Annotated in this window: 41 protein-coding genes, 1 tRNA gene and 1 pseudogene (2 of these 43 running past the window's edge); 29 read left to right on the top strand and 14 right to left on the bottom strand. The window is 41.6% G+C overall.

Going from position 1 to position 57,671, the window contains the following annotated elements:
* Both P2W82_RS14465 and P2W82_RS14460 read left to right on the top strand, forming a co-directional pair.
* On the top strand, positions 1-1,564 hold the end of the coding sequence (locus tag P2W82_RS14465) for an Ig-like domain-containing protein (RefSeq protein WP_336516613.1). It extends 2,123 nt beyond the left edge of the window; 1,564 of the gene's 3,687 nt are visible here — the last part of the coding sequence; the start codon falls outside the window, past its left edge; its stop codon occupies positions 1,562-1,564.
* Positions 1,565-1,953: 389 nt separating this feature from the next.
* The gene (locus tag P2W82_RS14460; protein ID WP_336516612.1) at positions 1,954-3,126 is read left to right on the top strand and encodes an MFS transporter; all 1,173 of its coding nucleotides are present in this window, start codon (positions 1,954-1,956) and stop codon (positions 3,124-3,126) included.
* Positions 3,127-3,711: 585 nt separating this feature from the next.
* Here P2W82_RS14460 and P2W82_RS14455 read toward each other — a convergent pair.
* From P2W82_RS14455 to P2W82_RS14445, 3 genes and pseudogenes are all read right to left on the bottom strand, one after another.
* Positions 3,712-7,116, bottom strand: coding sequence for a trifunctional glycoside hydrolase family 18/polysaccharide deacetylase/glycosyltransferase family 2 protein (locus P2W82_RS14455; protein ID WP_336516611.1), 3,405 nt, complete (start codon positions 7,114-7,116; stop codon positions 3,712-3,714).
* A gap of 586 nt (positions 7,117-7,702) precedes the next feature.
* A pseudogene (locus P2W82_RS14450) lies at positions 7,703-8,029 on the bottom strand (methionine adenosyltransferase domain-containing protein); the annotation flags it as partial.
* 83 nt (positions 8,030-8,112) lie between these two features.
* The gene (locus tag P2W82_RS14445) at positions 8,113-9,051 is read right to left on the bottom strand and encodes a bile acid:sodium symporter family protein (RefSeq protein WP_336516610.1); all 939 of its coding nucleotides are present in this window, start codon (positions 9,049-9,051) and stop codon (positions 8,113-8,115) included.
* 683 nt (positions 9,052-9,734) lie between these two features.
* Here P2W82_RS14445 and P2W82_RS14440 point away from each other — a divergent pair.
* On the top strand, positions 9,735-12,491 hold the full coding sequence (locus P2W82_RS14440) for an MGH1-like glycoside hydrolase domain-containing protein (protein ID WP_336516609.1): 2,757 nt from the start codon (positions 9,735-9,737) through the stop codon (positions 12,489-12,491).
* Positions 12,492-13,019: 528 nt separating this feature from the next.
* Here P2W82_RS14440 and P2W82_RS14435 read toward each other — a convergent pair.
* Positions 13,020-13,883: a bestrophin-like domain gene (locus P2W82_RS14435; protein ID WP_336516608.1), complete on the bottom strand. Its 864-nt coding sequence runs from the start codon at positions 13,881-13,883 to the stop codon at positions 13,020-13,022.
* Positions 13,884-15,189: 1,306 nt separating this feature from the next.
* On the opposite strand from P2W82_RS14435, the gene P2W82_RS14430 reads away from it, so the two are divergent.
* From P2W82_RS14430 to P2W82_RS14415, 4 genes are all read left to right on the top strand, one after another.
* On the top strand, positions 15,190-16,470 hold the full coding sequence (locus P2W82_RS14430; protein ID WP_336516607.1) for a site-specific integrase: 1,281 nt from the start codon (positions 15,190-15,192) through the stop codon (positions 16,468-16,470).
* Between the two features lie 70 nt (positions 16,471-16,540).
* The gene (locus P2W82_RS14425) at positions 16,541-17,458 is read left to right on the top strand and encodes a tyrosine-type recombinase/integrase (RefSeq protein WP_336516606.1); all 918 of its coding nucleotides are present in this window, start codon (positions 16,541-16,543) and stop codon (positions 17,456-17,458) included.
* Positions 17,459-17,561: 103 nt separating this feature from the next.
* Positions 17,562-17,801 carry a hypothetical protein gene (locus tag P2W82_RS14420; protein ID WP_336516605.1) on the top strand — a complete coding sequence of 80 codons (240 nt, stop codon included), beginning with the start codon at positions 17,562-17,564 and terminating at the stop codon, positions 17,799-17,801.
* A 233-nt stretch (positions 17,802-18,034) separates the two neighbouring features.
* Entirely contained in the window at positions 18,035-18,796 is a 762-nt protein-coding gene (locus P2W82_RS14415) for a hypothetical protein (protein ID WP_336516604.1), read from the top strand.
* A gap of 120 nt (positions 18,797-18,916) precedes the next feature.
* Here P2W82_RS14415 and P2W82_RS14410 read toward each other — a convergent pair whose 3' ends face one another.
* Positions 18,917-19,537 carry a hypothetical protein gene (locus P2W82_RS14410; protein ID WP_336516603.1) on the bottom strand — a complete coding sequence of 207 codons (621 nt, stop codon included), beginning with the start codon at positions 19,535-19,537 and terminating at the stop codon, positions 18,917-18,919.
* Positions 19,538-19,660: 123 nt separating this feature from the next.
* Here P2W82_RS14410 and P2W82_RS14405 point away from each other — a divergent pair, with 123 nt between their 5' ends.
* The 13 genes from P2W82_RS14405 to P2W82_RS14345 all read left to right on the top strand — a co-directional run bounded on the left by P2W82_RS14405 (position 19,661) and on the right by P2W82_RS14345 (position 30,237).
* Complete coding sequence (locus P2W82_RS14405; protein WP_336516602.1) at positions 19,661-21,637, top strand: hypothetical protein; 1,977 nt, start codon at positions 19,661-19,663, stop codon at positions 21,635-21,637.
* A 3-nt stretch (positions 21,638-21,640) separates the two neighbouring features.
* The gene (locus P2W82_RS14400; protein WP_336516601.1) at positions 21,641-22,885 is read left to right on the top strand and encodes a phage portal family protein; all 1,245 of its coding nucleotides are present in this window, start codon (positions 21,641-21,643) and stop codon (positions 22,883-22,885) included.
* Positions 22,886-23,345: 460 nt separating this feature from the next.
* Positions 23,346-23,651, top strand: coding sequence for a helix-turn-helix transcriptional regulator (locus P2W82_RS14395; RefSeq protein WP_336516600.1), 306 nt, complete (start codon positions 23,346-23,348; stop codon positions 23,649-23,651).
* A gap of 51 nt (positions 23,652-23,702) precedes the next feature.
* Entirely contained in the window at positions 23,703-24,467 is a 765-nt protein-coding gene (locus P2W82_RS14390) for a BT4734/BF3469 family protein (RefSeq protein ID WP_336516599.1), read from the top strand.
* Complete coding sequence (locus P2W82_RS14385; protein ID WP_336516598.1) at positions 24,458-26,053, top strand: DUF3987 domain-containing protein; 1,596 nt, start codon at positions 24,458-24,460, stop codon at positions 26,051-26,053. The genes P2W82_RS14390 and P2W82_RS14385 overlap by 10 nt, the downstream gene beginning before the upstream one ends.
* 547 nt (positions 26,054-26,600) lie before the next feature.
* Positions 26,601-26,774 carry a hypothetical protein gene (locus P2W82_RS14380; RefSeq protein ID WP_336516597.1) on the top strand — a complete coding sequence of 58 codons (174 nt, stop codon included), beginning with the start codon at positions 26,601-26,603 and terminating at the stop codon, positions 26,772-26,774.
* 26 nt (positions 26,775-26,800) lie between these two features.
* The gene (locus P2W82_RS14375) at positions 26,801-27,283 is read left to right on the top strand and encodes a hypothetical protein (protein WP_336516596.1); all 483 of its coding nucleotides are present in this window, start codon (positions 26,801-26,803) and stop codon (positions 27,281-27,283) included.
* Positions 27,280-27,480: a hypothetical protein gene (locus P2W82_RS14370; protein WP_336516595.1), complete on the top strand. Its 201-nt coding sequence runs from the start codon at positions 27,280-27,282 to the stop codon at positions 27,478-27,480. The genes P2W82_RS14375 and P2W82_RS14370 overlap by 4 nt, the downstream gene beginning before the upstream one ends.
* A 9-nt stretch (positions 27,481-27,489) precedes the next feature.
* Entirely contained in the window at positions 27,490-27,993 is a 504-nt protein-coding gene (locus P2W82_RS14365; RefSeq protein ID WP_336516594.1) for a hypothetical protein, read from the top strand.
* Positions 27,980-28,180, top strand: coding sequence for a hypothetical protein (locus tag P2W82_RS14360; RefSeq protein ID WP_336516593.1), 201 nt, complete (start codon positions 27,980-27,982; stop codon positions 28,178-28,180). The genes P2W82_RS14365 and P2W82_RS14360 overlap by 14 nt, the downstream gene beginning before the upstream one ends.
* Before the next feature lie 60 nt (positions 28,181-28,240).
* Complete coding sequence (locus tag P2W82_RS14355) at positions 28,241-28,642, top strand: terminase small subunit (RefSeq protein WP_336516592.1); 402 nt, start codon at positions 28,241-28,243, stop codon at positions 28,640-28,642.
* The gene (locus P2W82_RS14350; protein WP_336516591.1) at positions 28,639-29,826 is read left to right on the top strand and encodes a terminase large subunit domain-containing protein; all 1,188 of its coding nucleotides are present in this window, start codon (positions 28,639-28,641) and stop codon (positions 29,824-29,826) included. The genes P2W82_RS14355 and P2W82_RS14350 overlap by 4 nt, the downstream gene beginning before the upstream one ends.
* Before the next feature lie 39 nt (positions 29,827-29,865).
* Positions 29,866-30,237: a hypothetical protein gene (locus P2W82_RS14345; RefSeq protein ID WP_336516590.1), complete on the top strand. Its 372-nt coding sequence runs from the start codon at positions 29,866-29,868 to the stop codon at positions 30,235-30,237.
* Here the strand turns inward: P2W82_RS14345 and P2W82_RS14340 are convergent.
* Both P2W82_RS14340 and P2W82_RS14335 read right to left on the bottom strand, forming a co-directional pair.
* Complete coding sequence (locus P2W82_RS14340; RefSeq protein ID WP_336516589.1) at positions 30,234-30,707, bottom strand: hypothetical protein; 474 nt, start codon at positions 30,705-30,707, stop codon at positions 30,234-30,236. The genes P2W82_RS14345 and P2W82_RS14340 overlap by 4 nt on opposite strands.
* Before the next feature lie 96 nt (positions 30,708-30,803).
* Positions 30,804-30,876 (bottom strand) — tRNA-Lys (locus tag P2W82_RS14335).
* Positions 30,877-31,475: 599 nt separating this feature from the next.
* Between P2W82_RS14335 and P2W82_RS14330 the strand changes: the two genes are divergently transcribed.
* Both P2W82_RS14330 and P2W82_RS14325 read left to right on the top strand, forming a co-directional pair.
* Positions 31,476-32,300 carry an SAM hydrolase/SAM-dependent halogenase family protein gene (locus tag P2W82_RS14330; protein ID WP_336516588.1) on the top strand — a complete coding sequence of 275 codons (825 nt, stop codon included), beginning with the start codon at positions 31,476-31,478 and terminating at the stop codon, positions 32,298-32,300.
* Between the two features lie 443 nt (positions 32,301-32,743).
* Positions 32,744-36,016 carry an MFS transporter gene (locus tag P2W82_RS14325; RefSeq protein ID WP_336516587.1) on the top strand — a complete coding sequence of 1,091 codons (3,273 nt, stop codon included), beginning with the start codon at positions 32,744-32,746 and terminating at the stop codon, positions 36,014-36,016.
* Positions 36,017-36,241: 225 nt separating this feature from the next.
* Here P2W82_RS14325 and P2W82_RS14320 read toward each other — a convergent pair whose 3' ends face one another.
* Complete coding sequence (locus tag P2W82_RS14320) at positions 36,242-37,828, bottom strand: sodium:solute symporter family protein (protein WP_336516586.1); 1,587 nt, start codon at positions 37,826-37,828, stop codon at positions 36,242-36,244.
* A gap of 306 nt (positions 37,829-38,134) precedes the next feature.
* Here P2W82_RS14320 and P2W82_RS14315 point away from each other — a divergent pair, with 306 nt between their 5' ends.
* The 3 genes from P2W82_RS14315 (at position 38,135) to P2W82_RS14305 (ending at position 41,820) form a co-directional block, all read left to right on the top strand.
* Entirely contained in the window at positions 38,135-39,232 is a 1,098-nt protein-coding gene (locus tag P2W82_RS14315) for a vWA domain-containing protein (protein ID WP_336516585.1), read from the top strand.
* Positions 39,233-39,575: 343 nt separating this feature from the next.
* Entirely contained in the window at positions 39,576-41,099 is a 1,524-nt protein-coding gene (locus tag P2W82_RS14310) for a magnesium chelatase (RefSeq protein ID WP_336516584.1), read from the top strand.
* A gap of 178 nt (positions 41,100-41,277) precedes the next feature.
* A complete protein-coding gene (locus P2W82_RS14305) occupies positions 41,278-41,820 on the top strand; it encodes a GNAT family N-acetyltransferase (protein ID WP_336516583.1) in 543 nt (180 codons plus the stop codon).
* Positions 41,821-42,048: 228 nt separating this feature from the next.
* On the opposite strand, the gene P2W82_RS14300 is transcribed toward P2W82_RS14305, so the two are convergent.
* Both P2W82_RS14300 and P2W82_RS14295 read right to left on the bottom strand, forming a co-directional pair.
* Positions 42,049-44,208 (bottom strand): TonB-dependent receptor, encoded by a 2,160-nt coding sequence (locus tag P2W82_RS14300; protein ID WP_336516582.1) that lies wholly within the window; start codon positions 44,206-44,208, stop codon positions 42,049-42,051.
* A 55-nt stretch (positions 44,209-44,263) separates the two neighbouring features.
* Positions 44,264-44,578: a DUF6660 family protein gene (locus P2W82_RS14295; protein ID WP_336516764.1), complete on the bottom strand. Its 315-nt coding sequence runs from the start codon at positions 44,576-44,578 to the stop codon at positions 44,264-44,266.
* A gap of 543 nt (positions 44,579-45,121) precedes the next feature.
* Between P2W82_RS14295 and P2W82_RS14290 the strand changes: the two genes are divergently transcribed.
* The 4 genes from P2W82_RS14290 (at position 45,122) to P2W82_RS14275 (ending at position 55,157) form a co-directional block, all read left to right on the top strand.
* Positions 45,122-48,397 (top strand): hypothetical protein, encoded by a 3,276-nt coding sequence (locus P2W82_RS14290; protein ID WP_336516581.1) that lies wholly within the window; start codon positions 45,122-45,124, stop codon positions 48,395-48,397.
* Positions 48,394-50,304 carry a DUF3857 domain-containing protein gene (locus tag P2W82_RS14285; RefSeq protein ID WP_336516580.1) on the top strand — a complete coding sequence of 637 codons (1,911 nt, stop codon included), beginning with the start codon at positions 48,394-48,396 and terminating at the stop codon, positions 50,302-50,304. Before P2W82_RS14290 ends, P2W82_RS14285 begins: the two co-directional genes overlap by 4 nt.
* Before the next feature lie 6 nt (positions 50,305-50,310).
* Positions 50,311-52,251 (top strand): DUF3857 domain-containing protein, encoded by a 1,941-nt coding sequence (locus tag P2W82_RS14280; RefSeq protein ID WP_336516579.1) that lies wholly within the window; start codon positions 50,311-50,313, stop codon positions 52,249-52,251.
* A gap of 515 nt (positions 52,252-52,766) precedes the next feature.
* Positions 52,767-55,157: an ABC transporter permease gene (locus P2W82_RS14275; protein WP_336516578.1), complete on the top strand. Its 2,391-nt coding sequence runs from the start codon at positions 52,767-52,769 to the stop codon at positions 55,155-55,157.
* Positions 55,158-55,183: 26 nt separating this feature from the next.
* On the opposite strand, the gene P2W82_RS14270 is transcribed toward P2W82_RS14275, so the two are convergent.
* The 4 genes in view from P2W82_RS14270 to P2W82_RS14255 are tightly spaced (at most 56 nt apart) and all read right to left on the bottom strand, a layout consistent with a single transcriptional unit that may run on beyond the window.
* Positions 55,184-55,723: a hypothetical protein gene (locus tag P2W82_RS14270; RefSeq protein ID WP_336516577.1), complete on the bottom strand. Its 540-nt coding sequence runs from the start codon at positions 55,721-55,723 to the stop codon at positions 55,184-55,186.
* Positions 55,724-55,763: 40 nt separating this feature from the next.
* Positions 55,764-56,525 carry a LytR/AlgR family response regulator transcription factor gene (locus P2W82_RS14265; RefSeq protein WP_336516576.1) on the bottom strand — a complete coding sequence of 254 codons (762 nt, stop codon included), beginning with the start codon at positions 56,523-56,525 and terminating at the stop codon, positions 55,764-55,766.
* A 12-nt stretch (positions 56,526-56,537) separates the two neighbouring features.
* On the bottom strand, positions 56,538-57,590 hold the full coding sequence (locus tag P2W82_RS14260) for a sensor histidine kinase (RefSeq protein WP_336516575.1): 1,053 nt from the start codon (positions 57,588-57,590) through the stop codon (positions 56,538-56,540).
* A 56-nt stretch (positions 57,591-57,646) separates the two neighbouring features.
* On the bottom strand, positions 57,647-57,671 hold the final stretch of the coding sequence (locus tag P2W82_RS14255; RefSeq protein WP_336516574.1) for a fasciclin domain-containing protein. 929 nt of this gene lie beyond the right edge of the window; 25 of the gene's 954 nt are visible here — the last part of the coding sequence; its start codon lies beyond the right edge, outside the window — the gene reads right to left on this strand; its stop codon occupies positions 57,647-57,649.

The following is a 57,671-nucleotide window of genomic DNA, read 5'->3' as shown; positions in this document are numbered from 1 at the left end:
TTCCGTTACAATTAATTCAAGCACCGGGAGTTTCACGACTGTTCCTTTGTCGACATCTGGTAGTAACACAATTAGTATTACGGGTGTTCAGGTTAACGGATGTACAATAGTTCCCGGCTCAGGAAACTCCATTGGGTTTAATGTAAATGCTTCTCCAGGCGCCATAAATAATTTCAACGTGTCAGTTGCCAACAGTTGTATCAATGCCAACGGCATTGCAACTGTTACAAGTAATTCTTTGTCCAGTGGTACCTACCTTCTTACATTCGATGTGACCGGCGCCAATAGTATTACCGGTGCAACTGCTCAAATGATATTCACTGCGGGTAGCCCGGGAACAGGTACTTTCAGTCTCCCTGTATTAAGCAATTCCGGAAACACAAGAGTAACAGTAACCGGTGTGGCTTTCCTCGCTTCGCCTGGTTGCGTCACTAATATCAGCCAACCTTCGCAGTTTTTTCTCAATAGTGTTCCAGCATCGGTTTATGCAGGTACACCCAAAACAAAATGTGCCAATTCCGTTGCAACAAATGTTACTTCAGGTAGTTCTGCAAATAATTATGATGCACTCATTTGGTCTACCAGTGGAGGTGGCTTCTTTACAAACAATAACACTGCTGATGCATTGACTTTAACGAGGTACACACCCAATGCAGCAGATATTGCAAACGGTTCGGTAACACTAACATTAACGGCTACCCCAGCATCGGGATGCCCTGCTGCCACAAGTTCAACCACATTAACAATAGTTCCGGCCAGTGTCGGTGGAACCGTTTCCGGTGATCAGACAATTCCTATAAATACTCAACCGGCGGATCTGACCTTATCAGGAAATAATGGCACGGTTACGAAATGGCAACGTTCAGTTTACCCCGATTTTACGTCGGCAACTGATATTTCAGTTACTGCTACAACTCTTCCCGGTACAGTGATAGGAAATTTAAATATGACGACTTATTTCCGGGCAATCTCTCACAATGGCATCTGCAGTTCTGCACAATCTGATTTCGCAACAGTACATGTGAGCGGTTCTCTTCCGGTAAGACTGCTTTATTTCAATTCCAAATGCGATGACGATTCAATATTATTGCAATGGGCAACTGCATCGGAGATCAATAATGAGAAGTTCACGATAGAGAAAAGTACTGATGGTGTATACTGGAAATCGTTTAAAGAAATACCAGGCGCAGGCAATAGTTCCGTAACAAAAAACTATTCCACCAGGGATATTGCCACAAACAATAATCGGGTTTACTACAGGCTCAGGCAAACAGATTTTGATGGAAATTATATATTTTCAACCATCATTAAATCCGGCTGTGCCACATCTCAGTCAGAGTTCACTATATCACCCAATCCAGGCAGAGATCAATTCATCATCCGCAATCTTCCGGTCAATGGCCAGATCAGGGTTACTGATTTGAAAGGCCGCCTGGTGATTGCGCCATATTCGTACACCGGAACAAATTATTCAATAAATCTTGGTGGATTTGCACAAGGCATTTATTTAGTTACGGTGTATACCAAAGATGCTGTTACCACGAAAAAGCTGATGAAAGAGTAATCGTGAAAGCATTTCGCCGTAAAAGAAAAGCTGAACCAGCCATCTCAAAAATATTGGCGCCAATAGCGTAAGGTAAAGCTATTGTTTGCGACTATTGCGCCCTTCGATTTAAACGCATCTGCTTCATGTCTCAATCACCCCGTAATAAAGTCCTTTTCACACCCTGATATTCCGGTGGATCAGAGATATATTCGTTGGTTAGACCTGGCAGGTCTTTAGACCTGGGAGGTTTTAAACCTGGGAGGTCTTTAGACCTGGGAGGTGTTTAAACCTGGGAGGTCTTTACACCTGGCAGGTGTTAAACCTGGGAGGTGTTAAAACCTGGGAGGTGTTTGTAGTACAAACACTGACAACAATTTTAATTAGCTCCAAACCATTTCTTAATTGATATGAAAATGAAGTCAGGAGAGTTTATCGCGCTTTCGGCTTGTTCGATGATGCTGACAGCATTGGGTATCGATATCATGCTACCGGTTTTCGACAGAGTCCGGGAACATTATCACCTCAGCCGGAATTCAACAGCTACGGCCCAGATTGTTGTGTTCTTTTTCCTGGGGCAGATTGCGCAAATTGTATTTGGAATTTTATCGGATCGGTTTGGGAGACTGGCGATTCTGCGTGTAGGATTTCCGCTCTATATCTTAGGAGGCATAGCAGCAACATATGCGCCAACTATCGAAACTATGTTTGCCGCACGTTTTGTTGCGGGAATGGGAGCATCTGCGGTATTCATGACTACTATTGCAGGTGTACGTGACCGGTATGTCGGCGACCAGATGGCAAGGATACTTTCCCTGATCTTCACAATATTTCTTTCTACTCCGGTTTTTGCACCTTTCCTGGGTCTTGCTATTTTATCCATTTCTTCATGGAAGATGGTGTTCCTTACTCCGCCGCTGTTTGCAGTGATTGCATTTGTCTGGTCGCTCAGACTCGAAGAATCACATCCAAAGGAAAAGCGTAGTTCTCTCGGGCTTGCTGATATTTCCAGATCGGTTAAAGATGTTTTCACAAATAAGACTTTCCTAAGGTACACTGCCATTACTACGATACTTTTTTCGGGATTGAGCTCATGGGTATCCAGTTCCGAACATATAGTAAGCGAGATCTACAAACGGCCTCAGCTGTTTGCATGGGTGTTTGCAGGCATAGGACTTTGGATGGCGGTTTGTACTTTAACGAATTCCCGACTTTCATTACTTTATGGCGCGCGGAAAACACTGAGAGGATTGCTGGTGGCGTATACAACCACCGCCGCTGTACTGCTAGCATCCACTTATGTTTTTGGCAATCCGCCACAATTAGCGTTGTTTGCCATCACCGTGGCATTGATGCTCGGAATTAACCTTGCCGTTGAACCGAACAGCAGTGCACTCGCTATGGCACCTATGGGTAATTCTGCAGGATTAGCGTCTTCGATATATGGAACCTCCTTTTTCTTTATTGGCGCAGCTGCCGGTTCTGTTATCAGCAGCCTGATGCAGTATAGTGTATTGCCTTTGATTGTTGGGTTTTTTATTATTGGGATCATTTCACTGGTATTGGCGTATAGGGATAAATAACAGAATCTTTGCTTCTGCACGTATTCATAAATGAATTCATCAACACATCTTCTGGAATCGTCTAGTACGACGGAAAATTTGATTGGAAAGAAATATATTGAAAGTGTCCATTTTCTAACTCAGATTATTATTCTCTTTTGAAGGAGGGTATAAATATGTCGTATACCTATTCGAAAATTAAAAATATCCGCAACTTTAAAGAGAGAAAAAATTTTCATCTTATAAAATAAAGTTGAAATAATTTTCAGATCATAAAGCTGCAGTGGATGAAGTAACTGGAAAGTAGTGATTAGTGCTAACCATTCATTTTCAAATAGCCAAACTAAGGTCTAGCAAAAAAACAGCTGAGCAGAAATTGTATGTTTTTCAGGTTCGAATAGAATTTCGGAGAATTCCGCCAGGTATCCGATACTTGCAAGTATCGGATACCTGGGAACTTTCAGCAAATTCGAAAGCATTTTTGGAATTTCCAAGGTATTTTCCCCAGATAAAAATGTATTTTTCTGCCAGTTTGCTGCATTTTATCTTTTCGATCTACCCACCTTTCTTATTCTGAAAACAAACTACAAAAGATTATTGCTGCCTTTACCCTCTCAACATTACCTGCACGTTCACATTCCCCGTCCGCTTCAACACTCCCCACCCCTTGATATCACCCTTGATGGCCTTCCTGATCGATCGGTATAAAATCACATACATTAACTGCCTGTAAACAAACCGCTGAGGTATCAACCAGATGAGCTTGGCAAACTTTTCTTTTTCAAAAGCAAAAGCAATTACACTTACCAACACATCCACCAATAGAAAAAGCAGGTAATACAAACCTATCTTGTGCACACTTTCGGGATTGTGGCGATTCCAGACCAGACTGATGATCAGCATCAGATCTGCAAGCGGTGCCAGCAGCGGGAGAATAATCTGGAAGATGAAAATATTTGGCAGCGACACCATCCCTAATCCTTTATACCTTGGATTAATACACGCATCTTTATTTTTCCAGAAAGCCTGCATGACGCCATAACACCAGCGGAAACGCTGTTTCATAAACTGCCTGAGCGTTTCGGGAGCTTCAGTAACGGCAATAGCTTCATTGCAATTCACGACACGATATCCTTCTCTTAATATGCGAATAGTCAGGTCACAGTCCTCTGCAAGAGTATCGGCAGTAAAATTTCCCGCTCTTTCGATCGCTTCCTTTCTGAAAGCACCAATAGCGCCGGGCACAACAGTGATCCCGTTGATGACATCAAAAGCCCTGCGATCAAAATTCTGTGCAGTTGTATATTCTATGCTCTGCCATTTGGTGAGCAAAGTATTTTCATTGCCGACTTTTACATTACCTGCAACTGCTCCGATGATCATATGCTCCTTCTCCGGATAAAGCATGCGTTTCATCAATTGGGAAACTGCATCATTTTTTAGCTGCGTATCCGCATCAATACAAACAACAAATTCATTTTTTGCCTGGCTGATACCAAAATTCAATGCCGACGATTTACCTCCGTTGAGCTTTGTGAGTACTACAACTTTATCATTATTATAAAATGCTTCAGAAACCAATTTATAAGTTGCGTCTTTTGACCCATCGTCGACAAAGATGATGTTGAAATTGGGATAATCCTGCTGAAGCAAATTCTGAATCGTCTTTACTGCGTTCACTTCTTCATTATACGCAGGCACAATGATGCTTACTCCGGGAGTCTCCTCTAAAGGAAACTCATGACTTATGTTGTAAGCATTATTCTTAAATTTTTGAATCGTCGCCATGACGGCGAGAAACAATATTCTTAAGAGACCTAGAATGATAGCTACCCAGAAAGCAGCTGAAAGAAAATGTTCCGCCCAATACCCGAACCCAGCAATATCGCCATTGATATTTATCAATCCATTATCAACGGGAGGCATCACGACGTCTTTATTTACATGTAACAGGTTTGCTACCGTAGTAAATTGTATTCCTTTATTTTTAAAATAGTGTATGATTCGTGGCAACGCATCAACAGTGGCCTGCCTGTTTCCTCCGGCATCATGAAGTAGAATAATGCCTTTTTCAGGATTTGATTCGTATTGCTTTGTAACCCGTTGAAAAATACTGTCAGCAGTTACGCTTTTATCCCAATCGTTTGGATCTATACTTTCTCCTACTGTGTAATAGTTCTTTTGCTTGCTCAGTGCTATTGGCTTTAACTCAACATCTGTTGTCGGTTCTGCGTCAGCGTTATACGGTGCACGGAACAAAACAGTGCTTCTTCCAATAACAGACTCGATCAGCAGTCTTGTACTCTCCATTTCTGTCGCCGCCCTGTCAGGTCTCACTGCTGCGATATTCGGATGAGTAAAAGTATGATTGCCAATCTCGTGTCCTTCCCTGTAAATTCTTTTCAATAACGGAAGATTATTCTCGGCCTCCATACCAACAATGAAAAATGTCGCCGGTATATTTTCTTTCTTTAAAATATCAAGAATCTGTGGGGTATACTCAGGATCGGGGCCATCATCAAAAGTCAGGATAACCTGGTGGTGAACTTTGCCATATTTCTGAATTACATATTTTGTTGGAAGTTCAACATAATTTTCTTCAGCAATGATGTTCTCAGTACTGTCAACTTCCAGGTCAATTGTACCTTTTCCAGGTTGGCTGATTACGTTCAATATTTCGCCATCACCGATATAGTCCGGTTGTTCGGTTGATGCTTCAATACTTTCCAGTGTAGCATAATCAAAAGGTTGTTCCAGCAAGGACTTATCGGTGAGACTACGACTGTAAAACTTCCATAGCCGATCGTCCTCACTTCCTAAGCGCCACAAAGCAGTTCCTGCAACACCATATTCATCTGCAAAACGAATGGCATTGAAATTGGTAACGGCATCCGTGAAATAAACACGGTGTTCTGTTCCGTCGGCCTCCCTGTACCTGTAGAAATTATTATAACTGTCATTACTAAAATCAATTGTTGCTTTAAATTGCTTTGCATTAGCCAGGGCCTGCTGATATGTTACTGTTGCAGCTTCGTTGCCTTCTGCCCAATCATAGCCATAACCCGCAATACAAACGATTAATTTTTCTGAGGCGATTTGCCTTGCAGTGCCATCCAGCACTTTTTCAATAAATTGCTGACTACTAACGTCGCCGGGTACACTGGTACTGTAATGCTCGTCATAGGCCATCAGGAGCATATAATCGTTATACTTTGCCAGTTCTTTTATATTGAAGTCTTCGTTGTTCGCCATAATGTCCTGCGTAACAATCAGCCCTCTGCTGTGCAGTCTCTCATATATTTCTTTCTGAAAACTGATGATCGGCTCGTCGCCCTTTTCTTTAAATTCTTCAAAATCTATATTGATTCCCTGCAAGTGATATCGATCTATATACTTTACAATGTCATTGATGAGCCTTTCCTTTTTGGCTTTATTATTCAATATCCGATGCAACATCTTCCCATCAAATTCTCCTTCGCCTTTATTTTCATTGATATTGTTGACCAGCGGAACAATGCGCACATTATTTTTTTTCATCAGGCTCAGTGCTGCGGTATCGATACGCGGCGCGAGTGTATCTGTTGCCGGATCTATAAAAAACCACTCAGGAAAAACCATGTTCAGTTTGTCAATATTCTTCTGGAGAGAATAGAAAGACTGCGGATCCCAGTCAACATAGAATGCAGCCCTCATTTGATTATTTGTTAACTGGACTTTCGAATGACTCAGTTTTTCATTTTTTGCTTTCTCTTTCAGGAATGCATCAAAGCCCTTATATTTTTTCAACTCTTTTTTATTGAGACCTAGTGGAGTTGTGGGATTGGAGAGATGGCGCAAAGGGTTGTCATCACTCGTAAGCGCAGGAAGCGCCGGCATTACTCCTTTTGCAAGGGTAATGATGATCACAGGAACCATCAGGATAACGATGAACAGGAACAATCTTCCTGTCCATTGGAAGGTTCTCCACCTCCATTTTGAATCGGTTTGAAATATCTGCCGGGAATGAATCATCGACTATTTTTTGGTTTTCATACTGAAATTAGGATCGAATATTTTTTGATGAAACCGCGTATAGACCAACAGGCAAAAGGAGTCGGTGAACCCATCCCACCGGGCACAGTTGTATGCAGCGTCTGGATTCTTTTACTGTCTAAAAGTATTTAGCTGAAGTATAATTCATCGTTGCAGAACAGTTGATGAAGAGACATCTTATTTCGTGATGTGCCTGCCCAGTTCGGTGTCGATTGTTCGTGCAACACTATGACCGACGCAGCCGCTGCTGGATTTTTGCTGGAAATGCCCCGGACATCTTTCGCAGCAACAGCGTCCATGATAAGTAATCATGAAAAATTTGAAGTTCAAAGCAAATACTTCTGCGAGGTCATTGAATTTCCACCGGTACTTTCATTAGTGTTATATTCCATAAAATTTCAAATTTCTGTTGAGCGTAAACAGCTTTTCATTTCGGTGATGTTGTGATATGTATTTTTTATTCCGTTTGGCTTGATAAATTTTCATTGGCTCACCTGATAATCAGGGCCTGTTGTTTTTTATTGGAATGCAGATCAGGTTTGATTTTCACAATAAAACCAAAATTTCAGTGCTGGCTTTTATAGCAAATTGTTGAAAATCCATACACCTTTTTATTTGGCAGGGGCTGTAGAAAAAAGGCTAAAAAATGCTTACGGCAGAGCGAGAGGAAAACCATCGGTCGTCCGAAATGCCCGAAGACTGCCGTATTTGCAAATACAGTTTTTCTTAAGTGGAGATGTTCAATCATCCCTTTTGGTAAAAGCGGAAATACTTTAACCACCAACGCCGCCATTTCATTCTCTTTAAGTTTTCCGGTTCCATAGGTATTGACCATTATTGAAACGGGATCGATAAGACCAATATAATAGCGAAGTTGGATCAGACATTCATCACCTGATCCTGCCTGTTAGTCTTGCCCGATATCTTTTGCATTTTTGAATCTCATTCGTAATCAGCTTTGATTGTGCATTTACTTTACTGTGGATTAGTGTTCACAGCGCCGCTTATCGAACTGGTATTTTTCGGACCATCGATCGTCATCTTATCCGGCGTTGCTGCCGATGTTGTGTGAGCGCAGTAACGTTTGAGTATTGCTGCTGCTGCAAATCCGGAAAGGATTGCTCCAAGGAAGGCTGCCAGGATGCACATCGTGATTGCACCCTGGGGTACGCCGGCAACCGAAACAATAGCAAAGGCAGGACCGACATTTCGTGTGCAGGTGCCTAATGTCATTGGCGCCTTTTGATCGTAGGAAAGTCCGAACCCGGATAAGTATGCTCCAACTCCCATCAATGCGTAGAAAAGAAGCTGTGTGCCGATAGCATATGTACCAATTGCACTAAATATATCCGCGCGGTATACGCAAAGGAGAATAGCCACCAGTAAGATCGTATTCAGTCCGGTTATTTTATTGACCACCGGAGCCGACTTATCTGCAATTGACGCAGTCACTCCGCGGATGACCGCTCCGACGATCAGCGGTATCGTAATAAAAAACAATAGAGGTTTGGCTATGTTCCACGGATCTGCCGAAAATCCTTTTACGAGCCAAGGCACCATAAATGGCATCAGGACGACCGTTCCGGCATAGGCAATCAACATAAAGGCTGACATGTAAGACAAACTGCCACCCGACTTTTTCATCATCACCGGGATCGCTGGCGAGCATGGTGACATTCCTAATATTACTAAACCAAGTGCATATGCTTCATTGAGAGGAATGATCTTCGTAAGCAGGATTGCCAGTGCAGGTCCTGAAACAAAACACCACAAAAACGATAATATCACAAACCGCAGGTTCCGGAACGCAGCTAAAGCTTCAGAAACTTTTAATCTCAAGCCTATTTCCAGCAGGTTGCCTACCATGAAAATGATGATGGCGACCCCCATTATTTTCTGCAATATTGCTTCCATATTGGTGTTTAAAATTTTCGAACATTTCTTTTTGCTGTTTATTCAGCAATTCGTTTTTCAATCGGTTAGTCCGGTATACTAAAATGCTCAAGTTGTCCGCAATTATTTTAATGCTTACGCTTTACAGGATAATTGTTTTGCTGCCATAATCTGTTTTCGGAATGCGGAACTGTGTTCAGCGCGCAGAAAGTGAATGAATGGTCTGATTTGGCTTTTCATTTTCTGCATGACGAATGTTTTCCAGGTACCGATGTTTTTTTGTGTAGATGTTGAAATCATTGATATCACTTTGGTTTGTGACCAGTTTGCTGGAGAATGTTGATATAAAGGAACTGCTTTCATATTCTCCAAAACAATGACTCCAGTCAAAGACATTGCTGATAGCGGTCACAACGATATCGATCGAAGTGAAGAAAATATCCTTTTGCCAGTTAAGATCAGTTTATCTGCAGGTGACTAAATCAAACATGCAATCGATGATACAACAATGCACTGATGGTAAGCATTTACTATGCTGATGTTAATCATTGCTATGGGTCTGAATGAAAATTAGTTTTAGCCCAAAGTATCATTCGGTTAAACACCGTCCGCATACGTTATCTGTATACTTTGTAAGTAGTCGTGCGGCATATGTAACAAGATTGATCTGCAAAAAAGTAATTATCAAAACATTCCTATTTATCATGAAACCGGTCATAACAAATGAACAAAGAAGGCTCGAGGAAGCCCGTAACGGCACATCTGCCTGGAAGAAGTGGGGACCTTATTTAAGCGAGAGACAATGGGGAACCGTTCGCGAAGATTACAGCGAAGGTGGCGATGCCTGGAATTATTTTACACACGACCAGGCTCGTTCCCGAACGTATCGCTGGGGTGAAGATGGGCTGGGTGGAATATCAGACGACAAACAACATTTATGTTTCGCCCTGGCACTGTGGAATGGCAAAGATCCTATTCTGAAAGAAAGACTTTTTGGCTTGACGAATAGTGAAGGCAATCATGGTGAGGATGTGAAGGAGTATTATTTCTATCTCGATTCTACGCCTACGCACTCCTACATGAAATACCTGTATAAATATCCGCAGGCAGCATTTCCATATGCGGACCTGGTAGAGACCAATCGCCATCGTTCCAAGAACGAGTATGAATATGAATTGCTCGATACCGGTGTATTTAATGACAATCGATACTTTGACGTATTTGTGGAGTATGCTAAAGCCGGGCCCGAAGATATACTCGTGCTGATCACAGCCATCAACCGGGGGCCGGAAGCTGCGGAATTACATATCCTGCCAACATTATGGTTCCGCAACGAATGGGCTGAATGGATTGCGACACCAGCTGATAAGCCACTACTTAGCCAGGTGGAAGGGCCAGCCGGCAGCAGTACTGTTTTATCCGTTCATCAACGACTTGGTAACTATTCTTTTTATTGTGATGGAAATGTGCCGTTGCTGTTTACGGACAATGTCACCAACAGGGAATTCCTGCACCTGGATGGAAAGAATGAAAGCAGATATCTGAAAGATGGCATTAATAATTATGTGGTGCTGGGGCAACAGGAAACCATCAACCCAGAAAAAACGGGAACCAAAATGGCTGCCCACTATCGGTCAGGTATAGGCGCAGGTCAATCCGTGGAGATACGGTTGCGATTAAAGTCCACGGGCGCTGATGTAATCGGGAGCAATGGCAGTTCCATCTTCGGAGCGGCATTTGATAAAATAATAGCCAATCGCCGGCAGGAAGCTGATGAGTTTTACAGTGCTATTACGCCAGGTTCAGTGACACCCGATGAGGCGTTTGTCATGCGCCAGGCAATTGCAGGAATGTTATGGAGCAAACAATTTTATTATTTCGATGGCCAGAGCTGGTTAAAAGAACACCACGCACACCCGCTGTATTTCGGCAGCCGGCACTCCAGGAATTCAGACTGGTTCCATATGCAGAATGAAGATATCATCTCCATGCCTGATAAATGGGAATATCCCTGGTATGCGGCCTGGGATCTCGCTTTCCATACTTTGCCGCTTTCTATCGTAGATCCGGATTTTGCGAAACAGCAAATAAGATTAATGCTCCGTGGTCTTTACCTCCATCCCAGTGGTCAGATTCCGGCGTACGAATGGAACTTCAGCGATGTAAATCCTCCTGTGCATGCCTGGGCAACCCTTTTTCTGCATCGAACCGAGCAAGCGCTGCGACGTGAAGCGGATATTGAATTTCTAAAGCTGGCCTTCAACAAGCTGCTGTTGAATTTTACCTGGTGGGTAAATCGTAAAGACCGGTTTGGTAAGAACATTTTTGAGGGCGGCTTCCTGGGACTGGATAATATTGGGGTGTTCGATCGCAGCGCACCATTACCGACCGGAGGATATCTGGAACAGGCAGATGGTACAGCCTGGATGGCATTGTTCTGCCAGAATATGCTGGAGATTTCCGCCGAGCTTGCTGCCCATGATAGTATATACGAAGACATGGTGTTTAAGTTCGTGGAGCACTTCCTGTTTATCGCAGCTGCGATGAACCGTCCGGGCAACGAAGGTATGTGGGATGAGGAAGATGGCTTTTATTATGACATGTTGCGGTCGCCCGATGGCAGTGCCAAAAGACTTAAAGTACGTTCAATGGTAGGACTTCTGCCGCTATGCGCTACTACCATAATCGAACAGGAGCAAATAGCACAAGTCCCAAGGGCTGTCGCCCAGATCCGCAAACGCCAGGAACATATGCCCGACCTGATGGAGGCAATTCATCCGACAGGACCAGGACATTTTGGTGTAAATGACAGGGCAATTATTGCATTGGTAAACCCGGAACGTCTTCGTCGGATTTTAACAAAGATGCTCGATGAGGAAGAGTTCCTCAGCCCTTATGGGATACGATCACTTTCAAAATTTCACCAGGATCATCCTTTCATCATTAACGTAGGGGGCCAGGAACACCGGGTGGATTATCTGCCTGGAGAATCAAATACAGGAATGTTTGGGGGCAATTCCAACTGGCGCGGTCCGGTTTGGATGCCTGTGAATGTACTCATCATCAGGGCACTTCAGCAGTTCTATCTTTACCATGGCGACGGTTTTAAAATTGAATGCCCCACCGGGTCCGGAAAAATGATGAATCTATTTGAAGTTTCGCAGGAAATTGCCAACAGGCTTACACGCATTTTTTTACCCGATGAAAGAGGCCGTCGTCCGGTTTTCGGTGGTACTGAAAAATTTCAGACCGACATCAACTGGCGTAACCACCTGCTCTTTTATGAATACTTTCATGGCGACAATGGAGCCGGCCTCGGAGCAAGCCATCAGACCGGTTGGACGGGGCTGGTTGCCAGGCTCATTCATTTATATGGGCTTCTCGATGCCAAAGTATTTTTGGAAGGTGGCAAGAAGGCTGCTTTTTCGCAAAAAGAATTTCGGACAGAAAAAGCAGTTTAATAAAAGAGACCTGGTGAAATGAAAATACGTTGGCCCTGGTATCTCCTAATGGATTTCCGACTGATTTTAAATATACCGGAATGAAAGAAGCAATCGCAAATCATTGACGGCGCTTTTTTCTTAGACCGCTGTAAGAAAATCAACCCAGAGCAAGAAGAAAAAAACCTGGAGAAAATGGTGGCACACCAGTGTTATACTTTCCAGAAAAGGAAAGCGGAACAAGGTTATGTTCCTGTCGCAATTTTGCTTGCCAGTGATTGCACTGAAAATGATAGGAAGGCAATCGATATTTACTCTTTAGCGTGGGGAAAAATTTCTGTCTGTATGAAAAATAGGATGGCAAATTCATTAAACTATGCTGTCTTAAAGAAAACAGTAGAGCGTGTCATTATTTTCTAGTGAGATGCTTTGTTGCCAAAGAGAACAGGAGTTATCGATTCAAACAAGGTTTGAAGCAATAGATTTTTCAATCGGGCCAGTTAGTTAACATTGTTGTTGGCAGTTGTACTGATTTCTTCCTAAAGATTTTTAAGCGATCTCTTTTCCCATCATTTCCAGCACATCTTCGAGCGGTTTTTTAGTCACTTTGAGGCGAGGGTGGATCCTGGTAGAATTAAGGTCAGAAATTAAAACGATCAGGAGTCCGAAAGGAATGGGAAGTAATAACACTTGTGCAATCCGGTTCACACCGGATACTCCGATTTGATAGCCAAAAGCAAACATCCCCATACCTATAAGCAGCAATAAAATACGCCAGATTGGTTCTGGTATACTATAAACCAATCCGACAATTTTTCTTTCCTCGGTAATATTGATTAGCTCGTTGACCGCGCTGGTAAAAAGTGATCGCAATTCTGAATCCATATCCTCTCTGACCAGTAATGTAGTTTGATTCCAGATATCTATATGGAGATCGTTAATCTTCATCACAGATTCATCTACATGGCCCGCTGTCTGCAGTTCCAGTAAAACACCAACATATTCCCTGAAAAGCTTTCTGAGTGAAGGTTGTAATTTTTGTGGCAAAAGGCTGGTGCGGAGATAACAGGTTCCTAATAATTTTGCTTGTAACACCACCAGGCTGTTTCTACTTCCAAATCGTGACCAGGTAAGTGAAAATGTAAATCCCAGAATAAAACCAAGCAATCCAAGAATAGCTCCCACAACAGCATCAATGGAGTCTACGGTAGCTTCATTGCTGCTCCTGAACAATAAATGACCTGTCCAGAAACCTAAGCCAATAACCAGCAAACTACCGAGTATTATGTAAGTAAAAAGTATCCAGGGGGACAAGGCACCAAAGTATCTGCCAATATTCAGACCTTCCTTTTTTAATTCGTCCCGGATCACAAACTCTTCTTTTAGTACCTGTACATTTTCAGACTCTTTCATATAAATGAGTTGTTACGTGATGCTATGAATGGATTTTTAATCACAACTAAAAACACGAATCAATCCCTGGTTTGTCTGGCACACAGGAAACCGGATAGCTGACCCGAATAATTAAAAAAACAATTCAAACTCCAGGCGCTGTGTTCATGCTTTTGTTTACAGAAGATTGAACTGATATCCTTAAGAGTTTATCATGGGAGCGTTACCCGAAACACTAGAAATTTCCGGAAGCCTTATCTTATTATAAAACCAATTCTGATGCAGAATCCAGCACACCATTATTCAACCATTGTTCAACGTATAAAGCTATTTTCACAGCCCTTCTTTTTTAAGAATCCCTGTCAGATAAAATGCTGATGTCCGTCAGTTGGTGATTTTCAATATTCCCGGGCAAAAGTTGACGTGTAAGTTTAAACGCAGTATTGAGAAGACTTCTTAATTAGTCAAATCTCTTAAATCTCGCTGGTTCCATTAATAAGAATGCCCAATTTTGTATGCCCCGGCTATTGTTTTAGTAATTGTTTCTGCATTCGACGCGATGTTTCTGCTTTTACAGACATAAATAAAATTCTGTCTCAAAAACGAGTCAATTCAATGAGGGCATATTTTACCATCACGAGCATAATTTCTGAAGTCGTAGTCCTCTTTTTGCGTCAAATTAGTATCGGAACATAAACTGGTTTGCCCATGCAGATGTTTACTTCCTTAACGCCAATTCACATTTTCCAATAATAAAAACCTCATTGAAATTATCGGCATTCGATAGTTTCACTTTTGCACAAAAACGGTAATCATTTTTTTCTTTGATCGATTGCCGCGGAATTGGTGATGAGAAATACTAATTGGAGAAAAGAAATTTAACAGCGACCCAGATAGTAAATGTTCATGTGGTATCATTTGAAAACAGCAGACCAATAGAAACCGGCTGGAAAGATCATTTAAATAGTTCCTGAAGAGGCGTTAGAAAACGAAATGTGCAGTAATGATTTTTTCAGGGACTTAAGGACTTCAACTAAATCGATCAGTTATACAAGCAGGAAGGCTCACTAATCGATTTATAAAGTTTCAAAAACGATGAAACCTGCTACCAGAGCAGGTTTCATTAATTTCCAGTGATCCCGCTGGGACTCGAACTTAACCCCGGGACTCTTTCAACATTTTTCAAAACACCCACAATAATCCAGTGAAATGCCTATCTAAACTGAGCTTTAGCAAATCCAAACTTTCAACTATTTTCCAAAGTTTTTAAAGAAAACGACTCATTTAACGACTAATTACCTTATCTTAGAGATATCAATTAGTCACCATGAACCGCCCATCTTTCTTTCTCCAATCGGTCAATCCCAATACAAAAAAATCATTGATTACCTGTCAGCAGAGGTATTATGGAAAGAAAATGATAATGTCTCTTGGCATTTCAATCAAGCCTGATCACTGGCAAAACCAAGCCATCATTAAGAAGTATGAAAAGCTTTATCCCTATGAGTTTGGATATTTTAAGGATCTGAAAAATAGTATCGAGAAAGCCGTTGAAGTGGAGATGAACAATATTCTAAAGACTAATGTCATTCCTGAACCGGCAGAACTGCGTGAAAAAATAAAAGCCGTTGTTTTTCCAAAGTCAAAAGCCGCAAAAGTATCTGAGCAAAAGAAGAATTCTACTCAAACTCCACTTTTTGATTTGCTGGATCAACTAATAAACGACAAAGCACATTATTCTCCTGGTACACTTAAAACATTTCAGACCTCGAAAAAGCATCTTGAAGCATTCAATAAGAAAGCAAGTTTCGAATCAATCACATTAAAATTCTACAAGGAATATGTAAGCTTCTTGAAAAAAGAAGGTTTAAGTGAGGGAAGTATAGGCAAAGAAATCAAGAACCTAAAAATCGTAATGAGCCGCGCAGCGGAGGAAGATCTTACGGAGAACTTCGCGTTTAAACTTAAAGCATTTAAAGTGTTTCGTCCAAAGGTTAAATCAGTTCACCTCGATGAGAAGGATATACTAAAGCTTTATAAGACTGATTTAAAAAACACTGATGGTCTGGAACCGATCAGAGATCTGTTTGTTTTCGGTTGTTGTGTTGGGCTTAGGTATAGTGACCTGGTAAATATCAAGAAAGAAAACTTCATTAAAGACGAAGATGGAGCGACATACCTAAAGATGTTAACTCAAAAAACAAAGATAGAAATTGCTGTTCCGCTAAATGATCTGGCATTGAAGATAATGGAGAAGTATAAACACAAACCCAACAGCCTGCCGGATGCAGTTACGAACCAGTATTTCAACCGGGCATTGAAAACAATTGGGAAACTGGCTTCTTTAGATGAAAAAGGTAGACTAAGTACAGAAATCGGAACGGAACTCTATAAGCTAATTAAAACACACACTGCAAGAAGATCATTTACAAGTAATATTCTGGACAGAGGTGTTTCTTCCTATGACGCTATGAAAATGACTGGTCATACATCTGAGAGGATATTCATCGATTACGATAAAAACAATCCAATAAAAGCGGCAAAGCGAGCTAAGGAAAAAATGATTTCTATGCTACCCGAGAATAAATCAAAACTGAAGGCGGTATAGATGGAAATAAAAAACCCGGTAGTTGGTACCTACCGGGTGATTAATCACAATTAAAAATTGCAATTAAACAATGGAAGGCGAATTTATGACAAAAACCGCATTGCGGTATCATGCCTGTATTCCCTCATTCGAGGACTATCTGAAGCTTATAAAGCGTTTCTCAAGGCACACAATCAGAGCTTACACAGATGACGTAAAAGTATTTCTGAAATTTATTGATCAGCAACCGGATGTATTAGATATTACCCGGAATAACATTCGGTCCTGGCTAGTTGAACTTAGCCAGTCCGGCATGATTGCCCGGAGCATTAACCGCAAATTGTATAGCCTAAAATCATTTTTCAAACACCTTCGGAGAATTGGCATTTTAGAGACAAATCCCTCTTACGGGTTAACGCAAAGGAAAATTGCGACACGACTTCCCTCTTTTGTTCAGGAGGATGTTATGCAGAAGATCTTGACAGGGGAGTTTAAGAAAAGCATAATTGGAATGAGAGATAAACTCATTCTTGAAATGTTCTATCAAACTGGTATCAGGCGGGAAGAACTTGCTAATATGCAGCACTCCCATATAGACCATGCAAGACTTCTAATAAAGGTAACGGGCAAGGGAGGAAATCAAAGGCTTGTACCTATCAGCGAAGCACTGAGCAAGAAAGTTAAAACCTATCAGAGAGCTAAGAAAAAGAAAGGATATTCATCTACTTTCCTGTTTGTCTCAACAAGGCGCGGGCAAATGGATCTCAAATCAATTCACTGTGTTGTTGCAAATCATTTAACACCACATATGCCCGAGGGTCAGCGCAACCCGCATATTCTGAGACACACCTTTGCAACACATTTAATGAATAACGGCGCTAATCTCTTAGCAATTCAGGGTTTGCTAGGCCATACCTCCCTGGTTGCTACAAGTCAATATTTACACAACGATATTAACAGACTTAAACACGTACATCATGAATCATTATCAAAAAAGCGAACACAGTAAAGGAGTTACTCAAGAATCTGTATTGAATTTTCTTGCAATCACAGCCCCTTCAAGAGTAATGCCAAGAAACGATGAACCTTTTTTTTCACCAAAACACACGATCATGGAACAGAGATTTTCAAAAGATCAGCAAACAGAGTTTGCAAAGTTGCTAATCGAAAATGAGGATGCTGTTGATACAGCAGCAACATGCGATTACGGTATTTCAGGATGGTTTAAGAGCTACATCAAAAGCAGAGAATTTGCACAATTAACAGAATGTCAGAAAGATGAAGCTTTTGAGGCTTTTCAGTGGTTGTATTACATGCTGAACGAAGTTCACTTCGATCTACAATCAGCATAAGATCCCATCCGGGTATTTTTCATGCACCATCCTTATGTCGAAGTATTCAATATTATTTCGATGTTTGCGATGGTGCAATTTTTTTTGCCAATCGAAAACATATTCTATATCATCACTGATAAGGTCTATCAGCTCTCTCCTAACCGATTCGTCATTCGGTTTCACTATTACAAGGTACGCGGGCATGGTGCTAAATGTAAAAAAATATTATCTTAATGTTACAAAGCTAACTTATGAATTTTTTAAAAAACGATTCTGGATTTGCTATCGCATTTGTATCATGTGTTATCAGCCTTAGTGCCTTCAAGGATTTTCTTGAAGAAAAAATTGTTCCGATTTTCTCCTACCGACCAACGATGTATGATATGCTCTTTTATGCGACTATTGGGCTAGTGCTTGCATTTTATTTTTTTCTAATGGAGCAGTTGGTAATCAGTTTGCAATTTGAGTTGCCTAAGTTAATTAAGGTCTTTAATGTTTTGTCGCATCTATTTCTTTATATTTCTGCCGCATCACCTATTCTATTTTTCTCATCCTGGCTTCTAAGTTCGATATCAGGCACTCCAGTAATGATGGTAGTTGCAATTATAATTGGCCTACTCGCTGTTGGTTTTGTACTTGAAAGGTTAATTGATAAAAATAATTCTGCTGAGAAGATATATTTAGATTTTGCTTCAAGTTACTATAACGAGGCATTCCTCCATTACGAGAAATCCGAATATCAACGATGTATTGATAAAAGTATCAAATCGGTCGAGGCATCCCTCACTGCAAGAATTGTTGGTGCTGGATATCCAGTACCTCGACAGATTTATATCAATTATTATATGTCTGCGTATGGCGGGCGGGGCGTTATTACTAGAAGCGATATTGGGGCTTTATTTAATTTTTTAGAAGCAGCATTTTTACACAAGATGCGAAATATCGACGCTGAGCCTAATAAAGAAATTGCTAAAGAATGTTTAGATGTTGCGGAAAGTTATCTAAAAAGATAAAACCCCGGTTTCAGTGTCCGGGGTCCAGGTGTCTTCCTGTAATAATGCATTATTCTGGTTCGAAATTAAAATTGGTAGGACTAATGGCAAGGAGAAAAAAACGTTTTAAAACGGGATTTTTCACGTACGAAGAATAATTTCATTGGTACGGGTTGAATTAGCAACGATAAAATTTTCAATTACTGAATCTGAAATTTCATGGTTCTCGTCAAATACACATGTGAGCAACACAAATCGCTCTCCATTATGATATCGAGCATAAAGCTTTTCTGTTTGTTCGGTAAATAGCAAAGAAAGGTGTCCGCCGGCTGGAATTGAGTAACATCTATGAATTCTGGATATTGTGGTAGTATTATTAGTAGTGCCTTCATTTGTCCCACTCGGTACTTTCGCTACTATCACATGATTAGCTACAGAATTCCCCATATTATACAACTTGTATACCTGTCCTAATTCTGCGACAAACTTCAAGTCAGCAAGCGACTGAGTTCTTTCCCATTCATCCCTCCTTTTCTGTGCTAGATAAACTTTATAACCTAAATAAAATACAGCAATGGCATTGATAACACTAATTGGCAGGGAAAAGAAGGTGGCGAACTCAGCCCAGTTTGTGTGGTGAGATACTGCCTTGCCTGGGAAAATTTCTCTGTATTTACAAACAAAAGGAGTGAAAATAATTACCGATGCGATTATAATTATCCAGTGAAGATGTCTTTCAAAAAAACTTCGTTGTTGGTGCATCGTTAGCGATATTGGATATCTACAAATTTAACTTTTTTTCGAAAATTCTCCGCCCATTTTTCGGCCTCCCGCATTTATAATGGTAATCTCATAAATAAACTTTGAGTTACCGCATTTATAAGTATGGCAGAGGAAAAGATTGGTTTAGACCTAGAGGTAAATGTCGGCAACTTCAAAAAGGATCTACGGGAGGCAAACAATGAATTAACCGCCCTGGTTGATAAATTCGGGGCGACAGACGAAAGAGCTATAGCAGCAGCGAAGAAAGTTGCAGGCTTCAGAGATGCCCTCGGTGACGCGAAAGCGTTAGCAGATGCATTTAATCCTGATCGGAAGTTTCAAGCCCTACAAGGGGCTATAAATGGCGTTCTGGGAGGTTTTACAGCATTCCAGGGTGCGCTGGGGCTAATAGGTGTAGAAAGTGAGGAAGTCGAGAAGACACTTTTGAAAGTACAGTCAGCATTAGCACTCAGCCAGGGGGTAAATAACATCCTGGAGTTAAAGGACACCTTCAACGTTCTCTCAGCTTCAGTTAAAAACTCAACGATTGTAATTAAAGCGAATGAATTAGCTAACAAGGCAACAGCGGTGAGCATGAAAGCCCTGGGGATTAGCGCTGAAACTACCTCAGTATCCTTTAAGGTCCTGAAGACGGCAATTATATCGACAGGCATAGGGGTTCTGTTAATTGCTCTTGGTGAAGCCATATCAGCCCTACAAAGCTTCATTAACAAAAGCAATGAAGCCGCTGAAGCACAAAAAGAACTTAACAAAAGTATTGTTGAATCTTCCCAGGCTGGATTAAAAGCAGGCCTGGAGTTTTTAGCGCAACAGGAAAAAATTGCAATAGCAAAAGCAAAGCTTGCCGGTAAATCTGAAGAGGAAATATTCAAGCTCGAACAGGAATATTCAAAGTATCGTATCAAGAGCCGAGAAAATTATCTTGAATCGGTTAGGGGTTTGGGTAAGGATGAAGTAGAGGCACAGGACGAACTCCGGAGAGAAAAAGATGCAATGGAGCTTGCTGAATTAAATTTCCTCGTTGCCCAAACTACTAAACAAAGAGAGGAAAGAAAAAAGGCTCTTGATCAAAGGATATCCCTGGAGAAAAAAGCAATTGAAGACAGAAAAAAACTTGTTGAGGAAGCAAAAGCACTTTCTGAACAATTAACCATAGAAAACGGTGACTTTGGAAAAAGCGACAGAGATAAAGAACTTGACGCAGCAAGCCGGGAAGTTGATCGTCAGGTTAAAATACTTCAGGCCGGTTCGCAAAGTGTATTGCCAGCCCTCGAAGCCTACAGGAACGCATTGATGCAGATCAATAAGAAGTATGATGATCTGGAATTAAAAGCCCTACAAGACAAATTCCAGAAAGAAAAAGATGCACGTATTCAGGCTGAACAGGACGAGAAGGACAGGAAAGAACTTCAGCAGCAATCCTTACGGGAAGCAGTAGCCGCATATGCAGAAAACGAAAAGATATCAGCTAATGAGAGAAAACAATGGTTGTATGACCTTGACCAGGCTATTCTTGCAGATGCGACACTAACTGAACAGCAGAAGACAGAGAACCTGGACGCTAACGCAAAAGCACGGCAGGCAATCGAAGAACAACAAGCACGAAACAGACAGAAGGCTTTAAACGCGGCGGCAGACCTGGCAGCACAAGCAGCACAAGTAGCGGGTGAACAGACGGCAGCGGGGAAAGCTTTAGCGATAGCTGCTACAACCATTAATACTTACCAGAGTGCTACAGCTGCATTTGCCTCACTTGCCGGAATTACAGTAGTAGGTCCTATTCTCGGTGCAATAGCAGCAGCGGCAGCAGTCGCAGCGGGTATAGCTAATGTAAAGAAGATCCTGTCTGTAAAGGTCCCAGGTGCCGCAGGAGGTGGAAGTATGCCATCTATATCATCAAGCGCAACAGCTCCGTTGACGCCACAAGGACAATTAATAAACCCAAGGGTTGAACTCGGACAGGACACTATCAACGCAACCAATAACAGGACAGTAAAGGCCTACGTAGTCGAGAAAGAAATTTCTGATGCACAACGTAGAGACTCACAAATTTCAAGACAAGCAACATTAGGAGGATAAAATATGAACAACCTTTTCTTTTTAAATTTTGAAGCACAACCGGAGCCAGCAGTTACAACCGTTAGTCCTGACACAGGTATTGTAGAATTCGTTAACGACTACCCGAAGTATCTTTCTGAGCTAGCATTGAAGTCTCCGACACATGGCGGCATAGTAAGGACGAAAAACACCTATGTATCTGGTAGAGGTTTCGCGCCTAAAGACAATCCTTTTGTTAAACGTTGTAATACTTCTGGAGAAAGTCTCGATTCAGTAAAAGATAAAGCAATTCATAGTTTGCTTGTTCACGGAGGCTTTTTCCTGGAAGTGATTTATGGGCATGGAGGAAAAATTGTCGAAGTCCAGCATATGGAGAATGCTAGGATGCGGAGTAATGAAGACAATACGATGTTTTATTACAGGAAAGATTGGCAAAGGAGGATAGGCGACATAGTTCGAATACCTGCTTTTAATCCTTACAAGAAAGCCACAAAACAAATTCTTTACTATAAAGACTACAACGCAGATCAAGGAACATACACCGAACCGGAATATCAGCAGGGATTGAATTACATCAATGCTGATATCGAGGTTTCAAAACATACCCTCAACAATGCTAAGTCCGGCTTCACGCCGTCGAAACTTATTAATCTGAATAATGGTGAGCCAGAGAACGAAGACGAGAAGAAAGCTATTGAACGAAGCTTCAAGGATAAGTTCACAGGATCTGAGGGGATAAAATTCGTTCTATCATTCAACGCGAATAAAGACACCGCACCAACTATTATCGATCTCGGTCCTAGTGATATGACTGAGGAAGATTTCACAGCGGTGTACAAAATGATCTCGCAAAATATCCTAACATGCCACCAGGTAACAAGTCCGGTTTTGATGGGAATAATGACACCCGGACAACTAGGAGTAAGTAAAGAAATGAGAGATGCATTTGAGATATTCAATAACACTTACGTGAAGGGAAGACAAAACGATATTCTCACAGTGTTCAATAGAATAATGGAGTTTAGTACTGCCCCGGCAGCACTTAAAATCGTACCACTTTCTCCGATTGGTTTTAGCTACTCCGAAAAGACACAGGTGGAAAATTTGACTAACAGAGAGATCCGTGAACGGCTCGGACTGCCACCGCTGAAGATGAGCAAAACACTTGAGGCGCTAGATCAGTTACGGATTTCATCTCCTTTGCTTTACCAGAGAGCAATAGAACTTATTGGTCCGTCTGTATTGTCCGAGACGGTGCAGGGTGCTTAAAATGTTGATCAGACTGCTAACAGTTAGGGACACTCATTTTGATGAAAACTAAATTTTTGCGAGAAACGAAATCATTATTGAATAAATATAAAAATGGCTACAGAGATAGAACTTCTTAAACTATTTTAAAAAGTTTACATCATGACACATCATTACATATCATTGCTTTCAGATGCACACAAATACTACACCGATTTACCTACTTCGAGCAATAGTTCGAGGGCGCAGTAACGTGTATGATTTTCAATATTTTCTAAATGCATTTACAATTTGCAAGTTTTGTGGAAAACCAAACGCGAGTTGATTTAAAAAGCTTTCTAACTTTGAAAACAGTACTACAGGCCTTTAGTTTCAGCTAAACCAGTCAATTCCATTCAACCCCAGCACGATTCTAGCCATAACCGGTTTGGATTTTAATCCGAGCCTAGTAACAATTTTATCTAATCAAGACTAAAAAATTATGTCTAAGCGAAGCTATCAGGTGACGGATGCATTGGCATTAATTCCAGTTAATGACGTGCTGGCGATCATTCAGCAAACCGTACAAAACTCACTCAAAGACGAACTGGAAAAGATCAGGTTTAACGATAACGAAAATCGGTTAGTCACTACCGTTGAAGCGAGCGAACTGATTGGAGTAAGTCGGCCGACTTTTGAAAAGCTGGTTGTCGAAAAATGTATTCCACGTATTCCGCATGGGCGACGTGCTTACAGATTCAGATACAGCGATATCAAAAAACATATAAGAGCTACATCTATCCTTTGAAAACAACATGCCCCAGGATAGAAATCCCAGGGCATAAAAAAATTTAGTGACGTGAACAAAGTTAACGTTTTATCCGCACATAACGAGGTTGAACAAGTCTCATTTTCTCAATATTCAGGATATACAAAACCGGATTCTTACTTGTGGATTCAACCTGATGCAAAACATACAAGATATATTTTTTCTGGCAGTCGCAAGGTACTGAAACAAAGATTAAACTCAGGTTTTCAGTATATCCCTCAGTTCTCTTTATATCCTCATAAGCTTAATGTTAATGACTCTAAAACTGTTAATATCACCGATGTGATCAGGATGATGCTGAGTGCAGAATTAAAAGAGATTGCACGGCAAATCCAGGAGGCAAAAGAATTAGGAGATCTGTCTTTGAAGGATAAGTTAAAAAGTCAATTACCTTATATAACTCATTCAGGAGTTTTCAATCCACGCTGCAACAAAGGTCTGAAGCTACCTGGGTTCACCTATCAACTTGACATCGATAAAATAGATAATGCAGACGCAGTAGTGAAGGCGGTAACCAATGATAAACAGTTAGATATTCTTTTTGCCTGTAAGTCTGTTTCTGGTAATGGTGTTAAAGCTTTACTCTTATTAAAGCCTCTGTTGTATCTACGGGATGAATGGACTTCGGACGAATATAGTCGTGCATATCATAACGCAACAGCTATTCTGACTAAATACTTTTTGGAGAAGCATAAGGTTAAAATAGATGGACAAATGAAAGCTATTTCACAGCCATTTTTCCTTTTCTATGCACCAGATTTATACATCAATAAAAACTTATTGAAATGGATCTGAATAGTGCTTTAAGAGGTGTAGAAACTAATGCAAAGGAAAGAAAAGGTATTTCCGAAGTGAGATCAATACCAGATAACGAGATCGAACGGATGATAGCAAAAAGATGTGGGATCGGTGACCTTCACTATGATGACGTTTGGTCAGTAGTTGGTAAACTAGTTACTGTTGACGGGATTTCAAGCGAATCTCTCCTAAAGCATTCAGAATTTTTTAATCAGTATATAGCGAGTGATTCTGATAGCATGAAGAATATCACTGTTGCTAATATCATTGAACGGAGAGAGGAGAAATATCCCGATCAGACCGGCATACATATAAAATCCGATACCCCGGGTGATTGCTTTAGTGATGAAGTTTATAACAACCTCCCGGAACATCTAAAAGAAATATGCTTCCAGGTAGATGAACGGCGGAAAAGAGATGTGCTATTAATTGGAATGCTAACCGCTTTGTCCGCTGCATTTAGCCGGTATCGGTTCTATCACGGCGCTGATAACGATGTAAAGGAGTACTCCCCTCATCTGCTTTCACTTGTGGTTGCTGCTGCCGGGAGCGGGAAAGGTTTGACAAGGTATGGAAACACATTAGTGGGGGCTATAACTCAGCAGGCTAATTTAATGCAGGCTAATGCGCTAAGAAATTATAAGCTTGCCCTATCGGACTTTAAAAAGCAATTGAAAGAAGTCGAGAAGGGAAACAAAAAAATTGAGACGATAGAAGAACCACGAAAGCCTATTAAATATTGTTTTGCTATGTCAGCCAGCGACACAACACAGGCTGCATTAGTCGAAAAATTAAGGGACAATCCTATTGGTGGTTTCGCATACGATAGCGAAGTCGATACACTTATTCAAGGAAACCAGAACAAAGACTTTGGAGGTTTTTCCGACATTATCAGAAAGGTATTTCATCACGAACCTCTTGCCCGGCAGAGGAAAGGGGAAGGAGAAAGTTATATAGTCGAAAACCCAAGACTTGCTATCATGTTAAGCGGCACTCACGATCAATTAAAGAAACTTATTCCGAGCGAATACAATGGACTTTTCTCCCGGTTATGGTATTATACAATTCCTCCGACATTCATGGAATATAGGTCAGGAAAACAGCAACGGGATTTAATAGGTGAGATGTGTCAAGGTTTGCAAAGGGATATCTTAAAGCGGTCCGATTTGTGGAGCGATGAACTGCATTATCTCGAATTTACTGCTCAACAGGAATTAGACCTGTTTAGTGCCATGCAAGATAAAAGAGATTTAGAGGAAAAGTATGGTGGCGACATTGGCGCATCATGCCTAAGAATGGCTTTAATCGTTAAGAGAATTGCAGCCACATTATCAGGCTTCGAAGGTGTCGGATCGTCGGTTGTGCCTGATCATTGCTGGAGAGTTGCAATCAGTCTCCTACCAGCCATTAAATCGCATTGCATTCATGCATTAAGTATTGTAAGACAGAACCAGGGAAAGAAGAATATTGACCGCGATGAATACAATCGATTAAAGAAAGAAGGCAAAAACGATACTGAGGCTGCTAAATTACTAGGTATTAGCCGACCAACACTTGCCAGGGCGAAAGAGGCTTGGGCGTAAATGTATCAACCCGGGGGTTTACACGCGAAATGCACGCTGGATAAGAGTCTTAGCCGATTTGTATCAACACCCCTAAATAATTATTTTAATAATAATAAGAAAGGGAGAAAAACAACCTTAGTGATACTGATACATGATACAAATTACCTGTAATGCAATTGGGATAAGGGTTTGCTGTGTATCACCCCTCTTTGATACAAAACAAGACAATTACTTAAGTTAGTGGATGAATTATACCCACCACCCCACGCCTTTCACCGCTACCGACATTAGGAGCAGCGTAATCCCGCGTCCTGCTTGGTGGATAGTCCGCTTGGTACTATCCAACCCACTAACTAAGTGGTTGATAATAAATAGATAACGATTTCAATAACTGCCTTTCCCGATAAAAACTGAGTCGCGTAATTAGTCGGCAGGCATTTATTCGGCAGAATTCTCTCTGTTTAAATTTAATAAGCTAACACTACCCGCATTTATTGATACGAGAATTGTACGGGTTAAACTGCCCAAGTAAACACAATGCGCATTTAATAGAGAACATCAGTATATGAGCACGAAAAAACAAGACGAAGACAAACTATCGAAAACAGTAGTTATCCGGCTGAATGATCAGCAAAAGGACTTGGTTGAATCCAGGTTTAACGACTCGGTAGAGAAAAAGACAGGCGCTAACAGGGCATACTTCATCAGGAGAAAGTTGCTTGAATCGCTTGAGAAGTAACCCCACCACCCTTAAAAGAAGTACATATGACAAGCCATTACACTGTCGAATACTTGGAGAAGATCCTTACATGGTTATTTCCTTGCTCTGTTTATCATTCTCATATCACTCCTGTCGCAGAACTGAGAAAAGCGTTGGATAAGCATCTATACATTTTAAACGGTCTGGAAGAGAATGTAAATGAACATAATCTGAGGCTTGCTATGCTGGCTCTCGGTTTCACTGTAGAGAACGGGAAGTTTAATGTACTGCCGGAAGACTTTAAGAACCTGGAAGAACTATCAGTATTACATTCTTATCATGGGTTACTGGAAGAATACATGAGTACTGCCGAGCTGAAGAAGTTGGTAGGGCTATCCCTGGGCAGATATACGTATCAGATAGAATCTCCTGCGGTTAATATGATCATCGATCATGATGGCGATCTGTGCGCGCAGTTCCAACATGAAGACTATACCTATTCCCTATTAAAGTATGAGAACCGGTTAACCTTAATCAGGAAGCTATGAAACACCGACACTTCACATACCACACTATTCCAGGCGATCCTGACCACGTAATTCACGATGGCAATAAAATCAATAGAGAGGAACTAACCAGGCTTAAAACCGATCTACAGAAGTATTACGACTTATCAATTATCTGTGTGTCTTACAAGGCCAACGCATACCGTACACCGTTAGTTAAAGAAAGAAATAATTTTTAAATAAAACATATGTCACTATTCAATTTTAATTTTTCAAAACCACAAGCGAAGCCATCAATTAAGCCTATTACAGGACCTGTTGTAAAGCAAAAACTTGATACGGTGCAACCGGCAGAAGCAAAGCCGGAAGCTAAGCCAACAGAACAACCTATTGACATCAATGAACTTTTGCCACTGTTGTATCAGGTGCTTGTGAAGATTGACAAAAAACTTGACACCGTTTCACAAAACCAGGATCAAATGAATCAGCAGATGGCGGCAAAGTTCCAAGTCGAAAAGCCAAAAATTGTTGAGCCTTGGCCGGTAGAAGTTGAACGGGAAAAACGTGAACGTGCATTAGAGAAATCGGCGGCAGGCATGACTATTTATCTTACAAACAAAAAAAAGAAAGAGGAAGAGTTTGCAGCCAGGATGGATACAAGATTGAAAGAACTGCGTGAAGAGTTTCCTAACAACCCGGAACATATATCTGCGGTAATGATGAGAGAATTCGCATTCAATGAAGGAAAGTAATACACCAAGTTATCAGGAGATCCTGAAAGAGTTTAAAAAGCTACTGCGATTGTGTGAGGAATGGAGCATTATTCCTGATGAAGGCGAAGACTCAGAGGAAAGACAAATCTTCCGCAGGAGGTTTGAAAACCTGAATGTGAAGATCAGCAGAAGCGGATTAAAAATATTGAACGAATCTTCTTTCTAATGTGGGTTTTCATGACGGCCGATTAGTTTCTACTTTTCTGGCCTTTTCAAAATTTAAAGTATGAGTGCAAAGAAATATAATTCCGGCTCGGATATCTGGGCAAAATGGGTGCTGTATAAACGGCAATGCGACAGCGGTAAAAGGAAGCAGCATGCATCAGCCGGAAAGGTTGTTGAAATCAGAGATCCTATCGTTTACACGCTAGGTCATTTCCTTTCTTATATCGGGGTATCACAGCCAACCTGGAGAAGCTACCGGAGCAAACCTGCTTACAGAGAAGAATGCAATCAGATCATGGAAGAAATCGAAGCACGTATGGCACGGGCTATTGTTAACGGTGAAGGTAATACGGCAGGACTCAGGTTTGCACTTGCACACAACTTCGGTTGGAAAGAAACCGCTTCCGTAGAAACAAAAGGAAAGATTGAAGTTGTATTTAAGAGGGGTAAAACAATTTTGTGATAATAGAATTACCAGAGCCGCATATTAATCAAAGGGAGATACTGAAAAGCAAGTCGAGATTTAATGTTTTGATGTGTGGGCGAAGGTTCGGTAAAAGTGAACTTGCTCAAATCATTTTAATTAAGAATGCACTTGAAGGAAAGAAATGTGCCTATGTCACGCCCAATTATAAACTAGCAAAGAAGTTCTTTGATTCGTTAATGAATGCCTTACCTGATGAGGTCGGAGAGTTTAACAAAACCGATCTTGAAGGAAAGCTTATTACAGGCGGGGAAATTCAATTCTTTACTGGAGAACGATTGGACAACTTCAGAAGCTTAAAATTTCACCTTGCCATCATTGACGAAGGCTCATTTATCCCGGATCTTGAAGATGGTTGGAATAACGCCATACGTGCAACCCTAGCCGATTATAAAGGCAAGGCTTATTTCCTCAGTACACCAAGGGGAAAAAACTTCTTTTATTCTTTGTATTTAAAAGGAATAAACGGAGAACCTGACTGGGCCAGCTGGAAGTATACCTCTTACGATAATCCCTATCTAGATCAGAATGAAATTGAGTTAATCAAAGAATCATTACCGGCAGCAGTATTCGAACAGGAGTATATGGCTAACCCAGCAGAAAACGCAGCAAACCCGTTTGGGACTGAATATATAAACAGGTGTATTGAACCGATCAGTAATCATCCTGTGGTTTGTTACGGTATCGACTTAGCGAAGTCTTCGGATTTCACAGTTATCATTGGCCTGGATAAATACGGGTCAGTATGTTATTTTGATAGGTTCCAAAGAGATTGGAGGCATACGATAAAAGAGATTCAACAACTTCCGAACATCGCTAAAGTAAAATCGCTTATCGATAGTACAGGCGTGGGTGATCCAGTCGTGGAAGATCTGCAAACGACATTGCCACTTGTTGAAGGTTTTAAGTTTTCCAGCTCAAGCAAACAACAATTAATGGAAGGCTTGGTGAAAGCAATCCAGAAAAGAGAAATCACTTTCCCTGCCGGACCGATAACAAATGAGCTGCACACGTTCGAATATAGCTTTCACAATAGTATAACAAGGTATTCAGCTCCACCTATGTTCAACGACGATTGTGTTATGGCACTGGCATTGGCTGTTAAATGTTTTGGAACAGGTAAGGCTGTGGGAAGCGGTAGGTATTCGATTTCGTGGTTTTAATAACCATCCCATTTGTTATTTTGTGGAAAACACTTAACCATGTGGGATACATTCAAAGATTTTATGAATGCATTTTTTGGATTAGCAGTCTTATTTGTTCCGCTATTCTTTGCGATAAAAAATCCAAAAAAGAATTGGGTTTATATTATTTTTTTAGTTGTGTGTGCCATTCTTCTTTTTTGGCTCGGTATCGATAAAATAAAAAGAGATGCACTTGAAAACGAGAACAAATCAACTCAACTCAATCAAATTCAAAATACAGTTATTGAAATGAGCAAGTCACAAGCTGAATTCAAGGAAAATTTGAAAAAGGTAGGGATTGGATGGGATACCGTATCTAACAAGCCAATTGTTATAAATAAAACTCTAATCACTAATATCGAAAATGCGGAGACAGTTAATATACATTAGAGCTTTCCATCGACACCTGTAATTGTGCAAAATATTTTTTCTTTACTCTTAATCGTAAATGTCAATAAATCTGTACCCGGTCTGCCTCTGTTTATTTGTGACGCTATAATCCGGTACACCGTTCTCTCTGGATTCAATTCGTAATTAACACTAATCTTTGCGCCACTCATTGCCTCAACATCTTCCATTGGCTTGTCAGTTGAAATTGTGATATCGGTTCCAAAATGCGGAACTTTTTCTTTATTGTCAAGTGCTATGGTTGTTATATAGATTCCATTTTCAAGCACATTCGGAGTATACTTTATAATTTTTAAGTTAGTAACCAATGTGGGGTTTATTATCAGCTTACCAATTACTGTTTTTCCATTGCCATAAATGTTGACAACCTTTGCATTTTTGATATTAGTGATCTTATCTTGACAAAAGCAGCTGGTTGTTGCAAAAAGAAGTAGAAATAATAACGATTTCATAAAAGAGGTATTTTGCAAAGTGGCTAATTTTTCGACTAATGTATTGTCCCTAAAACGACGAAACCCGCTACTAGAGCAGGTTTCATTAATTTCCAGTGATCCCGCTGGGACTCGAACCCAGGACCCATACATTAAAAGTGTATTGCTCTACCAGCTGAGCTACGGAATCGATCATTTCCCCTACACCTCCGAACACTACCAACCGTTTCAAAAGCACAGGTTTAATTTTCGGAGTGCAAAAATAAGGGGTAATGGCCTTTACAACAAATTTTTAGCGGTTAATTTTCCATTTGATGGAATCCGCGACTGATAAGGGTTTCCGAAGGTTATTCACAGATGGGGAAAATTTGTACAAAGGGAACACCTGTTTTCAGGGAAGAAAACCGGAACAGCAAACTCAACAGGGGAACAAAAGAATAAAGTATACAGAATACAGGATAGGGTCAAAAATGAAAACCGGAATATCAGCGGAATCTTTTCTTGTTCTCCCAAAATGAATGTGGGCAATGGATCATCTTTTGAAAAGCATCCATGCATTATTTGTGTTCAGATTAAATTTAGTAATAGAATGATCACCCTCAACCGCCGGCTGTTTCCTGCTTACTACTATACTCACTACTTACTATCTTCAACTATCGCTCCCCGTAAGTCTCCTCACAAACAGGCACTGAATTTGCCTCATCTTTCCACAACATCAACTAATTTTATCCTCGTATCGGCGATGAAAATTGAAGTTGAAGAGTGGATACCGCCGGTCAATTCATCAGCATGCCCCTACTTACACTCACTTCAGATATAGGATGGAAAGACTACCTGGTCGGCGCGATCAAAGGACAGATCATGCAGGTAAATGAATCTTTTCAATTATTGGATATCACACATCAGCTTACGCCGTTTAATTATCCTCAGGCTGCATATATCTGCAGAAATGCCTACAAAAATTTCCCCGATGAGACTTTTCATCTCATCATGGTGAACTTATTCGACACTCGACCGGAACACCTGCTGCTCGTTAAACACCAGCAACACTATTTCGGCATCGCTGATAACGGATTGATCACAATGATTCTGGAAGGTCAGCCCGATGAAGTAATTGCCTTGCCATTGGATAAAACAAAACAAAAAACAACACTGCACTGTGCAGCTGTTTTTGCGCAGGCATTTACGGACCTCCTCAGCGGAATTCCATTTCAGAAATTGGGCAAACCGTTAGATATCCAGGTCAAGAATCCGCTCCGGCCAACACAGGGCACCAACTGGATCGAAGGTCAGATCATTTTTATCGATCATTTTGAAAACGTGGTTGTTAATATCACCCGTGAAGAGTTTGAAGCTCAGCGCCGTGGCCGGAGTTTCAAGATCGTTTTTAAAAGAGATGAAGTCATCGACCGGATCGGCGACAACTATGCCGATACCGCTGAAGGCGAAAAAATCGCCATTTTCAACTCGGCAGGGTATCTTGAAATCGCTGTGAATAAAGGAAATGCTGCCGGTTTATTCGGACTCCACGGTTATTCCGACCGCCAGGGCGGGGCTGCACAGCAACTGCAGTCGAGGTTGTTTTACCAGACCGTGAGGATATTTTTCGATTAGGCCGGAGGCAGGAGATCGGAGGCAGGAGAAAACAACCGGTACTTCTTTTGAGTTAAGACTCACTTCCAATCCTCTGACACGTCCATTTTTGTTAACCTGAGCTCCATATGTTTCTTACTATCAACCTCAGGCGAAGTTTTTCAATTTTAACTAATGCCTAACATTCATCAAAAACTTATTCAAAAGTCTAAAACGTTGTTATCATTTTTTAAAAATTACTAACCTGAATTCAAAGTGAGGAGTCTGGAATAAAGATTTCGCTGGGGAAGAAAATGAATTGGCCAGAAAAATAGGGATATTGGATCCAAATTTATGATTTTTAAATGTCGATCGATTTATCACCCAAATGGCTGAGATCTGCTGCCCGCTGGCTTTTGCCTGCTGCCTGTTTGCCCATTGCCTAATTTCCTGTAGGTTTGCCACCTTAAATTTCCCGAATCCATATGACTTTCAACAAAACCAATAACATTGTAGGCTGGATTGTTGCGCTAATTGCTTGTACCGTTTATATCATGACTGCTGAAGCCGGAGGAAGTCTCTGGGATTGCGGTGAATTTGTCAGCTCCTGTTTTAAACTCCAGGTCCCCCACCCGCCGGGTGCGCCACTGTTTGTATTGCTGGGACGTGTTTTCATAGTTTTCTTTGGCGATAACCCCATGACCGCCGCCAAAGCGGTGAACGTTATGAGCGCCCTCGCCAGTGGTTTTACCATCTTATTCCTGTTCTGGACCATTACTCACTTTGCTCGCAAACTCGCTCAGAAAGAGTCTAATACTACAGAGCTCACTAAGAACCAGGTATTTATGATCATGGCTGCAGGTGTTGTCGGCGCACTGGCTTACACTTTCAGCGACTCATTCTGGTACAGTGCTGTTGAAGGTGAGGTTTACGCTTTGTCATCTTTTTTCACCGCCCTGGTATTCTGGATGATGCTGAAATGGGAACATGCAGCAGATCAGCCAGGCGCCGATAAATGGATCGTATTGATCTTCTTTATGATGGGTCTTTCCATCGGCGTTCACTTATTGAACCTGTTGACCATACCCGCGATCGTTATGATCTATTACTTCAGAAGGTATAAAGTCTCTAACTGGGGTACCTTCTGGGCTTTTGTTATTGGCTGTGTGATCACCGGTGTGGTTCAGAAAGCAGTCATTCAATACACGATTACAGGTGCAGGGCATTTCGATATCTTCTTTAAAAATTCGTTGGGTTTGCCGTTTTTCAGTGGCTTCCTATTCTACTTCATATTGCTTGGCGTTTTAATCTGGTATGGTATCCGGATCGCGGATTCAAAAAAGATCACCACTCCTGTTTTTGGAATCTGGTTGTTTCTGATGTCCTTCGTCGTTTTGTATCCATTGATTTCTGCCGGATCAATGGCTTTTTCCATATTTAAGCTGATACTGGTTATCGGTGCTGTTATCGCTACTGCATACTACGGATTCGCGGCATTGAAACGCAATCCTTATTTCCTGAAACTCGCCATGTGGTGTTTTGGTTTCATGCTGATCGGATATTCTACTTACCTGACCACCATGGTTCGTTCGAATTCTGATACTGCAGTGGATATGTTCAACGTGGATAATCCGATGAGCTTAGTGGGTTACCTGAGCAGGGAACAATACGGCGATTTTCCTTTGATCTACGGACAGGTGTTTACTGCATCTCCTGTTGATTATAAAACAGGAGATAAAAAATATGTCAAGGGAAAAGACAAATATGTTTATTCCGGTGATGAGATGTCGCCGGTGTACAACCCGGAAGATAAAATGATATTGCCGCGCGTATGGGACGGAAGCAATGAACAGGGACATGCTGATTTTTACAAAAGATGGCTAAACCTCGACCAGGATGAAAAGCCGACGATGGCAGATAATATCAAATGGGCCTTCAGTTACCAGTTGGGTTGGATGTACCTGAGGTATTTCGGATGGAATTTCATAGGCAAACAAAACGATTTGCAGGGATTCGGGAACGTGCGTGACGGCAACGTGATTACCGGCGTTAGTTTTGTCGATAACATATTCCTCGGCGATCAGAATAAAATTCCCGACAGTATAAAACACAATAAAGCACACAATACTTTATTTGCGCTTCCGCTGATATTGGGAATCATCGGGTTCTTATATCAATATAAAAAAGACAAACAGGATTTTCTTGTTTCGCTTTTACTGTTTGTGATGACGGGACTTGCAGTAGTTTTCTACCTTAATCAACCCGGTAATCAGCCACGTGAACGTGACTACGCATATGTTGGATCCTTCTATGCCTTTGCAGTCTGGATAGGATTAGGTGTGATGCAGGTACGGACATGGCTCAAAAAATACATGGGAGAAAGTACTGCAAACTATGCTGCAACAGCAGTTTGTTTACTTGCCGTACCGACGCTGATGGCCTTCCAGGAATGGGATGACCATGATCGTTCCAAAAAAGTGCTGGCACGTGACCTTGCAAAAGATTATCTCGAAAGCTGTGCACCGAATGCAATCCTGTTTTCCTTTGGTGATAATGATACCTACCCCCTGTGGTATGCGCAGGAAGTAGAAGGTATCCGCCGCGATATCCGTGTGATCAATTACAGTCTATTGGGTATCGACTGGTATATCAACCAACTCCGTTACAAAGTAAACAAGAGTGATTCAATCGATGTATTGTGGGGCCCCGATAAAATTGAAGGTGGCAAACGCGATTATGTACGCTTCTACGAGCAGCCGAATATAGCCAGCGCTAATCGGTATGTGGATCTGTACAGCCTGATGAAGGATTTCATAGGTAGTGACGATCCGAAAAATATGTTACCTGCGCAGGATGGCAGCATGCTGAATTACTATCCGGTGAAAAAAGTAAGTGTGCCTGTTGATATTGAACTGGTGAAGAAAAACAAAACGGTCAATCCGGAAGACAGCGTATTAAGCGAAATCCGCTTTGACATTCCGAAGAATATTCTTCTTAAAAATGACATGGCTGTGCTGAATATCATCGCTGCAAATAAATGGCAGCGCCCGATTTATTTCACATCGCCATTCAATGAGCTTGGCTTTGGAGCTTATCTGCGCAATGATGGTATGAGCTATCGGCTGGTTCCTGTCTTCTCACAGGGCCAGGTGAATGACAGCTGGGCATATGAGAAACTGATGAAGGAATTTGCTTTTGGAAATGCTGATAAGAAAGGTGTTTATTATGACGAAGAAAACCGCCGTCACCTGTTGAGTATACGCCAGGCATATAGTGAAGTTGCCAACAGCATGGCTGTTGCGGGAAGAAAAGAAGAAGCAAAAAATCTGCTGAATAAAGTTGATAAGGGAATGTCTGAAGAAAATATGCCCTATGCGATGGTGAGCAGGCAAAATCAGCACAATATGGTCAGTGCGCAGATGGTGGAAGCAGCATACAAGGCGGGTCACAATCAATTCGGTGATAAAGTTGCCAATGAGTTGAAGAAAGATCTCGCTGATCAGCTTTCATACTATGCATACCTCGGTGATATGTCGATCCCTGAACTTACACGTGCTGTACAGGATATCCTTACTAACAAAGCAGATAACCTGAGCAATCGCCAGAAGAGTCTGTTCATTGATATCCGCCAGGCATTGGGTTTGCAGGAATACGTCAGGAATCTCGAGTCGATGTATAAGACAGGTGGTACTCCTCAAACGGAAATGCCGGAGACGATCAAGAATAAACCTGACAGTCCCGCAACGACTCCAAAATAATTTCAAAATAACCGCAATGAAGAAGCCTCCGGATTTCGGGGGCTTTTTTTGTTATGAAAGACAATGCTTTTTTCGATCGGTGAGCTATTGGGGACTCTTGGTTCATTTTTTCCCGCAGATTGCGCTGATGGAAGACGCAGATTTGCGCTGAATTTCTTCTGCGTTTTCTGCGTGTATTCGATTTCCGCAAATCTGCGGGAAATTATCGTAGTTGCACTATGCAATTCAGATATCCGATACAGCTTGAGCAGTATTTTTAATTTTCGATTTTTGAAAAGACGACAATAATATTCCAACAAGAAAGATCGTAAGCGTTCCGATTATGACTGCCATGTTTGTATGCAGCGCACTTACTGGTATCACTGAGTTCTGTGGTAACATCGGCGAAAGAGTTATCCATAGTATCACAAGTATTCCGATACAGGTCGCAGTAATCGCTGCAAAATTTCCAGCGCTTCGACTGATCATTCCCAGTAAAAACAATCCAAGAACGCCACCAGCAAAAACACCGGAAAGCTGCCACCAGGTATCCAGTAAACTTTTCACTCCAATCATTGAAATACCAACCGACATTCCAGCTAATCCAAAACACACGGTACTGATGTAAAGAATTTTAAGTTGTGTTTTATCTGTGAGTTTGTGGTTGAAATATCTTTTATAAATGTCGATCGTGAAAACTGTTGCTGATGCATTCATACCGGAACTGATCGTGCTCATTGCCGCAGATAATATTGCCGCGATGATTATTCCCATCAGGCCGGAAGGAATTTTCGTTACGATAAAGTGAGGAATGATCTTATCACCCAAATCAGCAGGCTTTAATGCGAACGCCAATTTAGTGACTTGCAGGGCGGTAGCATGATTGCCCAATTTTTCCGATGCCACCTGCATTCGGACCATATGTATTGCATCAGGGTTTATCTGGTAATATGCGTACAGACAGGTACCGATAAGAAAAAAGATAAATGATATCGGTACATACATCCAGACACTCATCCAAACAGATGTCGATGCTTCCCTGGTACTGCCTGCAGTGTGGTAACGTTGTACATAATTCTGATCCATTCCGAAATTGTTCAGGTTCATAAAAAAACCATAAAGCAAAACTACCCAGAATGTAGATTGTGTAAAGTCAGGATCAAAACCGCCAAGGTTGAATTTGCTATCACGCAGACCAATTTTGATTACTGAAGAAAAACCACCTGATATATCAGAAATAACCAACATGATAATAACAATTGCTCCGGCTGTTTTTACGATTGCCTGCACTACCTCGGTCCAGATGACCGCTTCAATTCCTCCAAGCACTGTATAAAAGACGATACAGATGCCAGTCACCAGCATAATGGATGCCATACTGAAACCTGTCAGCGCCTGCAATGCCAACGCAATTCCAAAAAATATGGAGCCCATGCGTGCGAGTTGCGTGAGCAGGAAACACACCACCGCATATGTTCTTGCCCATGCTCCGAAGCGATGTTCGAGGTGTGAATAAGCCGAAACACCTCCGACCTTTCTGTAAAATGGAACGAAATATTTTGTAGCTACCCAGCCTGCCAGGGGAAGCGAGAGACTGAATACAAACGCATTCCAGTTCCCCCCAAATGCCTTTCCGGGAACACCGATAAATGTATTGCTGCTGAGGAAGGTAGCATAGATGGACAGACCGATGGCCCATGCAGGAATCTTTCCCGAAGCTTTTGTAAATTGATCAGACGTTCTTCTCTTACGTGAAAAATAAATACCAACAACCATCATCGCAGCCAGGTACAGCATTACAATCACGATGTCGATCGCAGATAACTTACTCATATAGCGGTCAGATATGCCCTTAATCAACAAATACACCGACACATATAATCAGCTAAATTTTTTTAGCATGGGCGGTTAATAAAATTCTAACATAAATCATTTTTCACTTAAGAAGTTTGAAAAATCAGCAGAAACCCAGCGAGTGTATCTTTACCCTTATTTACCTTAAATTTACAGAGGCGTTAAAAAAAACCATTACCTGGCCGATCTACTGCTTTTAACGTAATTTATAACGCCATCCGGATGCATGCCTGCACGCGTGTACAGATTTCTTGCCGGTTTCTACAAATAATTAAACTGAAGCACATGAAGGGATTTCATTTTAGCCATTTTGATCCTGACGAGAACAGCAAGACCAACTTCCAGAAGTTGCTGGATATTTTTATGCAGATGCTCACCTATACCAATGGTGATGTAAGTGAAGCGCTGAACTGGCTGACACAACTGGACAAAGAATATAAACTGACCAATGAGGAATATGGTCTGGGCGATTTTATTGATGAACTGAAAGAAAAAGGATATATCGATGAGAACCGGCAGACCGGTGAGATCAAAATCACTCCGAAAACAGAACAGGGTATCCGTAAAAAAAGTCTCGAAGAGATTTTCGGGAAACTGAAGAAAACAAAAACCGGTGATCACCAGACTTTCAAACCCGGTCAGGGTGACGATATCAACCCGGAAACCCGGCCTTTCCAGTTTGGCGATATGCTGGAGCAGATCGATTTTGTCAATTCCATCCGCAATGCACAGATCAATCATGGCATCGAAAGTTTCCAGATGCGCGAAGATGATCTTGAAATCCGTGAAACCGATTTCAAGACCCAGACTTCAACTGTACTCATGATCGATATTTCGCACTCCATGATCCTGTATGGCGAAGACAGGATCACGCCTGCAAAAAAAGTAGCCATGGCGTTGAGTGAGCTGATCAAAACAAAATATCCGAAGGATACACTTGATATCGTTGTGTTTGGTAATGATGCCTGGCCGATTGAGATCAAAGACATCCCATACCTGCAGGTTGGCCCTTATCATACCAACACTGTAGCCGGACTGGAATTGGCCATGGATTTGCTTCGCAGGAGAAAAAATCCGAACAAACAGATTTTCATGATCACCGATGGTAAACCCACTTGTCTCAAACAGGGAAAACGATATTATAAAAACAGTTTCGGACTGGACAGAAAGATCACATCGCGTTGTCTCAACCTCGCAGCGCAATGCAAAAAGCTAAAGATCCCGATTACTACATTTATGATTGCGAGTGATCCTTATTTACAAAGATTTGTTACTGAGTTTACAGAAACCAATAACGGCAAAGCATTTTTCGCTTCGCTAGATCGTCTTGGAGCCTTTATCTTCCGCGATTTTGAAAGCGGAAAGAGAAAAACGGTTTATTGAGGCAATAGTAGGGAGGCAATAGGCAATAGGAACAGCCGGGATACGGTGAACTGAAAACAGAAAAGCTGCCTGCCGGCATGCAGGCTGAAAACCGGGCGTTCAACGAAGAACGAACAACGATAAACGAAAAAATAAACATGACAAATTTTTCCCGCAGATTTCGCCGATCGAATACACGCTGATTTGCGCAGAAAAAATTCCGCGCCTATCTGCGGGCTGTTTAATCTGCGTTCATCTGCGGGAAATGAAAATTGCAAATAATGAACTTCGGCTGTTCAACGAACAACGAAAAGTGAACAACGATCAACGTTCTGACAACTGACAAAAGACAACTAACAACTACATGAACCGACCAAAAACATTAGGCGACTTAAAGAAAAGCGGGTATAAATCAACATCCATAAAAGAAGAAGTCAGAAAAAACCTGATTTCCAGGTTACGCGAAGGCGAGCAAACTTTCCGTGGGATACTTGGCTATGAAGACTCAGTAATTCCGGATACAGAGAGAGCATTGCTTTCGCGACATAATATTCTGTTTCTTGGGTTGCGCGGACAGGCAAAGACGCGTATGGCCAGGCAGATGATCGAGTTGCTCGATGAGTATATTCCGGTGGTGGAAGGCAGTGAGATTAATGACGATCCCCTTCAGCCTTTATCACAGTATGCCAGAAAACTAATTGAAGAGAAAGGAGACAACACTCCGATCAGCTGGATTCACAGAAACGAACGTTATGGAGAAAAGCTGGCAACTCCTGACGTAAGTGTTGCCGATCTGATTGGCGATATCGATCCGGTGAAAGCTGCCAATCTTCGGTTAAGCTTTGCCGATGAGCAGGTAATTCATTATGGGATTATTCCGAGATCCAACAGAAGCATATTTGTAATCAACGAGCTTCCGGATCTGCAGGCTCGTATCCAGGTGGCTCTCTTTAATATTCTACAGGAAGGAGATATCCAGATACGCGGCTTTAAACTTCGTTTGCCGCTGGACATACTTTTTATTTTTACTGCTAACCCGGAAGACTACACGAACCGCGGTGCAATCGTTACTCCGCTGAAAGATCGTATTGAAAGTCAGATATTGACTCACTATCCGAAATCTGTAGAAACCGCGCTGGCAATTACTGCACAGGAAGCTTCTGTGCACGACGAGCAGCAGGGATTGATTCATGTCAGTGACCTGGTTAAAAGATTGATTGAACAGGTTTCTTTTGAAGCGAGAGGAAGTGAATTTGTGGATCAGAAAAGCGGTGTATCTGCACGATTAACTATTTCTGCTTTTGAAAATGCGATCAGTGCTGCAGAAAGAAGGGCCATCATCAATAATGAAAAACAGACACAGGTCTGGATCAGTGATCTCGCAGGTATTATTCCGAGCATCACCGGGAAAATTGAATTGGTTTACGAAGGAGAACAGGAAGGGCCTTACCAGGTATCTTTCAATTTGCTGGAGAAATCAATCCGTTCTGTTTTCGTGCTGTACTTTCCTAATCCGGAAGCGCTCAAGAAAAAAAGAACGCGCGATCCGGGATCAGAAGAAAACCCGTTCCGCAGTATCATCGGCTGGTTTGATAAAGGCAATTCATTGAATATGCTTTTCAATACCAAGGACAGTGAAAAATTGCAGCTGCTGTATAAAGTCGATGGGCTGTACAATCTCGTAAAAAAATATTTTCCTAAAGCCAGCGAGCGTGAAAATGCCTTGCTGATGGAATTTGTGCTACATGGCCTCGCATCATATTCGCTCATCAGCAAAAAAGTTCTCGAAGCAAAAATCGAGTTCAAGGACCTGATGGGATCTATGCTCAACCTGGGGAATAGTTCTTACAGGGAAGATGAGGATATGGATGATGAGAGCTTCCGTTAACGTGGGACGTAAAACGTAGAACGTTGAACGTTCAACGTTTTACGTTTAATGGATTTCCATTATCTTCGCTTTCTCAAAAATCGCCTTTGTTCACCTGCCTCGCACATATTGCGCCTGATTTAGTTTAGACTGTCCGGTTTGTATTAATCTATTTTATCAGTCTAAATTCTTAATTCAAATGTTTATTATACATACGGAAAGGTTATGCCTTTGCGCATTGACCTATGATGAAGTTGTTCTATTATCAAAAGGCAGAAAGGAGTTTGAATATGCCCTGGGTTTTTCTGAATCTGATATTCGTCTTAATGCCGATGAAAACTTTATGGGTGAATTTGAGTCTGCACTCGTCGGATATGTTCTGCCGAAACTGGAAGAACACGCGGAGCATTTTGCGTGGTATACCCATTGGCTGATCGTCGAAAAAACGTTAAACCTGACTATCGGAGGCATCGGTGGAACCGGGTTGCCAGACGCAGAAGGTCAAACGATGATCGGTTATTTTATCGACGGAAAGTTTGAAGGGAAGGGATATGCTACTGAAGCTGTGAAAGGCTTTTTAATGTGGCAATTTTCAAATCCCGATCTGAAATCAATATATGCAGATACTCCTGTTACCCATATCGGTTCTCAGAAAGTGTTACAGAAAGCAGGATTCGCTTTTGAAGGACCCGTTGAAGAAGGTTGCCGCTGGAGACTGAAACGTTCAACGTTTAACGTTTAACGTAGAACGTCAAACGCTGAACGTAGAACACAAGAGTACGACTGTATAATTTCGTAGCCTTAAGGCAAGAACTTTGCAGCTGCAGTTCTTTTGAGATATACTAATAGTGATTCAACAGCAAGGCCTAACGTTCAGCGTTAATCGTAAAACGTTATGCCTTACTGTATTTACGAACTAGCATTATACTCGGAGGCTGTTGCGTTTAACGTTCTACGTTTCACGTTCAACCTAAAACCTGACCTTTAAGCCGCCGTTAACGATAAATCCATCCACAGGCGCATAGATATCCCTGAACACAGGATCCTGCAGCGGTCCTGTGAATATCGTGTCGAATCTCGTCTGCCGGGTATCGAAAATATTCTCGAAATTGATGAAGATGGAAAACTTCTCCCACAGCTTCTCAGCCATAAATCCACAGACCCAGAATGGCTTTCCCATGCCGCCATCACTCAGCTTTTGCGGACTGGTATAATACGCTTCTAGTCCGAGTTTAAGGCTCTCTTCTTTTTCATATACCAGCACATTATTCAGGCGGTGATGCGGGGATAATGTAAACCATTGCTTCTGACCATCGTAATGTGTATTGACATTGGTGTAAGTATAACCTACAAACAACTTAAAATCTTTGTAGGAAAAACGCAGATTGGTTTCCGTACCCCGGGTATCAATATGTCCGTTGGCATTCAAAAACTGCTTTTCTCCGTTACCCATGCCCGTTAGGACCAACGGGTTATTCAGTCTGGTATAAAAAAATAATTGGTTCCAGGTGAAGCCGATCTCGCCAAAAAGTTTTGTTCGATAATTAATATCAAGATTTATACCTGCCGATCGTTCGGTATTTGTATTATCCGGATTGATCGGCAATACCTGCTGGTACTGTATTCTCTCCGCATCCTCATTAAATACCGTTGGCGTTTTATAACCAAGCCCTCCACCAGCCCTTGAACTTAATTCGGGAGTTATTTTGAAGAGCGCTGATACTCTTGGCAAAACATTAAAACCGTACTTATTGACCTGGTTGCCACGCAAGCCTGTTTCAAGAATAAACCATTTAACCGGCGTCCATGTATTTTGTATAAACACACCGAGAGTTTGTTGAGTGTAATCACGGGGATCAACCCCCTGCTGCTTTACTTCGGAAAATTTATCAGTAATAAAATTCATTCCGCCGACCCATTGCATTCTATTAGCAACATGAACATAATTTAATTCAGAAAAAAATGACTGCTGTAAACCCTGGAAGAAATAGTCGGGTATCTCCATTCTTCTATCAAAATTATTAATACTAGCTTTTGCCTGCAGCGACGAATGATCATCCATCACATGCCGGAATGAAAACTCACCTGTCAGTCGTTTTGTTTTATTCTTTTCAAAATATCCGGGACTTCCTTCCCTGATATAATTCATATCTCCTCCTACCCTGTTTTCAAAAATTCCGGTGAATCCTACATTCATTACCGTCTTATCTGTGAAATACAAAAAAAGCTTTGGAGAAACTGTATAGCGTTCAAATTGTGGAATGGAAGTCAAACCCAGATCTGCCGCATCATATGCGCGGTTACTATTACCCGAAGAAAATAATGTAACACCGGTCTTTTTAAATTTCTGAGAATAAAATCCGGAAAAATCCCAGCCGCCTGCAGATGTCACGTTTGCCATGAAATCAAGTCTTCTCTTATTACCCGGCACACGTGATACCAAATTGACAAGTCCCGCTATTGCACCACCACCATATAAGGTCGAAGCGGAACCTTTGATCACTTCCACCTGCTGAAGATCCAAAGGCGCCACCTGCATAATACTTAAACCTCCCGAATAGCCTGAATACATTGGCAATCCGTCCCTGATGATCTGTGTATATTTTCCATCAAGCCCCTGGATACGTATGCTTGAGTTGGCACTTGTTGCTGACGTTTGCTGTGTTTGTATTCCCGTGCTTTCACTCAACAACATCCTGATATCACCGGGTTTCATATTTGCTTTTTCTTCGAGCTCTTCACCGGAAATAGTTTCTACTCTGGTCGGGATGTTGGCAATACTTCTGCTGATCCTGGCGGAAGTGATGATGATTTCTTCTTCTTCCTCCTCCTGGGCTTTCATTTTTACCAAAATCACCGAATCAATGCTCAACGGAAACGTAAATCTCATTTTCAATTCCTCATACCCGACATGTGAAAATGTAATCTCATAAGTACCCGTGGGGATATTATCAATGGTGACAATTCCTGTGCTATCAGAAGTTCCGTTCTTCTTAATTGACTCCACTACAACTGATACACCAACCAGCAAATTTGATGAATTATCGACTACACGCGCTCGTAATATATGCTGCGCCTGGATGCCGTTCAGGGACAGTAAAGTTGTTATAGCTATAATAATAGTTCTCATCTGTGGAATTCACAATTATTCAATTTGAATCTTAAACCAAAAAATCAATCCTGTATCAGAGAAATCGCGGGGGTTGTGTCAACACTCCAAAGTAAATGGAGACGTAATTGATTACGATGGGAAGATAATCCTGCTTTGTAGCGGGAAGCACAGGTTGAATCTGAATTGCCGGAGTTTCAAGACTGAATCCGGGACAGTTATTGCAAAATGCAAACGGAGAGCAATTGTTGCAATCGTCTTTTTCCTGGTGATTGGAAGAAGTAGTAGTCATCACCACATTTTCTTCGTCGTGACAAATATCCATTGCGCAACAAGGCACTACGCCGAGCAACAGGATATAGAGAACAAATATTTGACGGACTAGTTTCAGGAGTGCAAAAATAGGGAGAAATACAAGGTCATTGATTATAGTTGAAACAGCCAGTTCATCGTTGTTCGTTGTTCGTTATTCGTTGTTCGTTGTTCGTTGGAACAGCCAAAGGCAACAGTTTTGATATAGAGACAAGGCATACCTGGCCTCAACATTAAAACAATTTGATTCTCAAATTTCCAGAGCCATTTAGCCTGGTGGCTCTGCGATCATCAATTTTAATTCATCACATCATATTAAAACAATTGCACAACCTGACTTTTGTTTTCGGATTCTTTTCGCTACTAACTAACTAAATCAGGCTTTAACTATTTGTCAAGCTTGTCCCTACCAACCAGTTCTCCTTCCTGCTCACACCAGCCTCCTGCCTTCTGTCATTGTTTCCACTACATTCCCTATAATGCTCAGTTTGAATCTTTTGTAGTAACTGCCCGAAGCAAGAGCCTGAACCTTAATAAGTAATAAATTTCACTTAGCTGAACAATTCAACCGGAATATCAACGTTTTACAAAAAATTCCCCCGTCCCGATAAAAGCGCTCTGTATGAAAAAAACCCTGGCCATCCTGCTGTTGTTTGCATCGGTAAATAATGCGAATGCACAACAGATTCCCACCTCCCAAGAGATTCTGGAGAAAGCAGAAAAGCTTCAGGAAAATAAGAAACGTCTTGAGGCAATCAGTCTTTACAAACAGATTCATCCGAGTGATTCAAACTATTATCGTGGGCAATATGAAATTGCAAGTTGCTATTATGCCGACAGCCAGTACAACAAAGCGCTTGAAATTTCCACGTCAGGCATTTCAACACTCAACGATCAACGTCCGTCATTTTACAACCTGCTTGGGAATATCCTCGACGACATGGGTCAGCAGGATAAAGCACTTCAGTATTATGATTCTGCCACCAGGAACTATCCAAACTACATATCGCCTTATCTCAATATCGCAACTCTGTTGATCAAACAAGACAAGCTTGCGGAGGCGGAAATATTTCTTCAGAAAGCGGCTTTGATTTTTCCGTTCAGTTCATCGGTACATTACAAACTCGGGATAGTTGCACTTAACCAGGGAAAGATCATTCAAAGCTTTTTGAGCATGAGTCAGTGTTTGCTCACAGATCCTGATGGTCACAACATGAAAAATGCAGTAACCATTCTTTCATCAATGGCAAAGGGTGATGATGAAATGCTTCAGTACTATCACAATCGCAAACAGGAGCCTGACGCAAATTATGCACTGGTTGAAGAAATGTTTATCTCAAAAATTGCGCTTGATCCAAAATTCAAAATCAATACTGAACTGGAAGATGCAATTACAAGGCAGTACCAGATGATCATTGAAAAGCTGGAGTACAACAAAGAAGATAAAGATTTCTATGTTCAGTATTATCTGCCTTATCTGAAAGAAATCTATTCTTCGAAACAGTACAATGCTTATTGCAATTATATGTTCAGTGGTCTTGGTATTGACCAGATCAATAATTTCCTGAAAAAGAATAAGAAGGAAGTATCAGCAATGTCAGAATCAGCGACTGCATATTTTCATAAAATTCGTGTGAGCCGTGAGCTGTATGCGCATAAACGCAATGCAGACGGACCATGGCACTATGAAAATGGTTCATGCTTCGCAAAAGGTAAATTCGAAAACAAGAAAACCCTTGGCTATTGGGAATTCTATTATCCGAATGGGAATATTCGCTCAAAAGGAAACTATGATGCGAATGGAAAACAGACTGGAGAATGGGTATATTATGGCGAGAATACAAGAGTAAGCGCAAAACAAAATTATGTTGATGGCCAGCTCCAGGGTGAGAACATCGACTATCATGAAAATGGATCACTGGCACGCAATGCCGGTTTCATTAGAGGTGAGAAACAGGGAGAAAACCACGATTACTATGCCAGCGGAAACTTGAAATCAATCCAGGTTTTTGAAAATGGAAAAGAATCGGGAGTTCTGAAATATTATCATGCTGATGGAACTTTGCAGGCTATCATGAATGCATCTAATGGCGAAATCAACGGCAGGCTGACCAGGTTTTATAGTAACGGGAAAATGGAAAGTGAGGCCTTTTACAACATGGGGAAAATGAATGGCAGGTACAAATCCTGGTATGACAATGGTAATCTTTATGCAGATGGAACCTATGAAAACGACAAGCAAACCGGCACCTGGAAGTATTATCACGAAAACGGCAAATTGAAATCCGTTCAGCAATATGTTGGCGGAGATATTGAAGGCGAAGCAAGTGAATTTCATGACAACGAACAACTGAGTTCCAAGCAGACCTATCGCAAAGGCAAACAGGATGGCGATGCTTTATTCTATAGCCGTGATGGCAAGATGTTCTGTAAGCTGGTCTATGCAAACGCGAAACTGAAAGAAGCTTACTACTTTGATCTTTCAGGAAAAGAGATCAGCAAAACAGAAATACGTGGTAAAAATTTTGACCTTGATACCTATACATCCTATGGCACAAGAAAATCTACTGCCAAATACAATGACAAGGGAATTTCAAACGGAGAAGAAACCGAATACTTTAGCTCCGGGGCTGTTTACTCAAAGTTGAATTATGTCGACGGTTCAATTACCGGCCTGGGCAAATATTACTTCAACAACGGTAAAGTTGAACAGGAAATCAATTATTCAAAGAACGGTGAAAAGAATGGTTTTTACAGGGAATACTACAAACATGGCGGTGTTTTTTGTGATGGCTATTATATAGATAACCTCAAAGAAGGTGTATGGAATTATTATGATGATTTTGGTCGTATACGTTCACGCACACACTATTCTGGTGGCGACAGAGACGGATTCGATGAAACCTATTATCACAATGGAAAAATTGAGTTTAGGGAAGAATTTGCACTTGGGAGTCTTATCGGATATACCCAATATGACACTACCGGGAAAGTGCTTGTTTCGCTCAACCTCGACAAGGGTACGGGCAAATTTGAAAGCAGAACATTGGTAGGATCTGTTTTTGCAAGTTCAAATCTGAAAAATGGATTTCTGCACGGCGCCTATAATTCCTTCTATTTTGATGGCAAACCACATACAAAGGAATTTTATTATTATGGTGTGTCCGACAGTACTTACCAGGTGTTTTATTATAATGGAAAACTTCAGCAGGAAGGAAAGTATTACCGTGGTGATAAGATCGGAGTGTGGAATTATTTCACTGAAGATGGCAAAATGTACCTGAAAGAGGAATATGTACATGGAAAACTTCACGGAAAAAGAGTCTTCTATCATAAGAATGAAAATCCCGAAACAGAAACCACTTATTTCTACGGAAGAAAAGATGGTTGGTTGAGCAGGTACAGTGAAGATGGATTGCTGATAAGTAAAATCAGGTATTCTGATGATGTTATGATGGAATATACCTATGAAGATAAGTCAGGACAACTCGTTGCTCCGATCTCCATTGCCGGTGGTAATGGCAGGGTGGCAACCTATTTCAGAAATGGTAATCCATCTTCAAAAATGGCGTATGTTGATGGAGATCTTCATGGTGAGCAGGTTTACTATCACAGCAACGGAAAAGTTTCCTTCGAATCAAAAGAAGATCTGAACATGACAGATGGTCCGGCCACTTCATATTACGACAATGGCCAGGCGAAAGAAAAGTTTTTTTATCTCCACAACGACTTTCACGGAAGCTATCAGTCATACTACCCTGATGGCAAACAAAAGCAGACGGGCACGTATTACAATGATCTGAAACACGGCGAATGGACGAGTTATAATAAGGATGGAAAACCTGAAGAGAAATCGACATATTACTATGGACGTCTGCTAAACCTAAGGAAACTATGAGAAAGTTTATTACACTGATCGCATTTGCAGGAATTGCAATAACGGCCGATTCCCAGGATTTTGACCAGGTAGTGAAAAGCTATCCCGATGAAGATTATGTCATTCTCCGTAATAAAACAGACTATAAGATCAGGATGGAAAATGGTGTGCCTGAAATCACCAGCACTGACCTTGAAGAATGGATGTATCTCACAGAGAACGGTGCCGTGCGTTTGAAATCAGGATGGATTTTTCATAGCGGATTCCATGAGCTCAAAGAATACGACGCATACACAGTTACGAGTAGTGGTAAAAAAGTAAGGGCAACTGATTTTAAAACCACTTCCAATAAGAGTTCGGGAATTTTTTATGATGATTCCAAAGTAACCAATTTCAATTACCCGAACTTGTCGAAAGGTGCGATGACGCATCTGGAATACAATGCCATTCATCACAACGCATACCTGTTGAGTCCGCATTATTTCAGCAGCGGCATTCCAACGCTTTTGAACGAACTCAAAATTACTTTTCCGAAATCTGTTAAGCTACGTTATGTGGTGAAAGGAATTGATAAGGATAAGGTGATTTTTAAAGAAGAATCAAAAAGAAACGAAACGGTCTGGACATTTACCGCAAAGGATCTTAAACCGAATAGTCGCTACCCCGATGCACCTGAAAATGCCTGGTGGGCAACGCATGTGGTATTTTTTATAGAACAGGTTAAACAGCCTGATGGTAACTGGACGAATTTCCTCTCCGCTCCTGCCGATTTATATACGCTGTACACCAGTTATGTAAAAAATATCAACAAAAGTCCAAGCAGTGAACTTCAACGCATAACCGATTCGTTGGTTGCCGGAAAGAGAAACGAAAAAGAAAAAGCAGTTGCTGTTTATAGCTGGGTTCAGCAGAATATCAAGTACGTTGCTTTCGAAGACGGAATGGAAGGTTTCGTACCTCGTGAAGCAAATCTCGTTTGCAGTCGCAGATTTGGTGATTGCAAGGATATGGCCAGCATTATTTACAGCATGCTTCGCCATGCCGGACTAAAATCATACTATACCTGGATTGGTACCAGGGCGCTCCCTTATACTTACGAGGAAACGCCAACACCGATTGTAGACAATCATATGATCTGCGCGGTGCTCATCAACAATGAATATATCTTTTTAGACGGTACGGATATCACAGGTGTTTTTGGAAAACCTGCAGAGGCCATCCAGGGAAAGCAGGCACTGGTCGGTATTGATGATAAAAATTTTAAGATCATACCAGTTCCCGTGTTAAAATCCGAAGAGAATCAACTCGTGGATTCAACGATCATTCGCTTCACACAAACAGGAATCAGTGGACATATTTCGATGCGGATGAAAGGTTATTATGCAACAAATCTATATGGCAATCTGAATTATGTGCAGGAAAAAGAAAAAGAAAAATTCATTCGGGAAAGGTTGAATCGTGGTTCGAACAAATTTGTGATTTCCGGTTTTGCAATCAATAGTTCAAAGGCATTACCAAACGAATCAGATATCGCTGCCGATTTTGAAATTCCGGGATATGGAAAATCTATTGGTGATGAAAAATATATCAATTTAAATCTTGTAAAACATTACGAGCACGAAGAGATCGACTATCCGAAAAGAAAAATCCCGATCGAGTTTAATTTTGCATCACAAAGGAAACACGTCATGGTTCTGGAAATTCCGGAAGGATATAAAGTAGATTACCTGCCGGAAAGCAAGAGCTTTAAAAACGATGTCTGGGGTTTCACAATGACTTATGAGCAAAAGGAGAATAAAGTTATCCTGACCAAAGAATTTTCAAATCCTCATATCATGATCACGCCAGAACAGTTCAAGGATTACAACACTGTCCTGGAACATCTTTTTCCATTGTACAAAGAATCTGTAAGCCTGGTGAAAAAATAAAACCTTATGAAAAAATCCCTGGTCCTTTTCCTGTCACTTTTTATAGCATTGAATTTGTCGGCACAGCTGACCCAAGCACCGGCAAAATCAAAACCGGACTATGCTGATGAGCCTGCTGTTTTTCTTGTTGATGAAAGAAAAATCGAATTCAGGGATAACAAGGATGATAATCTTGTCATGATCAAAACCCTGCATCGGGTAATCCGGGTGAATGACGATCGTGGTATTGAGTCGTTCAACAAACTGTATTTGCCGGGGGGTGCGGACAACAAGATCGTGTCACTTTCAGCAAGAACAGTATTGAAAAACGGGAAAGTGATTGAGGTCGATAATACTTCATTAAAAGATTATACCGACGAAGATGGAACAGAATACAAAATCTTCGCATTCCCTGGAATCGAGAAAGGTTGCACACTTGAATATACCTATACTTACGAACGTGATCCATCACTGTTCGGAATCGAAGTATTTCAGTCAGGCATACCTGTTGTGAAAAGCAAATTTGAATTGGTTAGTCCTCCCCGATTGATATTTGAAGCCCGCGCATTCAATGGCAAGCCTGTGAGTGCAGACACAGCAACCAAAGGCGAACAACGCATAGTAGCCATTACATCACCTGAGCTTCCTGAAATCGAAGATGAAAAGTACAGTCATTCTTCAGCAAGAAGATATCGCGTGGAATATAAACTCTCTTACAATTCTTCCAAGAGTTCTTCTATCCGCATGTTCACCTGGAATGAACTTGCGAAACGTATCTATGCAAACTATTCTGAAGTTTCTGATAAGGACAGAAAAAAAGCAGAAGGCTGGATCCGGGATCAGAAATTTTCATCTTCGCTGACAAAAGTGCAACTGATCACTGCTGTTGAAAACCAACTGAAGAAGTCAATCATGGTTCAGAAAGATCTGTATACGGATGCAGGTCAGAATGTCGAACAGATTTTAAAGTCAAAGATTGCGGGTACAACAGGTATCATGAGGGTGTACAGCGCAATTTTCGATAAGCTTGAAATCCCTTACTATTTCGTTCTTAGCGGTGATCGTACGAGTTATACGATTGACAAAAGTTTCGAAAACTGGAACAGTGCTGATAATGCATTGATCTTTTTCCCGGAAACAGGAAAGTACCTCGCTCCTACGCGTGCGGAGTACCGTTATCCATGGATCGCCCCTGAGTGGGGACAGACACTGGCATTGCATTGCAAAACAACATCCCTTGGTGCAGTGAAAACTGCGATGGCTGATCTGCGACCGGTAACGCTGGAAGACTTCAGCAAGAGCGGCCATAATATGGAATCCACCATCAGGATTTATCCGGAAGGTGATTCGCTTGTAATGGATGTAAAGCAATTATTCACCGGATATTTCTCAGCCTTATATCGCGCGGCTTTCAATTTTGCACCGGTGGAGGATCAGCAAAAGTTTATTAAAGAGATGGTTAAGTTTGGAACCAATTCTGAAGAAGTGCTGGAAAGCAAAGTGGAGAATAAAGAGTTTGAAAATTTTGCTGATAACAAACCCATCATTGTTTCTGCCCGTGTGAAAGCGAACCAGCTGATGGAAAAAGCAGGAAAGAAAATCCTGTTGAAAGTGGGTGAAGTGATTGGTCAGCAGGTAGAAATGTACCAGGAAAAGCCGCGCATGTTGCCCGTGGAAATTCCTTACCCCCACGTTCTTTACCGCACCATCACCATTGAGATTCCGAAGGGATATGCTGTAAAAAATCCCGAAAGTCTGAAAGTACACCAGGTGTATCCGGAGTCAGATCAGTCAACGATGAGTTTTATTTCCGAATACAAGATCAGTGACAACAAAATCGTGATCGATATAAAAGAAGAATACCGTCAAACCGAATGGGCTGTTGATTTGTTTGAGCCATTCAGAAAGGTCATCAATGCAGCCGCCGATTTTAATAAGGTGGTGCTGGTGTTGGAAAAGAAGCAATAGTCAGCCAGTTCATTGTTCATAGTTTTATAACAGGTTTCCGGCCGATGGCCGGAAATTTTTTTTGGGGGTGCTGGCAGAAAGACCTGGCAGGTCTCTTAAACCTGGCAGGTCTCTTAAACCTGGGAGGTTTTATAAACCTGGGAGGTTTTAAACCTGGGAGGTCTTAAACCTGGGAGGTTATATAAACCTAGGAGGTCTTAGACCTCCCAGGTTGGCATTTTTATTGGTCAAAATGTTTTATTTGAGGTTCAGCTAGCAGAGCAAGTCTTGTAACAACGAGGTCTGACCCTCACAGGATTGCCCGAAGCATTAAAAAGTATCAAAGGTGCGTCCTGAAAAAATTGCATCAGAAAACATAAAACCAAATCTTCGCTTTTCTGTTATCGCTGTCATTGTTCCCCTTAATCCGTACACAACCAGCCGAATACACCATTCCGTATCAATCAAACTACATGATAACAAACTAGTCAGCGAAAATATTCGCAGGCATTCGTATACAATTTCAAACAACCCCGATGTTGAAAGCTCACCTGAAAGCGGCATGGATACAGTTATCCAGAAACAAAATGTTTACTCTGCTGAACCTATCCGGTCTTGTAATTTCATTGACTGCCCTGACGCTGATGGCTCTATTTATCGAAGATGAATGGAGCTTTGACAGCTTTCACGAAAATGCTTCACGAATCTATCGGGTGGTTGATGACAAGCAGACTCCGAATATTTCCATCAATACAGCAGAGACCGCCGCACCAGTTGGACCTAATCTTAGCAGGGAGTTTCCGGAGATTCAACAGGCGGTGAGAGTGATGCACGCCGATGGCTTAATGCAGTATGAAGAAAATATTTACAATGAACGTTCCATATATTTTGCAGACCCTTCCATTTTTGACGTCTTCAGTTTCCGGCTGAAAGAGGGAAATCCTGCTGAAGCATTGAATGCTCCCGGCAAATTGATCATGTCAGTCACTGCCGCAAAAAAATATTTCGGAAAGCAGACTGCCATCGGAAAAACGGTTACGCTTGACGGTGAAAATCTTTTGGTAACAGGTGTAATAGAAGATGTCCCCGCCAATTCCCACCTGCAATTCGATTTTCTCGTTTCTATGGCTACTGCTGAGAAGACCGGTTCTGGCTACGATTGGCTTTTCAGTAACTGGTACTCCAACATGTTTTATACTTATATCCTATTACCCAAGGACTATGATGTCAGAAAATTGTCTTCTCAAATGCCGGCGTTTGATCAGCGGCATAAAGAGAAGAACGGTTCAACCACGCACCTGTACCAGTTTGAAAAACTTTCTGATGTATACCTGCGCTCAAATCGGAGCGATCAGGCAGATAAGGTGGGGCAACTTTCCAATATATACATCATGTCCGTCGTAGCAATATTCATACTGACCATTGCCTGTATCAATTTTATTAATTTGTCTACCGCCAGGGCGATGGCCAGAGCAAAGGAAGTGGGAATCAAAAAAGTTACAGGAGCGTCCAGGGCGCAGATGATCGTTCAATTCCTTATCGAATCATCTATCGTTGCCAGCGCAGCAATAATTATTTCGCTGGCAATTGCCCAGGCGCTTATTCCGGCCTTCAATCATTTTACTGAAAAGTCGGTCAGACTTAACCTGGTGCGTCCAGATCACCTGTTCGCTTTGTTTTCTCTATTTTTCCTGATCAGTATCTTGTCAGGTATATATCCTGCCATGGTGATTTCGCGATTCAATCCTGCCATCGCATTAAAAGGAAAATCAACACCTGCAGGCTGGAGTGCCACCACAAGAAAAAGCCTTGTGGTGTTTCAGTTTGCCGTTTCAGTAACCCTGATTATCTGCAGTTGTCTTGTATTTGCACAGCTCAGATTTATGCAGCAGTATCATCCCGGATTCAAACCATCCCAGACAATGGTGTTGAATTTCGAAGGAGACAGTCGAATCAAACCGAGGCTGGAATTCATCAAAAAAGAATTATCAGCTATTCCCGGTGTACGCAATATCAGCAGTTCATCGAATGTACCCGGTGATGGCAAAACAGGAGCCTGGTCCATGGATATCATCAAAAAAACGGGCGATACGATCCACACAGAAATACCGGTCTATGCGGCAGATTTTAACTTCCTGAAACAGTTGGGAGTGCCGGTAATTGCCGGGCGACCGCTGTCACAAAATTATGCCGGAGATTCGACCGAATCTATGTTGATCAGCGAGACAGCAGTACGGGCGCTGGGTTTTGAACATCCTGAACAAGTTCTTGGTTTGCGTGCCGGAATGTATCCGAATGACGGAATCATTACCGGTGTATTCCGCGATTTTCACTTTGAATCTTTACAACGCGCGATGGCGCCGCTGGCCATACGATATCTTCCTGATAATTTTCGTTTGCTCTCTGTTGAGTTGAACGGTCCGGAGTTGCTGAAAAGCATTTCGGCTGTGGAATCCACCTGGAAAAGGCTTGCACCTGAACGACCACTGGAGTACAGTTTTATAGATGAAAATTTCAGAAAATCATACACAGCTGAATTGAAATTCGGCCAGGTCTTCGCCATCTTCACAGGGATGGCCATCGTAATAGCATGCCTCGGATTGTTTGGACTGGCCTTATTCAGTATTCAGCAGCGTGTGAAAGAAATTGGCGTAAGGAAAGTATTGGGAGCTTCCACCGAGGCAATAGCAATAGTACTGAGCAGGGATTATATCAGGTTAATTATCATCGCAGTATTGATCGCAATACCGGTTTCCGCCTTTTTCATGAACCGATGGCTTGCTGATTTCGCCTATCGCACACCGTTACCATTGGGTGTGTTTGTCGTCGCACCGCTTGCGGCCATATTCGTCGCCCTGGCAACGATCAGTGTACTTACGTTGAAAGCTGCGAGGGCTAACCCCGTTCAAAGTCTGAGAAACGAGTAAAAGAAACCGACTATTACATTTTTAAATCAAAGACAAAATCCAGCCCGCAGTGCAATTCTGTGATTACTGTAATCTGATTGTAAACCTGACTGTACGGTAGCCCCTTTCTGTAACCTGTAACCGAAACTGACCAAAAATCCCGGACCGCCGTTGATCGGAATTTTGAAACCCAGCCCGGCAGCAAGCATCGGACCACTTTTATAATTGATATCTGTAGTACTTGAAGTGATATCAAAACCATATCCACCATCAACAAAACCAAAAGGTATAAAAGCCCCTTGCTCAAGAAAGCTATACCTTATACTGGCAAAAACAGGGACGATGGTCTGGGTAGCATACATATCGGCAGCAACACCGACACCGGTAAAAAACTGCTTGCTGAATTTGTAGCCGTTTACTGTTTGAAAGGTAAATGCGGCTGTGGTTACGTTATCAGGCCTGTTGCGCGTTGCAGCCAGCGCGCCGATTTCAGTGAAATGACCGAAACGGGAAAATGCTGACTTTGAAATTTCGTTCGTTTGTGCGCCAAGTTGCTGATAGATCAACATTAAAAATCCCGAAAACAAGATCCGTTTAACTGAATTTAATTGCATAAACTCTTTCTGATTATTGTCCTGTCCATTCTTTAAAAGCCTGTACACGGTTTCGCGCAATCACAACGTTCTCCCTGTTTTTGCCTGCGTGCAATGAAATCTGCAAGCGCCTGTTGAGGTAGGTCCTGATTTCCTTTATCGCATGGAAACTGCCGATCACTTTCCTGTTGAGACGAAAAAAATGCTTCGGATTCAACTCCTCCTCGAGATTTTCCAACGTCTGGTCAATTATAAACCGGAAACCCTCTTTATCTACCAGAAAAACAGTTTTGTCCACGGCATAGAAATATGCAATGTCAGCAGCTTCAATGAAGAACATACGGGTACCGTTCTTTACGAAAAATCGTTCCTTAAATGATCTGCTGTTTTCCTTCAGCAATTGAGAAATCAATTTCATATCAACCGGTGGTCTGGTAAAGCCAACCCAATCTCGGAATTTATTGAGTGATGTCGCGAGATCGGTCAGTTTTATAGGCTTTAAAAGGTAATCTATACTGAACAGCCGGAAAGCATCCAGCGCATATTTGTCATAAGCGGTAGTAAATATCAATGGGCATTTTATCGAAGTATCTGTGAAGATTGAAAAACTCATGCCGTCGGCAAGCTGAATATCCATGAAGGCCAGGTCAGGCAATGAATTGGTGGCAAACCATTCTTTCGCCGAGGAAACACTATCCACCATCCCGGCAACTTCGATATTTTTATCGTACTCATGAAGGATTAACCGCAAGCGCTCAACCGCAAGTGGTTCGTCCTCAACAATCAGAACTTTCATATTACCCATTGTTTAATACGGGTCAGAGCGAGTTACGACTGACTCCTGTAATAACGGTACAGTAACAACGAACAAGTCTGCTTTTCGTTCAATTTTTATTTCTTTTCCCGCCAAAAGGCGGTAACGCTGATTGATGTTTTCGAGACCAAGCCCGGTAGAGGGAATTTTTTCCCCTCTCTCCTGCAGATTATTGCTCACTGAAAGACCATCCTCCGAAACGAACATCCGGATGTGAAGCGGTTGTACTACAGATACAATATTGTGTTTAATCGCATTTTCCACCAGCAACTGAAGAGCTGCCGGCACAATGAACCGTTCATTGTATCTGTCGGGAATATCAAGTTCAATGATCAATCCATTACCAAACCTGGTGGTGAGCAGAAAAATATATGGCTGAATAAATTCCAGTTCTTCTCTGAGCTTTACCAGTTCAACATCTTTTCTCGTGAGCAGGTATCGGTATACAGATGAAAAAGCCTCAATAAACGTATTTGCATTCTCGTGTTTTTGCAATACCAGGGTCGATAGAACATTCAGGTTGTTAAACAGAAAATGGGGATTGATCTGTTCCTGAATGGCACGCAGTCTGGCCTGAATACTGATCCGTTTAAGCTCTTCCATTTCCAGCTGCTTTTGTTTATAGCCGGCAAAAAAGAAAAGAACTGCGTTGACACACTGTAAAAAAAGATTCACCCGGAAAGAAAACAGGATAGTCAGCTTCAGGAGTATGTTCTGCTGCACTATTTCGTTTTTCAGTATTATGGAGCCGAAAAAATAATAAACAATCAATGCAGCAAATAATGCAATGGGCAGACTTGTAATAAATAATATGAGTAACGCACGGAAACCCTGCTGCTGGCTGGATTTTTTGCTGATCGCCTGTTGAACGAGGCGGCTACCTTCCCAATCCAGAAGGCAGATCATTATAAATCCTATCATCAATATCCACCATCTTCCCTGAAGCCCGTAGTAACGGAACGTTTCAACGAAACTGGCATTGATATAAGAATATATACCAAGACCTGCTATAAAGAGATACCTGAGCCGATGATTGAAAAGTATCATAGTAAATGAGAAGACCGGACACATTACCTGTGCCCGGCCAGATGTTCTCAATAAAGCTACGGCAATAATACCTGATCGATC

Origin of the sequence: Pollutibacter soli (assembly GCA_029269725.1) — a bacterium.
In the GTDB taxonomy this organism is placed as follows: Bacteria; Bacteroidota; Bacteroidia; order Chitinophagales; family Chitinophagaceae; genus Pollutibacter; species Pollutibacter soli.
Note: the sequence above shows the minus strand (reverse complement) of the source record. Positions and strands in the feature narration are given on the sequence as shown.

Excerpts from the sequence above, each read along its gene's own strand:
- P2W82_RS14340 (WP_336516589.1), bottom strand. The coding sequence starts at position 30,707 with ATGAAATCGTTATTATTTCTACTTCTTTTTGCAACAACCAGCTGCTTT.
- P2W82_RS14420 (WP_336516605.1), top strand. The coding sequence starts at position 17,562 with ATGGAACAGAGATTTTCAAAAGATCAGCAAACAGAGTTTGCAAAGTTG.
- P2W82_RS14310 (WP_336516584.1), top strand. The coding sequence starts at position 39,576 with ATGAACCGACCAAAAACATTAGGCGACTTAAAGAAAAGCGGGTATAAA.
- P2W82_RS14395 (WP_336516600.1), top strand. The coding sequence starts at position 23,346 with ATGTCTAAGCGAAGCTATCAGGTGACGGATGCATTGGCATTAATTCCA.
- P2W82_RS14265 (WP_336516576.1), bottom strand. The coding sequence starts at position 56,525 with ATGAAAGTTCTGATTGTTGAGGACGAACCACTTGCGGTTGAGCGCTTG.
- P2W82_RS14400 (WP_336516601.1), top strand. The coding sequence starts at position 21,641 with ATGAACAACCTTTTCTTTTTAAATTTTGAAGCACAACCGGAGCCAGCA.
- P2W82_RS14435 (WP_336516608.1), bottom strand. The coding sequence starts at position 13,883 with ATGAAAGAGTCTGAAAATGTACAGGTACTAAAAGAAGAGTTTGTGATC.
- P2W82_RS14275 (WP_336516578.1), top strand. The coding sequence starts at position 52,767 with ATGTTGAAAGCTCACCTGAAAGCGGCATGGATACAGTTATCCAGAAAC.
- P2W82_RS14355 (WP_336516592.1), top strand. The coding sequence starts at position 28,241 with ATGAGTGCAAAGAAATATAATTCCGGCTCGGATATCTGGGCAAAATGG.
- P2W82_RS14260 (WP_336516575.1), bottom strand. The coding sequence starts at position 57,590 with ATGATACTTTTCAATCATCGGCTCAGGTATCTCTTTATAGCAGGTCTT.
- P2W82_RS14305 (WP_336516583.1), top strand. The coding sequence starts at position 41,278 with ATGTTTATTATACATACGGAAAGGTTATGCCTTTGCGCATTGACCTAT.
- P2W82_RS14300 (WP_336516582.1), bottom strand. The coding sequence starts at position 44,208 with ATGAGAACTATTATTATAGCTATAACAACTTTACTGTCCCTGAACGGC.
- P2W82_RS14320 (WP_336516586.1), bottom strand. The coding sequence starts at position 37,828 with ATGAGTAAGTTATCTGCGATCGACATCGTGATTGTAATGCTGTACCTG.
- P2W82_RS14280 (WP_336516579.1), top strand. The coding sequence starts at position 50,311 with ATGAAAAAATCCCTGGTCCTTTTCCTGTCACTTTTTATAGCATTGAAT.
- P2W82_RS14345 (WP_336516590.1), top strand. The coding sequence starts at position 29,866 with ATGTGGGATACATTCAAAGATTTTATGAATGCATTTTTTGGATTAGCA.
- P2W82_RS14415 (WP_336516604.1), top strand. The coding sequence starts at position 18,035 with ATGAATTTTTTAAAAAACGATTCTGGATTTGCTATCGCATTTGTATCA.
- P2W82_RS14405 (WP_336516602.1), top strand. The coding sequence starts at position 19,661 with ATGGCAGAGGAAAAGATTGGTTTAGACCTAGAGGTAAATGTCGGCAAC.
- P2W82_RS14410 (WP_336516603.1), bottom strand. The coding sequence starts at position 19,537 with ATGCACCAACAACGAAGTTTTTTTGAAAGACATCTTCACTGGATAATT.
- P2W82_RS14425 (WP_336516606.1), top strand. The coding sequence starts at position 16,541 with ATGGAAGGCGAATTTATGACAAAAACCGCATTGCGGTATCATGCCTGT.
- P2W82_RS14455 (WP_336516611.1), bottom strand. The coding sequence starts at position 7,116 with ATGATTCATTCCCGGCAGATATTTCAAACCGATTCAAAATGGAGGTGG.
- P2W82_RS14385 (WP_336516598.1), top strand. The coding sequence starts at position 24,458 with ATGGATCTGAATAGTGCTTTAAGAGGTGTAGAAACTAATGCAAAGGAA.
- P2W82_RS14330 (WP_336516588.1), top strand. The coding sequence starts at position 31,476 with ATGCCCCTACTTACACTCACTTCAGATATAGGATGGAAAGACTACCTG.
- P2W82_RS14375 (WP_336516596.1), top strand. The coding sequence starts at position 26,801 with ATGACAAGCCATTACACTGTCGAATACTTGGAGAAGATCCTTACATGG.
- P2W82_RS14290 (WP_336516581.1), top strand. The coding sequence starts at position 45,122 with ATGAAAAAAACCCTGGCCATCCTGCTGTTGTTTGCATCGGTAAATAAT.
- P2W82_RS14370 (WP_336516595.1), top strand. The coding sequence starts at position 27,280 with ATGAAACACCGACACTTCACATACCACACTATTCCAGGCGATCCTGAC.
- P2W82_RS14285 (WP_336516580.1), top strand. The coding sequence starts at position 48,394 with ATGAGAAAGTTTATTACACTGATCGCATTTGCAGGAATTGCAATAACG.
- P2W82_RS14315 (WP_336516585.1), top strand. The coding sequence starts at position 38,135 with ATGAAGGGATTTCATTTTAGCCATTTTGATCCTGACGAGAACAGCAAG.
- P2W82_RS14430 (WP_336516607.1), top strand. The coding sequence starts at position 15,190 with ATGAACCGCCCATCTTTCTTTCTCCAATCGGTCAATCCCAATACAAAA.
- P2W82_RS14360 (WP_336516593.1), top strand. The coding sequence starts at position 27,980 with ATGAAGGAAAGTAATACACCAAGTTATCAGGAGATCCTGAAAGAGTTT.
- P2W82_RS14445 (WP_336516610.1), bottom strand. The coding sequence starts at position 9,051 with ATGGAAGCAATATTGCAGAAAATAATGGGGGTCGCCATCATCATTTTC.
- P2W82_RS14325 (WP_336516587.1), top strand. The coding sequence starts at position 32,744 with ATGACTTTCAACAAAACCAATAACATTGTAGGCTGGATTGTTGCGCTA.
- P2W82_RS14365 (WP_336516594.1), top strand. The coding sequence starts at position 27,490 with ATGTCACTATTCAATTTTAATTTTTCAAAACCACAAGCGAAGCCATCA.
- P2W82_RS14380 (WP_336516597.1), top strand. The coding sequence starts at position 26,601 with ATGAGCACGAAAAAACAAGACGAAGACAAACTATCGAAAACAGTAGTT.
- P2W82_RS14440 (WP_336516609.1), top strand. The coding sequence starts at position 9,735 with ATGAAACCGGTCATAACAAATGAACAAAGAAGGCTCGAGGAAGCCCGT.
- P2W82_RS14460 (WP_336516612.1), top strand. The coding sequence starts at position 1,954 with ATGAAAATGAAGTCAGGAGAGTTTATCGCGCTTTCGGCTTGTTCGATG.